Source organism: Enterococcus pingfangensis (genome assembly GCF_005405205.1).
In the GTDB taxonomy this organism is placed as follows: Bacteria; Bacillota; Bacilli; order Lactobacillales; family Enterococcaceae; genus Enterococcus_A; species Enterococcus_A pingfangensis.
In genome coordinates this window covers 1-57224 of sequence record NZ_BJDP01000006.1, presented here as the reverse complement: position 1 = coordinate 57224, position 57224 = coordinate 1, and the positions used below count along the sequence as shown (strand labels likewise).

At 39.4% G+C, this 57224-nt stretch carries 60 protein-coding genes, 1 tRNA gene, 1 rRNA gene and 1 pseudogene (1 of these 63 running past the window's edge); 22 read left to right on the top strand and 41 right to left on the bottom strand.

The genetic code is table 11. The annotated features are described in order from the left end of the window. The 4 genes from hflX to FFM63_RS04385 all read right to left on the bottom strand — a co-directional run. On the bottom strand, nucleotides 1-6 hold the 5' end (the start) of the coding sequence (hflX, locus tag FFM63_RS04400) for a GTPase HflX (RefSeq protein ID WP_137609110.1). 1239 nt of this gene lie to the left of the window's left edge; the window shows 6 of its 1245 coding nt (coding positions 1-6); it begins with the start codon at nucleotides 4-6; its stop codon lies beyond the left edge, outside the window. Nucleotides 7-122: 116 nt separating this feature from the next. Then, on the bottom strand, nucleotides 123-1037 hold the full coding sequence (gene miaA / locus FFM63_RS04395; RefSeq protein WP_137609109.1) for a tRNA (adenosine(37)-N6)-dimethylallyltransferase MiaA: 915 nt from the start codon (nucleotides 1035-1037) through the stop codon (nucleotides 123-125). Further along, complete coding sequence (locus FFM63_RS04390) at nucleotides 1034-1768, bottom strand: glycerophosphodiester phosphodiesterase (protein WP_137609108.1); 735 nt, start codon at nucleotides 1766-1768, stop codon at nucleotides 1034-1036. The genes miaA and FFM63_RS04390 overlap by 4 nt, the downstream gene beginning before the upstream one ends. A 69-nt stretch (nucleotides 1769-1837) precedes the next feature. Beyond that, entirely contained in the window at nucleotides 1838-2353 is a 516-nt protein-coding gene (locus FFM63_RS04385; protein WP_137609107.1) for a hypothetical protein, read from the bottom strand. A 308-nt stretch (nucleotides 2354-2661) separates the two neighbouring features. Here FFM63_RS04385 and clpP point away from each other — a divergent pair, with 308 nt between their 5' ends. After that, nucleotides 2662-3255, top strand: a complete 594-nt coding sequence (clpP, locus tag FFM63_RS04380) for an ATP-dependent Clp endopeptidase proteolytic subunit ClpP (RefSeq protein WP_137609106.1) — start codon at nucleotides 2662-2664, stop codon at nucleotides 3253-3255. A gap of 183 nt (nucleotides 3256-3438) precedes the next feature. Continuing rightward, nucleotides 3439-3911, top strand: a pseudogene (gene tnpA, locus FFM63_RS04375) (IS200/IS605 family transposase). A 282-nt stretch (nucleotides 3912-4193) separates the two neighbouring features. Here tnpA and FFM63_RS04370 read toward each other — a convergent pair. The 3 genes from FFM63_RS04370 to FFM63_RS04360 all read right to left on the bottom strand — a co-directional run bounded on the left by FFM63_RS04370 (nucleotide 4194) and on the right by FFM63_RS04360 (nucleotide 6212). Further along, nucleotides 4194-4898: a DNA/RNA non-specific endonuclease gene (locus FFM63_RS04370; protein ID WP_137609105.1), complete on the bottom strand. Its 705-nt coding sequence runs from the start codon at nucleotides 4896-4898 to the stop codon at nucleotides 4194-4196. A gap of 152 nt (nucleotides 4899-5050) precedes the next feature. Then, the gene (locus FFM63_RS04365; RefSeq protein WP_137609104.1) at nucleotides 5051-5995 is read right to left on the bottom strand and encodes an SPFH domain-containing protein; all 945 of its coding nucleotides are present in this window, start codon (nucleotides 5993-5995) and stop codon (nucleotides 5051-5053) included. Next, nucleotides 5982-6212, bottom strand: coding sequence for a hypothetical protein (locus FFM63_RS04360; RefSeq protein WP_239585066.1), 231 nt, complete (start codon nucleotides 6210-6212; stop codon nucleotides 5982-5984). The genes FFM63_RS04365 and FFM63_RS04360 overlap by 14 nt, the downstream gene beginning before the upstream one ends. Before the next feature lie 698 nt (nucleotides 6213-6910). Here FFM63_RS04360 and FFM63_RS04355 point away from each other — a divergent pair. Next, nucleotides 6911-7888, top strand: a complete 978-nt coding sequence (locus tag FFM63_RS04355) for a Rossmann-fold NAD(P)-binding domain-containing protein (protein WP_137609103.1) — start codon at nucleotides 6911-6913, stop codon at nucleotides 7886-7888. Between the two features lie 201 nt (nucleotides 7889-8089). On the opposite strand, the gene FFM63_RS04350 is transcribed toward FFM63_RS04355, so the two are convergent. Further along, a tRNA-Gly gene (locus FFM63_RS04350) sits at nucleotides 8090-8160 on the bottom strand. A 130-nt stretch (nucleotides 8161-8290) separates the two neighbouring features. Between FFM63_RS04350 and FFM63_RS04345 the strand changes: the two genes are divergently transcribed. Continuing rightward, a complete protein-coding gene (locus FFM63_RS04345; RefSeq protein ID WP_137609102.1) occupies nucleotides 8291-8635 on the top strand; it encodes a thioredoxin family protein in 345 nt (114 codons plus the stop codon). Between the two features lie 133 nt (nucleotides 8636-8768). Here the strand turns inward: FFM63_RS04345 and FFM63_RS04340 are convergent, their stop codons facing one another. Then, nucleotides 8769-9407 carry a redox-sensing transcriptional repressor Rex gene (locus tag FFM63_RS04340; RefSeq protein WP_137609101.1) on the bottom strand — a complete coding sequence of 213 codons (639 nt, stop codon included), beginning with the start codon at nucleotides 9405-9407 and terminating at the stop codon, nucleotides 8769-8771. A gap of 202 nt (nucleotides 9408-9609) precedes the next feature. Here FFM63_RS04340 and FFM63_RS04335 point away from each other — a divergent pair, with 202 nt between their 5' ends. From FFM63_RS04335 to FFM63_RS04325, 3 genes are all read left to right on the top strand, one after another. Next, the gene (locus FFM63_RS04335) at nucleotides 9610-11529 is read left to right on the top strand and encodes an ABC-F family ATP-binding cassette domain-containing protein (RefSeq protein WP_137609100.1); all 1920 of its coding nucleotides are present in this window, start codon (nucleotides 9610-9612) and stop codon (nucleotides 11527-11529) included. Nucleotides 11530-11596: 67 nt separating this feature from the next. Beyond that, nucleotides 11597-12256 (top strand): C39 family peptidase, encoded by a 660-nt coding sequence (locus FFM63_RS04330; protein WP_137609099.1) that lies wholly within the window; start codon nucleotides 11597-11599, stop codon nucleotides 12254-12256. A 484-nt stretch (nucleotides 12257-12740) separates the two neighbouring features. Next, nucleotides 12741-15116 carry a phosphoketolase family protein gene (locus FFM63_RS04325; RefSeq protein WP_137609098.1) on the top strand — a complete coding sequence of 792 codons (2376 nt, stop codon included), beginning with the start codon at nucleotides 12741-12743 and terminating at the stop codon, nucleotides 15114-15116. Nucleotides 15117-15419: 303 nt separating this feature from the next. Here the strand turns inward: FFM63_RS04325 and FFM63_RS04320 are convergent, their stop codons facing one another. From FFM63_RS04320 to FFM63_RS04280, 9 genes are all read right to left on the bottom strand, one after another. Further along, nucleotides 15420-16058: a bifunctional 4-hydroxy-2-oxoglutarate aldolase/2-dehydro-3-deoxy-phosphogluconate aldolase gene (locus tag FFM63_RS04320; RefSeq protein WP_137609097.1), complete on the bottom strand. Its 639-nt coding sequence runs from the start codon at nucleotides 16056-16058 to the stop codon at nucleotides 15420-15422. Between the two features lie 26 nt (nucleotides 16059-16084). Beyond that, the gene (gene uxuA / locus FFM63_RS04315; RefSeq protein WP_137609096.1) at nucleotides 16085-17152 is read right to left on the bottom strand and encodes a mannonate dehydratase; all 1068 of its coding nucleotides are present in this window, start codon (nucleotides 17150-17152) and stop codon (nucleotides 16085-16087) included. Nucleotides 17153-17170: 18 nt separating this feature from the next. Beyond that, on the bottom strand, nucleotides 17171-17614 hold the full coding sequence (locus FFM63_RS04310) for a PTS sugar transporter subunit IIA (protein ID WP_137609095.1): 444 nt from the start codon (nucleotides 17612-17614) through the stop codon (nucleotides 17171-17173). Nucleotides 17615-17632: 18 nt separating this feature from the next. Then, complete coding sequence (locus tag FFM63_RS04305; RefSeq protein WP_137609094.1) at nucleotides 17633-18505, bottom strand: hypothetical protein; 873 nt, start codon at nucleotides 18503-18505, stop codon at nucleotides 17633-17635. Nucleotides 18506-18538: 33 nt separating this feature from the next. Then, nucleotides 18539-19045 (bottom strand): PTS sugar transporter subunit IIB, encoded by a 507-nt coding sequence (locus FFM63_RS04300; protein ID WP_137609093.1) that lies wholly within the window; start codon nucleotides 19043-19045, stop codon nucleotides 18539-18541. Nucleotides 19046-19066: 21 nt separating this feature from the next. Further along, complete coding sequence (locus tag FFM63_RS04295; protein ID WP_137609092.1) at nucleotides 19067-19939, bottom strand: PTS system mannose/fructose/sorbose family transporter subunit IID; 873 nt, start codon at nucleotides 19937-19939, stop codon at nucleotides 19067-19069. A 25-nt stretch (nucleotides 19940-19964) separates the two neighbouring features. Beyond that, nucleotides 19965-20807, bottom strand: coding sequence for a PTS mannose/fructose/sorbose/N-acetylgalactosamine transporter subunit IIC (locus tag FFM63_RS04290; protein ID WP_137609091.1), 843 nt, complete (start codon nucleotides 20805-20807; stop codon nucleotides 19965-19967). Between the two features lie 96 nt (nucleotides 20808-20903). Then, complete coding sequence (locus FFM63_RS04285; RefSeq protein ID WP_137609090.1) at nucleotides 20904-22007, bottom strand: iron-containing alcohol dehydrogenase family protein; 1104 nt, start codon at nucleotides 22005-22007, stop codon at nucleotides 20904-20906. A 14-nt stretch (nucleotides 22008-22021) separates the two neighbouring features. Further along, nucleotides 22022-23020 carry a D-isomer specific 2-hydroxyacid dehydrogenase family protein gene (locus tag FFM63_RS04280; protein ID WP_137609089.1) on the bottom strand — a complete coding sequence of 333 codons (999 nt, stop codon included), beginning with the start codon at nucleotides 23018-23020 and terminating at the stop codon, nucleotides 22022-22024. Between the two features lie 294 nt (nucleotides 23021-23314). On the opposite strand from FFM63_RS04280, the gene FFM63_RS04275 reads away from it, so the two are divergent. Continuing rightward, nucleotides 23315-24175, top strand: a complete 861-nt coding sequence (locus FFM63_RS04275) for a MurR/RpiR family transcriptional regulator (protein ID WP_137609088.1) — start codon at nucleotides 23315-23317, stop codon at nucleotides 24173-24175. Between the two features lie 264 nt (nucleotides 24176-24439). Here FFM63_RS04275 and FFM63_RS04270 read toward each other — a convergent pair whose 3' ends face one another. The 3 genes from FFM63_RS04270 to FFM63_RS04260 all read right to left on the bottom strand — a co-directional run bounded on the left by FFM63_RS04270 (nucleotide 24440) and on the right by FFM63_RS04260 (nucleotide 27279). Then, nucleotides 24440-25642 carry a site-specific integrase gene (locus FFM63_RS04270; RefSeq protein WP_048720929.1) on the bottom strand — a complete coding sequence of 401 codons (1203 nt, stop codon included), beginning with the start codon at nucleotides 25640-25642 and terminating at the stop codon, nucleotides 24440-24442. Between the two features lie 59 nt (nucleotides 25643-25701). After that, nucleotides 25702-25905, bottom strand: a complete 204-nt coding sequence (locus tag FFM63_RS04265) for a DUF3173 domain-containing protein (RefSeq protein WP_048720931.1) — start codon at nucleotides 25903-25905, stop codon at nucleotides 25702-25704. A gap of 141 nt (nucleotides 25906-26046) precedes the next feature. Continuing rightward, nucleotides 26047-27279: a replication initiation factor domain-containing protein gene (locus FFM63_RS04260; RefSeq protein ID WP_048720935.1), complete on the bottom strand. Its 1233-nt coding sequence runs from the start codon at nucleotides 27277-27279 to the stop codon at nucleotides 26047-26049. Nucleotides 27280-27440: 161 nt separating this feature from the next. Here FFM63_RS04260 and FFM63_RS04255 point away from each other — a divergent pair, with 161 nt between their 5' ends. Further along, nucleotides 27441-28253, top strand: a complete 813-nt coding sequence (locus tag FFM63_RS04255; protein ID WP_048720937.1) for a helix-turn-helix domain-containing protein — start codon at nucleotides 27441-27443, stop codon at nucleotides 28251-28253. Nucleotides 28254-28526: 273 nt separating this feature from the next. Here FFM63_RS04255 and FFM63_RS04250 read toward each other — a convergent pair whose 3' ends face one another. From FFM63_RS04250 to FFM63_RS04205, 10 genes are all read right to left on the bottom strand, one after another. Further along, nucleotides 28527-28763, bottom strand: a complete 237-nt coding sequence (locus FFM63_RS04250) for a thioredoxin family protein (protein WP_048720939.1) — start codon at nucleotides 28761-28763, stop codon at nucleotides 28527-28529. Nucleotides 28764-28787: 24 nt separating this feature from the next. Continuing rightward, nucleotides 28788-29774, bottom strand: a complete 987-nt coding sequence (locus tag FFM63_RS04245) for a permease (protein WP_048720941.1) — start codon at nucleotides 29772-29774, stop codon at nucleotides 28788-28790. A 20-nt stretch (nucleotides 29775-29794) separates the two neighbouring features. Next, a complete protein-coding gene (gene arsC, locus FFM63_RS04240) occupies nucleotides 29795-30211 on the bottom strand; it encodes an arsenate reductase (thioredoxin) (RefSeq protein WP_048720943.1) in 417 nt (138 codons plus the stop codon). Then, nucleotides 30208-31284 carry an ACR3 family arsenite efflux transporter gene (gene arsB, locus FFM63_RS04235; protein ID WP_137609087.1) on the bottom strand — a complete coding sequence of 359 codons (1077 nt, stop codon included), beginning with the start codon at nucleotides 31282-31284 and terminating at the stop codon, nucleotides 30208-30210. The genes arsC and arsB overlap by 4 nt, the downstream gene beginning before the upstream one ends. Nucleotides 31285-31305: 21 nt before the next feature. After that, the gene (locus FFM63_RS04230) at nucleotides 31306-31599 is read right to left on the bottom strand and encodes an ArsR/SmtB family transcription factor (protein WP_048720947.1); all 294 of its coding nucleotides are present in this window, start codon (nucleotides 31597-31599) and stop codon (nucleotides 31306-31308) included. Between the two features lie 299 nt (nucleotides 31600-31898). Beyond that, nucleotides 31899-32969, bottom strand: a complete 1071-nt coding sequence (locus FFM63_RS04225; protein WP_137609086.1) for an ABC transporter substrate-binding protein — start codon at nucleotides 32967-32969, stop codon at nucleotides 31899-31901. Next, entirely contained in the window at nucleotides 32966-33811 is an 846-nt protein-coding gene (locus FFM63_RS04220) for an ABC transporter permease (RefSeq protein ID WP_137609085.1), read from the bottom strand. The genes FFM63_RS04225 and FFM63_RS04220 overlap by 4 nt, the downstream gene beginning before the upstream one ends. After that, on the bottom strand, nucleotides 33808-34617 hold the full coding sequence (locus FFM63_RS04215) for an ABC transporter permease (protein ID WP_137609084.1): 810 nt from the start codon (nucleotides 34615-34617) through the stop codon (nucleotides 33808-33810). Before FFM63_RS04215 ends, FFM63_RS04220 begins: the two co-directional genes overlap by 4 nt. Nucleotides 34618-34629: 12 nt before the next feature. Beyond that, on the bottom strand, nucleotides 34630-35718 hold the full coding sequence (locus FFM63_RS04210; protein WP_137609083.1) for an ABC transporter ATP-binding protein: 1089 nt from the start codon (nucleotides 35716-35718) through the stop codon (nucleotides 34630-34632). A gap of 17 nt (nucleotides 35719-35735) precedes the next feature. Continuing rightward, the gene (locus FFM63_RS04205; RefSeq protein WP_137609082.1) at nucleotides 35736-36278 is read right to left on the bottom strand and encodes a helix-turn-helix domain-containing protein; all 543 of its coding nucleotides are present in this window, start codon (nucleotides 36276-36278) and stop codon (nucleotides 35736-35738) included. 453 nt (nucleotides 36279-36731) lie between these two features. On the opposite strand from FFM63_RS04205, the gene FFM63_RS04200 reads away from it, so the two are divergent. The 4 genes from FFM63_RS04200 to FFM63_RS04185 are packed head-to-tail and all read left to right on the top strand — an operon-like array spanning nucleotide 36732 to nucleotide 39614. After that, nucleotides 36732-37724, top strand: coding sequence for a YhdH/YhfP family quinone oxidoreductase (locus FFM63_RS04200; RefSeq protein ID WP_137609081.1), 993 nt, complete (start codon nucleotides 36732-36734; stop codon nucleotides 37722-37724). After that, nucleotides 37725-38447, top strand: a complete 723-nt coding sequence (locus FFM63_RS04195; protein ID WP_137609080.1) for a phosphopantothenate--cysteine ligase — start codon at nucleotides 37725-37727, stop codon at nucleotides 38445-38447. After that, on the top strand, nucleotides 38444-38986 hold the full coding sequence (coaC, locus tag FFM63_RS04190) for a phosphopantothenoylcysteine decarboxylase (RefSeq protein WP_137609079.1): 543 nt from the start codon (nucleotides 38444-38446) through the stop codon (nucleotides 38984-38986). Before FFM63_RS04195 ends, coaC begins: the two co-directional genes overlap by 4 nt. A 43-nt stretch (nucleotides 38987-39029) precedes the next feature. After that, nucleotides 39030-39614 (top strand): ECF transporter S component, encoded by a 585-nt coding sequence (locus FFM63_RS04185; protein WP_246033285.1) that lies wholly within the window; start codon nucleotides 39030-39032, stop codon nucleotides 39612-39614. Nucleotides 39615-39656: 42 nt separating this feature from the next. Here FFM63_RS04185 and murB read toward each other — a convergent pair whose 3' ends face one another. Further along, nucleotides 39657-40562, bottom strand: coding sequence for a UDP-N-acetylmuramate dehydrogenase (gene murB / locus FFM63_RS04180; RefSeq protein ID WP_137609077.1), 906 nt, complete (start codon nucleotides 40560-40562; stop codon nucleotides 39657-39659). 83 nt (nucleotides 40563-40645) lie between these two features. Then, complete coding sequence (locus FFM63_RS04175) at nucleotides 40646-41557, bottom strand: Gfo/Idh/MocA family protein (RefSeq protein WP_137609076.1); 912 nt, start codon at nucleotides 41555-41557, stop codon at nucleotides 40646-40648. A 219-nt stretch (nucleotides 41558-41776) separates the two neighbouring features. Between FFM63_RS04175 and FFM63_RS04170 the strand changes: the two genes are divergently transcribed. Together FFM63_RS04170 and FFM63_RS04165 are read left to right on the top strand one after the other, a co-directional pair. After that, nucleotides 41777-42532, top strand: a complete 756-nt coding sequence (locus tag FFM63_RS04170; RefSeq protein WP_137609075.1) for an exodeoxyribonuclease III — start codon at nucleotides 41777-41779, stop codon at nucleotides 42530-42532. A gap of 76 nt (nucleotides 42533-42608) precedes the next feature. Further along, complete coding sequence (locus FFM63_RS04165; RefSeq protein ID WP_137609238.1) at nucleotides 42609-43142, top strand: 3'-5' exonuclease; 534 nt, start codon at nucleotides 42609-42611, stop codon at nucleotides 43140-43142. A 237-nt stretch (nucleotides 43143-43379) separates the two neighbouring features. Here the strand turns inward: FFM63_RS04165 and FFM63_RS04160 are convergent, their stop codons facing one another. The 4 genes from FFM63_RS04160 to FFM63_RS04145 all read right to left on the bottom strand — a co-directional run bounded on the left by FFM63_RS04160 (nucleotide 43380) and on the right by FFM63_RS04145 (nucleotide 46379). Next, complete coding sequence (locus FFM63_RS04160) at nucleotides 43380-43901, bottom strand: GNAT family N-acetyltransferase (protein WP_137609074.1); 522 nt, start codon at nucleotides 43899-43901, stop codon at nucleotides 43380-43382. Further along, the gene (gene tsaE / locus FFM63_RS04155) at nucleotides 43898-44362 is read right to left on the bottom strand and encodes a tRNA (adenosine(37)-N6)-threonylcarbamoyltransferase complex ATPase subunit type 1 TsaE (RefSeq protein WP_137609073.1); all 465 of its coding nucleotides are present in this window, start codon (nucleotides 44360-44362) and stop codon (nucleotides 43898-43900) included. The genes FFM63_RS04160 and tsaE overlap by 4 nt, the downstream gene beginning before the upstream one ends. 197 nt (nucleotides 44363-44559) lie before the next feature. Continuing rightward, nucleotides 44560-45540: a phosphate acetyltransferase gene (pta, locus tag FFM63_RS04150; RefSeq protein WP_137609072.1), complete on the bottom strand. Its 981-nt coding sequence runs from the start codon at nucleotides 45538-45540 to the stop codon at nucleotides 44560-44562. A 158-nt stretch (nucleotides 45541-45698) separates the two neighbouring features. Next, the gene (locus tag FFM63_RS04145; protein WP_137609071.1) at nucleotides 45699-46379 is read right to left on the bottom strand and encodes a uracil-DNA glycosylase; all 681 of its coding nucleotides are present in this window, start codon (nucleotides 46377-46379) and stop codon (nucleotides 45699-45701) included. 169 nt (nucleotides 46380-46548) lie between these two features. On the opposite strand from FFM63_RS04145, the gene FFM63_RS04140 reads away from it, so the two are divergent. After that, the gene (locus FFM63_RS04140) at nucleotides 46549-47412 is read left to right on the top strand and encodes a Cof-type HAD-IIB family hydrolase (protein WP_137609070.1); all 864 of its coding nucleotides are present in this window, start codon (nucleotides 46549-46551) and stop codon (nucleotides 47410-47412) included. A 24-nt stretch (nucleotides 47413-47436) separates the two neighbouring features. After that, nucleotides 47437-47958, top strand: a complete 522-nt coding sequence (locus FFM63_RS04135; RefSeq protein WP_137609069.1) for an LURP-one-related/scramblase family protein — start codon at nucleotides 47437-47439, stop codon at nucleotides 47956-47958. A gap of 81 nt (nucleotides 47959-48039) precedes the next feature. Here FFM63_RS04135 and FFM63_RS04130 read toward each other — a convergent pair whose 3' ends face one another. Continuing rightward, entirely contained in the window at nucleotides 48040-48615 is a 576-nt protein-coding gene (locus tag FFM63_RS04130) for a GNAT family N-acetyltransferase (RefSeq protein WP_137609068.1), read from the bottom strand. 165 nt (nucleotides 48616-48780) lie between these two features. Here FFM63_RS04130 and FFM63_RS04125 point away from each other — a divergent pair, with 165 nt between their 5' ends. Then, nucleotides 48781-49848: a hydrolase gene (locus tag FFM63_RS04125; RefSeq protein WP_137609067.1), complete on the top strand. Its 1068-nt coding sequence runs from the start codon at nucleotides 48781-48783 to the stop codon at nucleotides 49846-49848. Nucleotides 49849-49894: 46 nt separating this feature from the next. Continuing rightward, entirely contained in the window at nucleotides 49895-50338 is a 444-nt protein-coding gene (locus FFM63_RS04120; RefSeq protein ID WP_137609066.1) for a GNAT family N-acetyltransferase, read from the top strand. 91 nt (nucleotides 50339-50429) lie between these two features. Here the strand turns inward: FFM63_RS04120 and FFM63_RS04115 are convergent, their stop codons facing one another. Beyond that, on the bottom strand, nucleotides 50430-52847 hold the full coding sequence (locus FFM63_RS04115) for a hydroxymethylglutaryl-CoA reductase, degradative (RefSeq protein WP_137609065.1): 2418 nt from the start codon (nucleotides 52845-52847) through the stop codon (nucleotides 50430-50432). A 318-nt stretch (nucleotides 52848-53165) separates the two neighbouring features. Here FFM63_RS04115 and FFM63_RS04110 point away from each other — a divergent pair, with 318 nt between their 5' ends. The 3 genes from FFM63_RS04110 to FFM63_RS04100 all read left to right on the top strand — a co-directional run bounded on the left by FFM63_RS04110 (nucleotide 53166) and on the right by FFM63_RS04100 (nucleotide 56262). Further along, nucleotides 53166-54317 (top strand): hydroxymethylglutaryl-CoA synthase, encoded by a 1152-nt coding sequence (locus FFM63_RS04110; RefSeq protein WP_137609064.1) that lies wholly within the window; start codon nucleotides 53166-53168, stop codon nucleotides 54315-54317. Nucleotides 54318-54817: 500 nt separating this feature from the next. Continuing rightward, on the top strand, nucleotides 54818-55267 hold the full coding sequence (gene nrdI, locus FFM63_RS04105) for a class Ib ribonucleoside-diphosphate reductase assembly flavoprotein NrdI (RefSeq protein ID WP_137609063.1): 450 nt from the start codon (nucleotides 54818-54820) through the stop codon (nucleotides 55265-55267). Nucleotides 55268-55356: 89 nt separating this feature from the next. Then, nucleotides 55357-56262, top strand: a complete 906-nt coding sequence (locus tag FFM63_RS04100; RefSeq protein WP_137609062.1) for a lactate/malate family dehydrogenase — start codon at nucleotides 55357-55359, stop codon at nucleotides 56260-56262. Between the two features lie 57 nt (nucleotides 56263-56319). On the opposite strand, the gene FFM63_RS04095 is transcribed toward FFM63_RS04100, so the two are convergent. Both FFM63_RS04095 and rrf read right to left on the bottom strand, forming a co-directional pair. Further along, nucleotides 56320-56847, bottom strand: a complete 528-nt coding sequence (locus FFM63_RS04095) for a histidine phosphatase family protein (protein ID WP_137609061.1) — start codon at nucleotides 56845-56847, stop codon at nucleotides 56320-56322. Nucleotides 56848-57147: 300 nt separating this feature from the next. After that, nucleotides 57148-57224, bottom strand: a 5S ribosomal RNA gene (gene rrf, locus FFM63_RS09945); the annotation flags it as partial.

The following is a 57224-nucleotide window of genomic DNA, read 5'->3' as shown; positions in this document are numbered from 1 at the left end:
TGACAATCTGTTTTCCCCCTAAATTTTATTAATAGATTCCTTGTACAATAAACAATAAAAATTTTGATTGTTACGTCGTCTAATACTTACTAAAAATGCTGCTCGTTCGATCAAAAATTTGCTTACGTGTTCAACCATTCAGTAACTGCCGCTTCAATTTCCAAAATCTCTTCAGGCTGTTGGACCAAATCATACCAATGAACGGACATCCGATTGCGAAACCACGTCAATTGACGTTTGGCATAGCGTCGTGAATGCAGCTTTACTTCCTCTAACGCCGCCGCTAACGAGGAATCTCCTGAGAAATAAGGAAACAACTCTTTGTAGCCAATTCCTTGGGCCGCCTGAACATCGGGTGTTTTCGCCAATTTTTCAGCTTCTTTCAACAGTCCTTGTTGGACCATGAGATCCACCCGCTGATTAATCCGCTGATACAAAACAGCTCGTTCTGTATTGAGTCCAATCAAAAAACTATCATAAAGCTTTTTAGGCTGTTCTTTTGGTTCTAAGATCGAATGACCGGTCAGTTGAAAAACTTCTAAAGCTCGAATCATTTTTTTGCGATTATTATAATGGATTTTTTCTGCTGCTAAAGGATCGGTTGTGCGTAATTTTTCCCACAACGCTTGATTACCATTTTTTTCCGCAAAAGCTTCGTATTTTTTTCGCAACGAATCGTCTTCTGGTTCCCCTTCACTGCCTAGCTTATAATCCCATAACAAAGACTGGACATAGAGACCAGTACCGCCAACGACAATCGGTAGTTTTCCTCGCTGAGTGATCTCTTGGATTGCCTGTCTAGCCGCTGTTTGAAAATCAGCCGCTGAATAACTTTCATCCTCATTCCGTACGTTGATCAAATGATGGGGGATCCCTTCCATTTCCTCACTTGTCACCTTGGCTGTACCAATATCCAGCCCACGATAGACTTGCATCGAATCACCGCTGATGATTTCCCCATTGAAACGTTTGGCTAACTCAATACTTAAACTCGTTTTGCCAACCGCAGTCGGCCCTACAATTGCGATCACTTTCATTGATTGTACCTGCTTCTCATGCGGATTGCTTTTTCCGGAAAATCGGTGATTATTCCAGCAAAATTATTTTCAAAACAAGTCATCATCGTTTCATATAAATTCGGTGTCCAAGGACGAATTGCCTTGGGAAAATTTTTAACGATCTCAGGATGCTGTTTAATCCAATCATAACTTGGATGCAATCCTTCAATAAAATCTGCCGCTAAAACTTGTTTGTATTTTTCTAAATCATTTTTTTGAAGCAAGTTATATTGAATCTCCGGTTCGTACTCGTGCATGATTCGCAGCGAATCAAGATTAAAACTTGCGTACCAATAATCAAACGGCCATTTCTTGCTCGTCATGACCGTTGAAATTTTTTTCTCTATTCCAGGATAATGAAACTTATTCGTCTTGAGCTCAATACACAAAAAACCTCTAAAGCGCATCTGCAACAATAGATTCAAAACCTCTTGCAACGTTGAGATTTTTGTCGCTTGATATTTTTTATCAAACCAGCTGCCGGCGTCAAGTTCTTTGATCTCTTCTAATGTCAATTCATGAATCAAGCCGGTGCCATCCGTTGTGCGATCGACACTTTCATCATGGATGACGACTAGCTGCTGATCAGCCGTCAGATGGACATCTAACTCAATCCCGTCTGCTCCTGAACGTACCGCTTCCATAAACGCAGGCAATGTATTTTCTGGGTGAGTCCCAGCACTCCCGCGATGAGCAATAATTACTGTCATCTATTCTCACCTCGTCTGTAATCATAGATTATTAGTTGCATAATCTATTTTAATTTTTTTCACTAAACATTATTGAACATTGAAATAGCGCAACGGTTGTTTCGTCGAACGAGACAGTTGTTGTCTTTTTTCATTTAAAATCTCTAACAGTTGTTCAGAAAAAGTTTCCATTACGATCCGGCCGCCTTTATAAGTAAAACCGCCGATCTTCACCGTTTCTTCAGGTGATAAAATAACTTTTCGATGGGAAATGTTTTTGAAAAATTCCTCGATCAAATAATTGGGCAAATAAAAACTATTTTGCGCCGTGAATGAATTCAAATAAATAAAATCATCAATCGTGATATAACAATCATCAAATGAATTGAACGCCACATAGTCTTGCATCAAGACGTTGCGTTTGGACAGGATCTCATTGATTTTTTTATTCAAAAGATTGATCGTTTCGATCTCTTTCACCTGATGTTCTAATTCTCTTTCACGATAACGGTGCGAATCAATGTGCTTGATCACAGCAAAAGCCGCGATTCCCGTCACTCCCGCTCCAATCAATACGCCAATCAGTCCAATAAATGCAATTTCCACGTTTGTTCCTCCTACTTTATAATGATAAAATTACTTTTGCAAAAAATAAAACCCATTTTTTAGACAGATCAATTATCCATTCAAACATCAACTCTTGATCCTGCTCAAAAACGGGAATGTCAACTTGTTCTTATCGTTATTAATAGTACCATATTTTCACATTTTTATGATAGTTGACTCCTGGAAAAAAAGTGGAGCCTTCTATTTGACCAAAACTGACCAACGTTGTATACTTTTTTTAAGTTTTAGCAATCTAACCTTGTTTGTGCTAAACTAATCTACGAACAATATTTTAAGGAGGATTCACTATGAATTTAGTTCCTACAGTCATTGAACAATCATCTCGTGGCGAACGTGCTTACGACATTTACTCTCGTTTATTAAAAGACCGCATCATCATGCTTAGCGGTGAAGTAAACGACGATATGGCGAACACCATCATCGCCCAATTACTTTTCTTGGATGCCCAAGATTCTGAAAAAGATATTTATCTTTACATCAATTCCCCAGGAGGAAGCGTATCTGCTGGTTTAGCGATTTTTGATACAATGAATTTTGTTAAAGCTGACGTGCAAACTATCGTACTTGGTATGGCAGCTTCAATGGGCAGCTTCTTACTAACGGCTGGTGCTAAAGGAAAACGTTTCGCATTACCAAATGCTGAAATCATGATCCACCAACCACTTGGCGGTGCCCAAGGTCAAGCGACTGAAATCGAAATCGCTGCACGTCATATCTTAAAGACGCGTGAACGTTTAAACAACATTTTATCTGAACGTACTGGCCAACCAATCGAAGTCATCGAACGCGACACAGATCGTGACAACTTCATGTCTGCCGAAGAAGCGAAAGCTTACGGCTTGATCGATGAAGTTATGGAAAACAGCAGCTCATTAAACTAATGCGCTAAAGTACGTTAGAAACCGAGGAGATCTCCTCGGTTTTTTATTTTGTATGTTTGAAAACCACCTGCTCTGCTGGTGGTTCAAAAGAGCTTCCAGCGTGGTATTAAAAAGACCTCCCAAAATTGATAAACTGATGTTGGTTTCCCGACCGCATCACCATCAAAGATAGGAGGTGTCCTTATGGAAAAGGACAAAGAAAGTTTATCACATAGCAAATGGAGATGTAAGTATCACATTGTGTTTGCGCCAAAATATCGGAGACAGATAATTTATGGGAAATATAGAGAAAGCATAGGCGAAATCATTCGCGCGCTCTGTGAAAGAAAAGGAGTAGAGATAATCGAGGCAAATGCCTGTGCAGATCATATTCATTTGCTTGTAAGTATTCCACCAAAATTAAGCGTTTCTCAATTTATGGGCTACTTAAAAGGAAAAGTAGTTTAATGATATTCGATCGTCATGCAGAGTTGAAATATCGCTATGGGAACCGGAAATTTTGGTGTCGAGGATACTACGTGGACACGGTTGGAAGAAATAAGGAAAAGATAGCTGAGTATATTCGTAAACAAATAAAAGAAGATTATTCAGCAGATCAGCTTACTTTGTTCGAAGAAGTCGATCCGTTTACAGGAGCCAAAAACAAAAAGAGATAGAGTGAGATTCTTTTAGAATCAGCGAGTAGAAGTGGTGCGGTGGGAAGCTTTCAGAGGGCCTTATAGGCCGTGGCCGGTAAGAGAGGCTTCCAGCCGAAGAGCAAACCACCCGTTTTCACGGGTGGTTATGATTTTTGGCATAGCTTTGTACGGAAGTCACTTTGCTATTTTCCATGAGCTGTTAGCTCGTATTTTATATGGAGGCTTATAGTTGCTTTGAAGAAACTTGCTTTATTTTTTTCACAAAAAAACTACCCAATCAAAAAATTGGATAGTCTCTTTTTATTCTTTATTTGAATAACCCGTTTGATAATCGATTGCAATACCTTCTTGAACATTATAAATGAACAAGTTGAATGAAATCTGATCATCCTCAATACTTTGAGCTTCCATTTGTACCCCGCGAGCGACCAATTCCTCACCTTTGAAATAAGGCGTCACGCGATAGCGAACATGATGATCCGTTTTTCGGATGTAATTTCCGATCTCGATCTCATGATTGTTCATTCCAGGATCGTTCAGCGAAGCTGTTCCGGTCATTAAATTTTTCAGATTGTTGTTCTCACCTGAAAATTGGTGCGCGATCAAATGCGCGCGATTATATAACGGTTCGTCATGATAAAACTTTTGATGCCAGCCTGTTGGTTTTACGTAGAGACGCTCTCTTTCTTGCTCAGGCATCAAATCTTTCCCTAGCATGGCGTTGGCCGTCCCTACACGGTTTAATTTATCCAAATCAGAAAAACGCGTCCAAGTGCCTTCATTCAATGAGAGATCTTCCTTTGAAAAATTCGGCTGATTGTGATTCAACTCGATCGTTTGCTGTGCCCCATCGTAATCAGGAATTTCTGATAATTGACTTACATTGATTTTTATATCCTTTGATTCTTCAGGTGCTACTCGCGAATAAACACCATAGATCCCCGCTAATACAACGACGATTGCTGAAACTACTTTAGAGATTTGCTTCTTTGACGCGATGACCATTCAACTCCTAATTGATTTTAATGACTCGATTCTCATTCAATTGACGAATCAGAAAACTTATTCTTGTATTGGTAAGATGCCGCCTAACTATACTTGTTTTGTTCTAATCTAACAAAAATTATGATAAGCAGACTAGCGAAAAATCACCTCTGCTATTTGGTTTGTTGCCAAATTTCTTTGATTGCCGGAATATTGCCAAGCTCCGTTAAATTACTTGGCAGGATCACGGTATTGCCATTGTTTTCAACAACATGTTTGAAGGCTTCGATACCTAGATAAGCAATCATTTCATCCGTTAAATTGCTGTCAGCGATTGCTTGATTGATTTCTTTGATCCGCGCAGTCTCAGCTTCTGTGATCTTCGCGATCCGTTCAGCTTCTGCTGCTGCATCGATTTTAGTCCGCTCAGCTCGGGCATCCGCATCGATTTTTGTTTGTCGTGCTCGCGCTTCAGCATCGATCTGCATTTCGGATGATTTTGCTTCAGATTCCAAAATCACTGATTGCTTTTTCCCTTCAGAAATTGTGATCAATGATTCTTTATCCCGACTGGCAGTGATCAATTTATTCATTGAATTGACGATCTCATCTGAAACGGAGATCTCCCCGATATTGATTCGATCAATCGACAGACCGTAACCAGAAGTAATATCTTTGACACTTTCATAAAGATTCAAATTGATTTCTTCAGTCCCATTCAATACCTCATTTAATTCCATCTTCCCAATGATTCCGCGTAAATTAGACTGGCAATCTTGAATCATAGAGGTAACTGAATCTTCGTTATCATAGACAAAAGCTCGCGCGTCTGTCACGTGATACTTGATAGCCTCATCAATCTCTACGATAACATTGTCGCGAGTAATCACACTTTGCGGTTCAATTTGGATTGGTGTTTGTTTCAAAGAAACCCGTCGACGAACCACGTATAAAATTGGGATCAAAAAATGCAGACCCGGTTCTAGCGTCTTCACATATTTCCCAAAACTTTCAACTACTTTGACTTCCCCTTGTTGGACAATTACGACCAATTGACTGAGGATAAATAAAACGATAACGATTACGACAACTAATAAAATGATATTAAAGATTAACAATATAATTCACATCTCTTTCTTCTAGATTATTATTGATGACAACTAGTAATTCTCGACTGGTAAAATCAATAACTTCCAGCATATCTCCCGGTTCAGGAGAGCCATTAACCACTTTGTAATCATACCAACTTCCTAAGATTCGAACGATTCCTGTTACCTTTGATCCTTTACTGCGAAAAAACTTTCCCATCGTTTTTTCCATTTGATAATCTGACAAACCCTCAACTCCTTTTCACCAACAAATCTTCCGCTAAGCAATACTGCCAAAGCAGAACACTGGTGCTTTTAATCAGTATACCAAAATTTCGTCTAATAATTTTTTGTTTCCATAATTGTACAGACAAGACACAACGGATCACTTTCAACAAGTTGCCATATTCTGCCTGTTATAGATTCACCCATAGTATATGCTGACATTGAATGGAACTCCAGCAGATTCAAGAGTTTGGCTCTTTTTCACCAAAAAGATTGCTTCATTCCAGATCCCGATAAATCATCACCGAGCATGAATATTCTTTTACACATAATTCGCTTTCAAAAAATATATAAAAAAATCAACGCTCAGCCACAAACGTTGATTTAATCAGGAAATACTATCCTAGTGGGGATTTTTCCCCACGTCCACATTAGCATACTTCAACTACGAATTAAATAGCAAGATTCCTCCAAATAAAAGTAGGAATCGGTAGGAAAATATTCACTGATACAAAAATCATTCTGTGATAATAAAACAAATGATGAATGTTTTTTCGACTTTCCTTTTTATAATTCACAGACTATTTTATAACCTAATAGGCTTCATTTTAGAAAATAATTGACAATCTATGTTAGATTAAATAATATAAAAGTATCACCAAAAGATATTTTTAAATAATATTATGTGTAAAATAATATGAATAGAATGGAGATGTTATTATGAAATTGGGTTTTCTAAAAACAGATTTTCCTCATGAACGTCGGTTGCCATTGCTTCCTGAACACATCAAGCAATTTGCCAATTCGATTTATATTGAAAACGGTTTCGGAGGCTCTCTGGGTATCACTGATGAAGAGTATCAGGAAGCAGGTTGCACGATTTTAAGTCGCACTGAAATCTTTGCCTTATGTGATGGAATCTTTTCCCTAAAAATCATCCAACCATGCGATTATGACTTGATCCGACCAAATCAGATGATCATCGGCTGGACTCACCCCTTAGGATCTGGCAAAAAATTTATGGAAACTCAAGCGATTCCTAAAAATCTCTATGTTCTTGATATCGATAATCAAAAACCAACGATGTTCTATCAAGGAAAATCTTACACTTCAAAAATCATCCCGAAAAATTTTGTCTATCAAAACAGCTTTTACGCTGGTTATGCTGGGGTGTTGCATGCACTGCTGAGTTTCGGCCTTTTACCAACTAGCGACCATGAGATCGCTATTTTAGGCTCAGGAAATACTGCACAAGGCGCCTTCCACGGCGTTTCAAAACTTTCTTCGTCTGTCCAACTTTTTTATCGCAAAACATTGCCGAATTTCAAACGGCAATTATCTAAATACTCGATTGTCGTTAACGGAATCAGAGTCGGCGATTCAGGCGAACCGATTTTATCTATCGAGGATCAAGCCCAATTAAAAAAAGGCACTTTCATTATTGATATAGCCGCTGATGCCGGAAATGCCATTGAAGGCAATCAATTTACAACCGTTGATCAGCCTGTTTATGAAAAAAATGGCCTTTACTACTATACTTTACCGAACACACCGACTTTCGCTTATCGAAATGTCAGTCAAATATTAAGTGAACAATTTAGTAAATACATCTTCCAAAAGGATCTCTCAATCTTCAAAGATGAAATCGCAACGCAACACTCAGACGATCCAGATATTAAAATTCTTGATAAAGTGTAGCACGAATCGACAGCCAAGCAGTCTTGATCATTCAAAATAAACAGAATACCTTTCAAGAACTCTGCTGTAAATAAACCAGCGGAGTTTTTATTAAACACTTCTTTCGATTCTTTTTTAATTTTTTTGTGTAATTTTTGTGTAACAGCCAAAAAAAGAGTGCCTAAAACCCTTTGGTATCAAGGGATTGGCACTCTTCAAGGAAGCGGGTGACGAGAATCGAACTCGCGACGGAAGCTTGGGAAGCTTCTGTTTTACCACTAAACTACACCCGCGATACATTAGAGAGTATAACGCTTTTTATTAAATTGGACAACCATTTATTTCAAACAATAAAATTGACAGATTGATCCTTTCTAGTTATCTTACAGACAATAAGCGTTTACTAAGAAAGGAAGTTTGCTTATGGCTACCTTAGCAAGTGTCAAACAGGCGATTGCTGATGAGATGAATAACATCGTATTTATTTCTTCGGAAACGTGCAGTATTTGCCATGTTGATGCGCCCAGAGTTAAAAAACTTGCTGAAACGAATGCGATTGCTTTTCATCAATTGGATATTATGCACGAACCTGAATTAGCTGGTTTCTTTGAAGTATTGACAGTGCCTGCGGTTTTAGTTTTTCATGAGGGAAAAGAAGTGAGTCGTCAAGCTCGTTTCATCGACTTTCATTCTTTAGAAGAACTTTTGCAGCAATTACCGACAGATTCAGAAATGACAGATTATCAATCATTGTTCAGCGAACATTGACCCCCGAAAAAGGATGTGACAAAATTTTTGTCACATCCTTTTTTCGAATAAACGGTGCCCCGGCAATTTCTTCGAAAATAAACCAAAATTGCTTCTTATTTCTTAAAACTGCCTACTCCTATCACAACTTCTTTTATTTGTTATCCGTGTTGTGATGCAGGAAATAGATCAATGTTTGTAATTCATTCGTCAAATCAACACTTTGGATAATAATATTATCTGGTGCCGTTAGTCGAGCCGCGGTAAAGTTCAAGATTCCTTTGATCCCTGCTTCAGCCAATTGATCAACGACTTGTTGTCCTTGTTCGGCAGGCAAGGTCAAAATTGCGATCTCGATTTGTTGTAATTTGATTTGTTCTACCATGCTATCCAATGGATATACAGGGATACCATCCACAATGCGCCCAACGATATCTTCTTTGATATCAAACGCGCAACTTACGCGGATGCTATTGCTTTGGTGGAACTTGAATTTTAACAAGGCGCTACCTAAATTTCCGACACCGACTAAAGCGACGTTCGTCAATTGATCGTCATTCAAGATTTTTCCAAAGAAATACATCAAATCTTCTACATCATATCCGTATCCACGTTTGCCTAATTCACCAAAGTAAGAAAAATCACGACGAATCGTAGCACTATCGACTTGGATCGCCTCACTTAGTTCAGTTGAAGACACTTTCGTTTTTCCTGCATTATTTAATATACGTAAATACCGATAGTATAACGGCAATCGTTTAACAGTTGCTTTTGGAATTGCATTTTCTTTCACAATAACTCTCCTTCATTAAAAAAATTCGTAAATGTTTACTACTGAACTATAATAGCAAGAATGTCTATATAATTGCAACGTACTTGCTCGAAATTTTGTGAAAAAATCACGATCCGGCAAAATGACCGCTTCCAATCGCAACGTTTGCAAAAATATGGTAGACTGAGTCCATTCGGAAAAATAAATTTAAGGAAGATATCCAATGATTTTATTACAAGCAAATCAAATCGCCCGCTATTTTGGCGCTGACACTTTATTTGAAAATATTCATCTTGAAGTCGACAGCAAAGCGCGAATCGGCCTAGTTGGACGAAACGGCGCGGGTAAATCTACGCTGTTAAAAATTATCGCCAACATCGAAGCACCCGATGCGGGGCAAGTTATTAAAAATAAACAAGCCACTTTAGGCTATCTGGCTCAAGATACTGGCCTAGATTCAAATGAAACAATTTGGAATGAAATGTTGAAGGCTTTTGAAAAGGTACGTCAAATGGAAACTCGGATGCGGGAAGTCGAGATCAAAATCGGCGAAACCCCTGAGAGTGATTCCCATTATGCTTCTTTGTTGAAAGAATACGATCAGCTTCAGCATGATTTTAATGAGCAAAATGGTTATGGCTATGAAAATGAGATTCGCAGTGTCCTTCATGGGTTTAAATTTGATGATAGTTTTTATGACAAAGAGATCAGTACCTTGTCCGGTGGTCAAAAGACGCGTTTGGCTTTAGCCCGAATGTTGTTGGTCAAGCCTGACATCTTGATTCTTGATGAACCGACCAATCATTTAGACATCGAAACCTTGGCTTGGTTGGAAGACTATTTACAAGGATATTCAGGGGCGTTATTGATTGTTTCTCATGACCGCTACTTTTTAGATCGTGTCGTAAATGAGATCTATGAAATCTCACGTCACAAGATCCGCCACTATACCGGGAATTATTCCCGCTATTTGGATTTGAAAGCTGCACAGCTTGCCAGTGATTGGAAAGCCTATGAGAAGCAGCAAGACAAGATTGAAAAACTCGAAGATTTTGTCGCTCGGAATTTAGTTCGTGCGTCTACAACGAAACGTGCACAAAGTCGACGTAAAACTTTAGAAAAAATGGATCGTTTGGATCGACCTGATGGTAAAGAAAAATCAGCGAGATTCATGTTTGATATTGATAAGGTTTCTGGTAATGTCGTCTTGCAGATTGAAGATGCCGCAATTGGTTATGAAAAAACGCTGGCCGAACCGATCGAGCTAGATGTCCGCAAAGAAGACGCGATCGCACTTGTTGGTCCTAATGGGATTGGCAAATCTACACTATTAAAATCTTTGATTGGACAACTCCCTTTTATCAAAGGAGAACCGCATTTTGGTACCAATGTCACTGTCGGTTACTATGACCAAGGACAAGCCGATCTGCACGGCAATAAAACGATTTTAGCCGAATTGTGGGATGAACATCCTACTACCCCGGAAAAAGATATCCGCAGTGTGTTGGGCGGTTTCCTTTTCAGCGGTGAAGATGTTGAAAAGACCATTCCATTATTGAGTGGTGGTGAAAAAGCGCGGGTCGCTCTGGCCAAACTTTCCATGGATAAAGAAAATTTTTTGATTCTTGATGAACCAACGAACCACTTAGACATCGACAACAAAGAAGTTTTGGAAAATGCATTGATCGATTATCAAGGCACATTGCTGTTTGTTTCTCATGACCGCTATTTTATCAATCGAATCGCCAACAAAGTGATCGAACTTTCACCTGAAGGTAGCCGCTTGTATCTGGGTGATTATGATTACTACTTGGAAAAGAAAAAAGAAGAAGAAGAGATCGCTGAATTGCGGGCAAAAGAAACCGCCACGATCGAAGTTCCAAAGAAAAAATTTCATCAAAATAAAGAGCAGCAGAAATTGATTCGCAGTTTGCGGCGCAAGATTGAAACGGTCGAAGAAACACTTACTGCTTTAGATCAAAAAATTGCTGAATTAGAAATCCAAATGAGCCAGCCTGATGTCTTGAATGATCATGTTCAGTTATTAGAATTGACGAACGAGTTGGAAGCACAAAAAGCCAAACAAGAAGAATTACTTTCATCTTGGGAAGAGCTCAGTTTAGAATTAGAAGACTTCGAATAATCTACAACTTTTGACCGATGACACCTCCCCTATTTTTCGTTTTAATGAAAGAGTGGAGGTGTTTTTTATGCGGCGACGAATTCGTCCATTTTCAATTTTACTAGGCTGCTTTTTAGTGATCGCAAGTCTAGGAATCTTTTCTGATCGAATTTTTCACTTTGGTAATGAAATTAACAGTCAAGATGACTTCTCAAGCGGTGCGAATCAATATCTTCAAGAACAAGGTCAGGACTTTCCCCTGCTGTTACAAACTGATTTGCGGTGGGCAAACGAAGCCTATGGCAACGGCACTGGACAAAATGATTTAGCCACTAATGGCTGTGCTATCACCTCGCTAGCAATGGTTCTTTCTTATCGAGAGCATCGTACAGTTTATCCAACAGAAATTTTACAATGGAGCGGTGATCGCTATTACGAAGCAGGGCAAGGCACTGCTTGGTCGATTTTTCCAGTTTTTGCACAAAACTACGGATTGAATGTCCAAAACCTTGAGAAAGATCAAGCCAAGATCCAACAATCTTTGAATCAAAATCTGCCTATAGTCGTTTCTGTTACTCCAGGCGAGTTCACTGATGTCGGCCACATTATGGTAATCAAAAAAAGTGTCCAAACCGAGCAAGTCATTGTTTATGATCCAAATGATTCTTCGGATAAAGCGCATTATAAACAAGAATACACTCTTGACCAGCTCATGCCGCAGCTTGCGAATGCGTGGGTATATAATTGATTGGACTACTAGCTAAACAAACAAAGCCGGCGCATTTGCGTCGGCTTTGTTTGTTTGGGGTTCCTACTTTCGCAGGGAAAAAGAACTATTAGGGTTACATTTAGCTTACGCTCAATATTTGAAGAAATTATGCGCATTTTAAATAAACATGAGAAAAAAAGATGACCTATTGATGAAATTTCTAGAACTAACTATCCTTTTGTTTATTTTCAGCCGTCATCATTTATCAATTTTCGGCTTATCTACAACTTTCAGCTCTTTGATTTCAAAATTAAGTTAAATTTATCACAATATTTTTTCGTTATTAAACGGCCGTATTATTCTGTTTTAAAAGCATTACTAACTATCACTAAGTTATTTTATCCTGTTACGTCCGCTACTTAATGTAAAAAATACCAAAAAAGGGTTTACAAATGTTAGAAATCCATGTATATTGTGTGTGAAAACATTAAAGTATTATTTACTTAAAAAGGAGATTTTCTACATGTCAAATAACTTAGATTCTCAAGACTACTTAAATAAAGTTGATGCTTGGTGGCGTGCTGCTAACTATATTTCTGTCGCTCAAATGTATTTGAAAGACAACCCTTTATTGAAACAGCCGTTAAAAAAAGAAGACGTTAAAACTCATCCAATCGGTCACTGGGGTACCATTGCCGGGCAAAACTTTGTTTACGCTCACTTGAATCGTGTGATCAATAAATATGATTTGAATATGTTCTATATCGAAGGTCCTGGTCATGGCGGCCAAGTAATGGTTTCGAACTCTTACATTGATGGCAGCTATACAGAAACTTATCCAGAAATCACAGAAGATGAAGCGGGGCTTAAAGAACTTTGCAAAATCTTTTCTTTCCCTGGCGGTATCGCTTCACATGCGGCACCAGAAACACCAGGTTCTATTCATGAAGGCGGCGAATTAGGCTATGCCCTTTCACATGCAACAGGTGCTGTGTTAGATAATCCTGATGTCATTGCTGCAACTGTCGTTGGTGATGGCGAAGCTGAAACAGGTCCTCTTGCTGCTGGTTGGTTCTCAAATACATTTATCAACCCAGTCAATGATGGTGCTGTCTTGCCAATCCTTTACTTAAATGGTGGAAAAATCTCTAATCCAACGATTCTATCACGTAAAAGCGATGAAGACTTGAAAAAATATTTTGAAGGCCTAGGCTGGAAACCATATTTTGTTGTAGGAACTGATCCTGCAGAAGTTCACCCGCTGATGGCAAAAGTATTGGATGAAGTCATTGAAGAAATCAAAGCAATCCAAAGCGAAGCTCGTAAAGGTAAAGCTGAAGATGCTGAGATGCCTGCATGGCCGGTCATTATTTTCAGAACACCTAAAGGTTGGACAGGTCCTCAAACATGGGCTGGCGAACAACTTGAAGGGACTTTCCGTGCTCACCAAGTTCCAATCCCTGTCGGTTCAGAAGACATGGAACATGCAGATAAATTAGTTGATTGGTTGAAATCTTACCGTCCAGAAGAATTATTTGACGAAAACGGCAAGATCGTTGACGAATTGAAAGAATTATCTCCTAAAGGCGGCAAACGGATGTCATCAAATCCAATCACTAACGGTGGGATTGATCCAAAACCAATAAATATGCCTGATTGGAAACAATACGCAATCGATACAACGACTCCTGGTTCAGTAATGGCACAAGACATGATCATCTTTGGTCAACAAGCTCGTGACATAGTCGTTAAAAACCCAACAAATTTCCGGATCTTCGGACCAGATGAAACGAAATCAAATCGTTTGAATAAAGTCTTTGAAGAAACAGATCGCCAATGGTTAGAACCAAAAAATAGTACTGATGAATGGCAATCTTCAGCAGGTCGAGTAATTGATGGTCAATTATCTGAACACCAAGCAGAAGGTTTCTTAGAAGGTTATGTTTTAACTGGACGTCATGGCTTCTTTGCAAGTTATGAATCATTCTTGCGTGTTGTTGATTCTATGTTGACTCAACACTTCAAATGGATGCGTAAAGCTAGCGCTCATGCTTGGCGGAAAGAATATCCTGCATTGAATGTTATTGCGACATCCACTGTATTCCAACAAGATCACAATGGTTACACTCACCAAGATCCAGGTGTATTGACTCACTTAGCTGAGAAAAAACCAGAATTTATTCGTGAATATTTACCAGCAGATGCAAACAGCTTGATGGCAGTCATGGATAAAGCCATGCAAGACAAACAAGTGATCAACTTGATCGTTTCAAGTAAACACCCTCGTCCACAATTTTATTCAGCTACTGAAGCAGAAGAATTAGTGAAAGAAGGATTGAAAGTCATTGACTGGGCAAGTACAGATAATGGCGCAGAACCTGATTTAGTTGTTGCTGCGGCTGGTACAGAACCAAACTTAGAAGCTTTAGCAGCTGTTTCGATTTTGAATAAACAGTTCCCTGAACTGAAAATTCGTTTTGTCAATGTCGTTGATTTATTGAAATTGCGTCATCCAGAAATCGATCCTCGCGGATTAAGTGATGATCAATTCGATGCGATCTTTACTAAAGACAAACCAATCGTCTTTGCTTTCCATGGTTACGAAGGAATGGTTCGTGACATCTTCTTTGATCGTCACAATCATAACATCCACATCCATGGCTACCGTGAAAATGGTGATATCACTACTCCATTTGATATGCGTGTCTTCAGCGAAATGGACCGTTTCCACTTAGCTCAAGACGGTGCTAATGCAGCTTACGGTGAAAAAGCCGCAGACTTCTCTCAAAAAATGGATGATACACTAGCCTTCCATCACGATTACATTCGTGCAAACGGAACAGACATTCCAGAAGTAGAAGACTGGAAATGGGAAACTTTAAACGGAGCAAATAAATAATACTCAAAAAAAGCATCAGGAGATAAGAATCTCCTGATGCTTTTTTGCTGGATTCAATTTCCTATACTAATCTGGGTTGATAGAAAATCAGCTAGACTTTTCTATCAACATTTTTGTTTGTCTGAAATCAAAGAAGCAGCGTAGATTTCCTCGTTAAACACCTTTAGTCCTTCTTGTTTGTTTCTTCTAATACCCATTAGAAGGCGCGTCACCTTCAAAGAGAGCGCTTTTGATTGCATGTTCAATCATTTCCTGATACAAAAAGTATGCGACGCTTTTCAGCGCCGCATACTTTCTTATTAACTACTTGATTTTTTCAACTAATGATCGTAGGATTTGACTCATTCGTTTACCATTATCTTCTTTGACTATTTGCTCAGATAAGATGAAGGAGCCTCCTACACCCATAACGTGCGGATTTTCAAGATATTCTACGAAATTGTCTTCGTTGATCCCACCAGTTGGCAAAAAGTTGATGTCATAGAATGGGCCGCTCAGAGCATTGATTGCTTTCAGTCCGCCATAAATATCTGCCGGGAAAAACTTCACTACTTTGATGCCATATTCTGCTGCCGATTGGATATCTCTTGGTGTTGCAGTTCCAGGAAAAACAGGAATCTCATGTTCTAAACAATATTCGATCACGTCAGGAACAACGGCTGGAGAAACAACGAATTTCGCTCCATTTTCAATGGCACTTTTGGCTTCTGCTAGTGTTCGAACCGTCCCAGCGCCGACCATCAACTTGCCAGATGCTGATAACTGTTTGATTGCTGCATTGGCTAAATCGCTGCGGAAAGTCACTTCGATCAATGGAACGTCATTTTCTAACAAAATCTCTTCTACTTTAGCTAAGTAGTCCAAATCAGTCGCAGTATAAAGCGGCAATAATTTTGTTTTCGCTAACTGTTCATAAACTGGATGATTCATATTTACTGACATTTTTTTCTCTCGCTTTCTACACAACGCTATTTTTTACTTTTTGTGATTGCTTCGTGCAATCCCTGCATGTAAGTAATCCCCATTGCTCGATCATACAGACCGTAGCCTGGTCTAGCGACTTCTCCCCAAAGTGTCCGACCATGGTCTGGACGAACTACACCGTCAAAGCCGACTTCGATCAATGCTTCCATGATCGCATACATATCAAGCGATCCTTCTGTCGATAAGTGAGCCGTCTCTTTGAACTTGCGGTAACCTAAAAATTCTACGTTGCGGAAATGAACAAAGTTGATCCGATCTCCTACAGCATGAATGATCTCAACCATATCATTGTCAGGATCTGCACCTAACGCACCGGTACACAAGGTCACGCCGTTATATGGCGAATCGACCATGCTGATGATTCGTTTTAGATCTGCTAAATTTTTAGTGATCCGTGGGAAGCCAAAAATTTCCCAAGGTGGATCATCCGGATGGATCCCCATTTTTACATCCGTTTCTTCACAAACTGGAATGATTCGTTCAAGGAAATATTTTAAGTTATCAAATAGAACTTCTTCTGTCACGCCATCATACATCTCGACTAAAGAATTGAATTTGTTCAAGCGTTCTTCTTCCCAACCGGAAAGTTGGAAACCTTTAGACTGACTGCTGATCAATTTATACATATCGCCTGGTTCCATGTTATCGACCACTGCTTGATCGTATAATAAAGCTAGACTGCCATCTTCATTTTCATAATTCAATGTTGTTTTAGCCCAGCCGAAAATCGGTTTGAAACTATAACAGATCAAATGAACGCCGCATTCAGACAAGTTTCTGATTGTTTGGATATAGTTATCGATATAATGATCACGCTCAGCTGTTCCGGCTTTGATCGCGTCATGAATTGCAACACTTTCAATGCCTAGTAACTCTAAGTTTTCTTTTTCAATTGATTCTTTTAATTCACGAATCTCTGAAACTTCCCAGACATCTCCTGGAAGTTTATTCAGCAATGTTCCGACAACACCGTTGATTCCTGGGATTTGTCGAATATTGTTTAAGGAAATGGAGTCGCCTTTTTCTCCATACCATCTAAAGCCCCACTTCATTGGTTTAGCCTCCCTTTTCTAAAAATCATCCTCGTCGTCATCTTCATCCGTTTCTGAGAAATGCCAAACATCTAAACTATTTTTTCCTTGGTCGATTACAGCAGCTGCAATTTCTTCAACCGGTGTACTCAAAATTTGATGGTTGATTGTTTCTAATAACATTGGCAGATTGACCCCACCGATTATATAAACGTTTGCTTGAAGTTCTGGCGCTAAACCATTAGTGATCAACACTGATTGGTTGTATGGGCTGGCACTTACTAAATCAGTCAAAACGATGACTCCAGCATCTTTATCGACTTCTTTAACGGCCGTTTCAATTTTTTGTCCCAAATTTTGGACATCGTCGCCAGGATTTAAATTGACTGTAGCGATATTATTCGTTGTTCCGACGATCACTTCTGCAGCGTCTTTTAAGCCATCACTTAATTTCCCATGAGTGGCGATTACAATTCCTAACATACATACCCTCCGCTTCTCTTACTGAAACAAATTAGTTACAGCAGCGATATTTTCCATATTCAAGTGCTTCTCTTTTAAATCCGCTGAATTCAGATAAAAAGCTGAACCGGCTTGATCTTTGTGTGCACTAAAAAGATAGCTCACCTTTTGATCGGCTGCTTGGTACTCGATCGTTTCGTCGAGTTTTTTATTGTTTGGCAATTCTCCTAATAAATGCAAAGGCGCTGACGCTCCCACACTATCTAAATAGTAGATTTTACTGCTTCTTTTGACTTGTTTTTGTAATTCGTCTAATCCTTTGCTGCCGTAACTACCTTCATCTAAAAAAGCGTACGCAACATTTTTTTGCTTATTTTCCGCAATTATTTTCAGCATCGCCAAGATCGATGAAGTGTTCCGTACTAAGGTTTTTCGATTGGACAAACCTTTAGTTACTTTGCCCAGCAAAGCAAAATAGCCTGCATAGATCACAATGATACTTAACGTGCCGATAGAATTAAACTGAAACGAGTTCGGTGAGATCCGCATATAGATCAATGTTCCGATCACACCCAAAAGAATCGTCAAAATCGTACTAGCTAAAATAAAGGTCGTCGTCTTCTTTGACTGATCTTTGCGGTCAAACAATTGATAAGAACCTATACTTTCAGGAGGAGTATCATAGAAGGTGCAGATCACTTTGTCTGCTTGTTTAATATTCCCGACATAAACATTTCGCGATGCATATTTCTTCTGCTGGTCGTATTCGATCACGCGAACATCTTCCCGCATTTTAGCAATATCTGTCACCAAAGCTGTTAGAAATCGCTTTTTGCTTTTTTCCGTTCGCCGCAAGCGGTAAACGTATTGGTAACGAAACAGCCAATCTTTAAATACCTCCGTCTGCTCCATCTGTTCTCCCCTCCTTAGTTTTTCCAATTAATTTTATAGGCCGAATTGTTTCAAGACATCTTTTAAGCTAGATTTCGGTGCAGAAGGTGTTGCTTGGAAATAGATGTTTTCCACGCCGTAATTTTCATTCAAATCTTTTAATTTTTCTGCGTCTTCTTTGTTTAAGTAAACAGATTTTGTCACCAAAATATCTTTTTCAGGATCTTTTTGGGCGATACCGCCAATGTTCAATTCCTTCATTGGCACTCCGTGTTTCACAAGATCATAAATCACACCGACCGTTTTCGTAATCAGGATGCAGTTATATTCTTTGAATTTGAATTCATCCCAATAAAATTTTGCTTTTTCTGGTGTGATGACGATTGTTTTTTGTCCAGTTCGGCTACCGGCATTTTTATATAAATCACGCATGAATTTATCTTTCGCTACGACTTCGTCTACAACGAAGATTGAATTTACTCCACTTTTTTGTGATAAAGTTACCATTACTTGACCGTGGATCAAACGTTCGTCCACACGAGCTAAATTAATTTCGCCCATTTTAAACACTTCCTTTCAAAATTATAAGATTCCGATTCCAGCTAAAATAATTAAAATCAAGGTCAACCATAGTAAGGCTTGTGTAACTTTCAGCCCTTTCTTGGTATAGAACCAGTAAACACCCATAACAACTGCTAAAGGTAATAGTCCAGGTACGATCTGATCAAGAATTTCTTGAATAACGAACTCCCGTCCTGAGATCGCAAACTTCAATGTCGATTCGACTTTTACATAGTTTCCTGCCAAGATTCCCATCATGAACAGCCCCAATACTGAAAGCGCCTCGATGGCTGTTTGAACACCTGTACTTTGCATCAAACCAGTTGCATTTCGTCCCATAGTAAAGGATTGTTTTGCGAAGAACACTCCTAGTGCTGCTTGGTAAAGTGCGAAGAAGACAAATGGGAACAACGCTCCTAATGCACTTCCTTGTTGCGCCCAAGGCACTGCGATCGCGATAAAGATATATTGAACAGTCCCTGAGTCGATCGCATCACCGATACCAGCCAATGCTCCCATCAAACCAGCTTTGGTGTTATACATTAAATCATCTTGCATCAAGATTTCTTTCTTTTCGTACTCTTCTTGGGCACGTTGTTGTTCCATTGAAGACATCAGACCTGTGATGACACCGCCACCCCAACTTAATTGCGTATTGAAAAAGAGTAGTTGACGCTTGTATGCAGCTTTTAAATCATCGTCGTTTTTATATAATTTTTTCAAGATTGGCAACATTGCATACAGTAATGATGGTGCCAAGTAGCGTTCAAAAGAGTGAGGAATTTCATTGGCGAAATGCCATCTTAGATACGCTTTAGTAACATCTTTGCTAGTAATTTCTTCAGGTGCTAAGCTTTTATTCGCTGTTGTTTGTGTATTTGATACTTCAGTCATATTTTTTCCCTCCTAGTTTAGTTTATTAAAATCCGTCATCATAATCATCGTCATCATCAAAGGTTGCGGATGAACCACTGCTTGCTGATTCAGCTGCAGGAACAGATCCTTTGCCTTTTTGTGACTGAACGAAGATCAATGCAATTACAATCCCAAAGATTGCGTAAGTAACCATTGTGATTTCAAGGGATTTAAATACTACACTCATGAAATAAGCTAGGAAGAAAAAGACCATGTAATCTTTTCGACCGATAACATACACAGTAGTTGCAATACCGATAGCAGCTAATCCGCCACCTACTACTTCAAGAATATGAATGACCACTGTTCCTTCGAGCGCATTGATGACATCTGCAATAATCGGTGCGCCTAAATAAAGAGCAATAAATACTAAGGGGACAAATAAAACAAATGAAGCAATTGTTGGATATAAAATGATTGAGCGTTTGATTGCTTTTGTATTCAAATCTTCGACTGCTTTATCTGTATACTTCCCTAAGAATGTATTGATAAAGAAACGGAATTGATACAAATAGCTTCCTAGTAAACCAACGGGCACGGCAACTGCGATCGCCGCTTCTGGTTTTAAGTTTCCTAACAATGCTACTGGAACTGCGATCGCCGCAGCGATTGATGGTTCAGCTGGCATTGATCCGCCTGGTGAGAATACACCCATATAAATCATTTGCAAAGCGGCAGTTACGATCATTGCTTGAGCAACGTCTCCCATGATGATCCCTACGACCAAACCAGTCATAAGAGGTGAAAAACGTAAAGTTAACGTTGCTCCTCCTCCTAGCCAGCGTGACATTACCGCAGCGACCCATAAAGCAATCAACAGACTCTGCATTACACTTAAAGTATCCATAAGCTCCTCCTAATTCCTATTAATGTACCTATTTTCGTATCGAATAGGCTTAATATTTGTTTATTCTTCCTCTGAACTGACACGATGATTTGATTTTTATTTTTTGTTGATGTAGTCTTCTAACGCAAAAATCGATTCCTTCAATAAATCCGTAGTGATTGGGATCGGCAGCAAATGGACCTTATCCTTTGAGTCCATAAAAGCTACGATTTGATCAATCACTGTTTCATCTTCTTGCAAGAGCTGCATCTGAGTTAATGACATCGGCAAATCTAATTCTTGATAAAATGGGATCAATGCAGTAATCTGCTCCCATTTTTTCTCGACCGCTAATTGATAAAAAATACCATAAGCAACTTTTTCGCCATGCAAGAAACGATGACTTGCAGGAATGTATTTGCTCATCCCATCATGCATCGCATGAGCAATCGCATTTCTAGCATACTTATCGCCTAAACCGCCAACTAAACCAGCAACTGCAAAAATAATTTCTGATAGATGAACAAATTCTTCGGTTGCTTCGCCAGCTTTCATATCTTTGATCGCTTTAGCAGAATTATTTAAAATCGCTGCCTTACAAAGTTCTGAAGTATAACCGGCTAATTGCAAGAAAGGTTCATTTTTCAAATGGGCTTGCTGTAAAATAGCATCTGACTCATACCATTTGGCGATCGTATCTGCGAGTCCAGCGATAAAATAATTCACCGGTGCATCAACGACTAATTCTGGATCCGTAATGAAAAAAGCTGCTTGCCGCAAGAAATGCTCACTTTTTCCTTCTGATTCTCCATTTTCCTTATACATCACTGACAGCGGTGTCCAAGGAGCACAATTACTAGCTAATGTCGGGATCACACCGAAATTCACGTTCATCGTATGAGCAGCGTAACCAACTAAATCAGCCAGTTTTCCTCCGCCGACTCCGATAATGAAATCGATTTGATTTTCCCGCACTACCTCAGCGACTCTTTCCGCTCCGTAGTAACTGCATTCACCTGTATATTGTAAAAAATGAAAGTTATACTCTGCTTGCTTTAAAAAACTCAGATACGGTTTCGCTTTTTCATAAGAGATCTGACCATGAACAACTAAAATATTTTTGGCTGAGAATTCCTGCAAAACATCTGGTACAAAATCGATCGCACCGACATGATAGCGATAAAATTGGGGACCAACTTTAACCTTTAAATCTGTTAACATCTTAGCCCTCCTTTCTATCTAACCTGTGTACTTTCTGCTTGGACTGATCGTTCAGGAATTTTTCCAGCGACAACATCTTCAACATCGCGAAGACATTTTGCACCCATTTCCTGTAAACATTCCATCGTGTAAGCTGAAGTATGTGGCGTCATGACTACATTACTAAAAGCCAGATAAGGATGTTCTTTACGACCTGGTTCTTCTTCTAAAACATCGGTTGCTAACCCTGCGATTTTTCCTGATTTTAAAGCGGTAACAATTGCTTCTTCATCAAGTAACGCGCCGCGAGCGCTATTAGATAGGTAGACATTGTCTTTCATCTGCGCGATTTCTTCAGTAGAGATCATATGATAATTTTCTTCATTGAGGCTGGCGCTAAGACAAATAATGTCTGCTTCTTTTAATAGTTGTGGCAAATCAACTTTCTTAGCTCCGTGACTTTCGATGTTCAAAGCTGATTTATACGGATCGTAGGCTAAGACGTTGCAACGAAATCCGTTGCGCAAAATCTCTACTACACAACTTCCGGTATTCCCCACACCGATGACACCAACTGTTTTGTTGAAAAGTGTCCGACCAACAAAATTTGCTCGATCTTCCCACTTATCATTTTTGACACTTTGATTGGCTTCAACCGTTTTTCTTAAAAGTGCCAACAGATTAGTAACATTATTTTCTGCTACTGCATCTCGTTCAACTAAAGCTGGAATTATCGAAACAAGAGTGTCATGCTTGCGCGCTGCTTCAATATCAATATTGTTGTAGCCAATACCATGTCTTGTAATTAAAATAAGTTCATCTTTATGATCAAAAAATTCCTGAGTAAAAAATGGTGTGACACTCGCAATAATGATATTGTACCCTTGTAACAACTCCGCTAATTCACGTCCGCCGATCTCTCCATCAACCGTAAACGAGCCAACCTCGCCGATTTTTTCAAGCTGCTCCAGTTGGTCATGAAAAATTTTGCCGAAACTACTTGAATTTACAATTGCAATTTTGTATTTTCCCATCCTAAAGCTCCTTTTAGTCTTGCTTAGCTACTGACTGACAACTTCAATCTCACTCAACCAAGTCCTCTCTTCTTTATATAACTCCCCCTTTTTCTTTTAACCAACAGAGACATCATCCAACTTGACCAAATACGACCAGAAATCGTTTTCTGATAGCGCATTCATATCATATATCTTATTATACAAAAAAATATTTTTTTGTAAATAGAAAAAAGAAAAAATATTTTTGTTGATTTTTTTTTTTTTTACTAGTATCTTAAGGTTAACTACTTATCAAATGAAGGAGGAGCGCAAATGGCTAGCCCGATTCACCTGCAAATAAAATCGATGTATACAGACTTTAGCCCAAAAGAACAAGCGATTGCTGACTATATATTGGAAAATCCAAGTAAGGTTAGCCATAGCTCAATCAGTGATCTTGCCGCCGAATTAGGCATCGCTGACTCAACTTTTTTTCAATTTACCAAAACATTGGGATTTAATGGATTTAAAGCTTTCAAGCTAGCATTATTGAAACAAGAAAATGATTTGTCCGCCGTTACGATTCACGAAAATATTCAAAAAAACGATTCAGAATTGGTGATGGCACAAAAAGTTTTTGATTCAAATATAAAAACGCTTACAGATACAAAAAAACTGTTAAATGAGGAAGATTTAAATACAGCAGTCGAGATTATTTCTACCTCCAGACGGCTATATTTCTTTGGTGTCGGCGGTTCAGAGATCGTTGCGACCGATGCCTACCACAAATTTTTACGCTCGCCTATTCCTGTAGGCCACAGCACCGATTATCATATCCAATTGATGGAAGCCTCTTTATTAACAGAAGAAGATTGCGCCATCTTGATCTCCCATTCTGGCAAATCAAAAGAAACGATCCATATCGCAAACGCAGCTAAAAAATCAGGAGCAAAAGTGATCGTAGTGACCAGCCAGGCAAATTCACCGCTGGCAAAATTAGGCGATGTCGTCTTCATCTCGATCTCAGAAGAAATCGAATTTCGTTCCGAAGCCCTTGCTTCACGAATCGCTCAGTTAAGCATCATCGACTCGCTTTATGTGATTTTGATGTTCCATAACCGCGAAAGCGCACAAGAAACAATCGCAAAAGTCCGCGAAGTAATCTTAGGACTAAAAGAAAATAAAGGCGATTGATAAATAAATTAAGCCCATCTAACTAGTAGGATTGACTAGTTAGATGGGCTTTTTAATTGATACAAGTGTGATCTAGGTAATAGATTGCTGAACAAAAAAAAGGCTGAACTAAATATAGTCCAACCTTTCTCCTAGTTTTTCATTGATTTAACATATTTTAACTGAATTTCGCCATTATTTCCGATACATCTTCAACAGGAGCAACTCAACCAAAAGCACTGGTACAAAAGCATTTGTCTGTCTTCTGGTAGCGCAGTGGAAAACTCAGACTGGTAATAAATTGTCATTTTTTGAAAGAATAGCGCCCTCTTGAACATTATCAATCGCATTTACCACTTGTTGATCTGACTTCGCATATAAGTGACCGTAAGTTCCTAAAGTGATTTGAATATTCGCATGGCCCAATCGTTCTTGAATCGAGAGCGGTTGAATGTTCTGCTCAATCAGAAATGCAACATGAGAATGTCGTAGCGCGTGAAGCTTAATCGGTTTGACGCCCGCTTTTTTAGCAGCTTCTTTTAACCAGTTTGCAAAAGAATAAGGTGGCGTAAAGGTTCCGTCCAACTGAGCAACATATTCAAAATTTCCAATACGTTTTTGCAAGTCATACCACTGTCTGAGCTTTAATGAAAGTTTCTTTCCCATCCCAATTGTTCGATAAGCGCATTTAGTTTTTGGAGTCGAAAAGTACCAATCATTTTTTGTATTATAAATTAGTGTCTTCTCAATCGTTATCGTGTTTTTCTCGAAATCTACATTTGACCAAGACAAAGCTTCAAGTTCTCCAATCCGAATGCCAGTATAAAAGAGCATTTCATACACAATCTTCCGATGGTGGGTTTGAATCTTATCGTCCTTCAACTCATTCATCACTTTTAGAAACTCACTGTGTTCCCAAAACTCAACTTTCTTATTCTCAGAGGGAAGCGAAGAAACATCTTCAACGGGATTTTTAGCAATCACCCCCTCTTTAACAGCCCGATCCAATACAATCTTTAAGTGTCCCCGAATCCGATTGATATAAGACTTTGATAACGTTTCGCCATTGACTTTTTTCCGTGAATTACGTGACTCTGTCTGGCTTAGTTCAAATAGCCAATCCTCAATATCGTGACTTGTAATATCTCGAACACGAAAATGATAGAAAAACTGCATTCGCTTTTCGAATATAAATTGCGCATTCTCATATGTTTGACTTTTCACCTGTCTCTCATACCATTTTACAAACCTATCCTTGTAAAACTCTTCGAAAGTCATTTGATTGGTAGAACACAGTTGATTAGGAACTGTCTTGTTAAAATCATGTGTTTCCATGTACTTGTCATAAGCAATTTTGGCATCTTTTTGTGAAGCATAGCCTCGTTTAGTCTTCTGAACCTTTCTTCCATTTTCATCTATACCTAGATATGCTCGAAAGAACCATTTTTTTGTTTTTTTGTCTTGATAAATATTTTTAATTTTTGGCATCGTACCATTCCTCTCTATACTCGAGAAAAGCTACTTTAATTGTACCGCGCTTGTACTGTTTATTCCGCAACTTGAACGTGGAAAAGATGTTCAATCACTCGAGATGGCACCACACCAACTTGGCGATTGTTATAAAAATCTATACCTTCAACCCTTGCAAGATACGTTTTGCTCTCTTTAATCATTCGTGCAGCTTGACTAGGTTTAAAGCCCATCTCTATCAAAATTGCACGATTTACCATGAAATCACATTTTGTTTCCATTCTCTCACCCCCTGATACTTTACTCCTTTTAAATTAATCCTCTTTATAATCAATTGTTTCTCATTCAATGGTTGTGTTATACTCGTCTTGTCGAGGCGGAGTACGTTGCACAACTTGTTGTGTAAGCAGTACTTTGCTTTTTTAGTAGCTTGTTTTCTCATTTGATATACTTTGTAGTTTTCGTTCATAATACTCAACCTCCTCCTGATAATATTCTGGGTCTGCCTTCATATTTTGGAGAAGTTTAATCTGTCTTGGATTCATTTCTCCTTGTTCAATAATCAAAGACAACAAGGAAGAATGAAACGTTTGATCCACTTGTGCTATAAAAGCTAGCGATGGCGAAACACCATGAATTAACCAATTCATACTTTTCTCAAAGCTTTGAGGAATTGTCTCTAAAGAAATAGTGATTGCGCCACGATTGTCAATAAAGGCTGCCCATTTGGCATCGACTTTTGCATCTGGATCATTTGGATCACGGTCATAAAAACAAATTGCTCCATTAAGTAACTCAAAGAACAGTTTGGTTAAATCATGGGATCTTGAAATAATCTTTGCCAAGCTTTGTGCTTTCTCTTTTCGATACCGTAGTTCAAAGCGATTTTTCACTTCTGCCTCTTCAAGTGGTATTCCTCTTCGCTTTCGTTGTTCATAATCCTTCTGATAAAAACAAAAGCGACATTGACTCTTCTTTGAGCCTAAATACAAGGTCTCGCCATTTGATTCATTATTTGTGATATCCGTCCCGCCATGAGATTCACTCACTTGAAACGTGGTCCATACATGGCCTAGTGTTACTTTACGCTTTAGTTCTGGAATGCTGAGACTCCCCACAAAATCATCTAAAGTAAAATCAATCCGTGTAAAGTTTCCCTGATAATCTAATACCTTACGGAAGAACTCTTGCCAGTTTGATTTTGCGGTCTTCAAACGCATGGCAAGATGTTTACAGCCTTGACCTGAAAACTCCATTACGGTTCCTTTTACCGTATCGTCAATGGAATACCGAATCGTGATTACTTGATTCCAAACATATTGCCCAATATAGCCCTTTGGTGCATAATCCAATTCCTCAAAGCGTTCAATAGGCATGCCAATAATCTCTTCAATCAACTTTAAATGTTGATTCGAGAAAAAGTGAATGGTTAGATAATCAATCAAAACACGATTAACTGGAACAACCTCTTCTTGCAAACTATCCAGTATAAGAGTCAATTTTTCTGCACTTAATTGTCTCGTTCCTTTTTCTACTTTCGATAATAACGATCTCGAAATCCCCACTTTTTCTGCTAAATATCGCTGGGTCCACCCCCTTTCTTCTCGAGAAACTCGAATGGCTTCACCGAGATCATGTTGATTAACTTGGTTCATAGACAAACCTCCTTCTGCTATTTACTTGTCAAAGAACCGATAGACTTATTTTAAGTACAAATCAATTGTACGCTTGTATTTATTTTAAGTCAATAGATTTTGACTTTTTTTAAGTACACAAGTATACTGAATTTAAGAACTCATCATGAGGAGGAGTTTTCATGGAGATAGACAAGCAAGCAGTTGGCAATCGAATTCGGCAGATTCGCCAAGAGTTAAAGTTGAGTATGGAGAAATTTGGCAAACTAATTGGTGATTTACCGCGAAGTACAGTCAATAACTGGGAACGTGGGATTAACCTTCCAAAAACCGAAACCCTTCACCAAATTGCAGAAATAGGCCATGTCACCAACGAATATCTTTTGTATGGTGAGCAAGAAAACCAATACATTTTAGAAATGCTTCAAAAGAAGGCAGGTAAGCTTGATCCTAAGATTGAAGGACTGATAGTAGACGAACTGAAACAAGCAGATCTTGTCAGTGAAAAAGAAATGGATCGAATGGTTGAATTTTTTATTACAAACCTCGTTCCACCAACTGAACAAGATCAGTTTACTTTCCAATGTATCGACGAGAAAAAGCGGCTTTACCTTGGTTCAACCAATTTTGGTAAAGAAGCGCAGCTCTATTTACACCATGACAATCAAAATCATATTCTGCACATGATGCCCTTTACCTTCTCCAACTTTAGTGTGGATCGCTTACTCGTCTATTTAGCAAATCAAGAATCCTATTCCTATTTTGGGAAACATTTGCCAAAGAAACTAGTAGAAAAAGCCATTCTTCTATACTCAATCAATCAATCAACCGGCGATGTGCGAATTGCTCCGTTGGTCTATTCAAAAGAAACCGCTTCTTATCAGTACACAGAGGACAATCAATACCTACTAGAACAGCAATATCTCTATCTACCATTCGTGATGGAAGTCGAGAAAGAACGTCTGTTAAACGCAGCGTATCCATCATCAAAATAAAGTGACAAGCTCTATAAGCATGTGACAAAGAAAACACTGCTAGGACACTCCCAAATGGGTAGTTGTCCCAGTTTCCTGTTCTTTGTTAGCCCCCTGTTAGAACCGGGGGCTTTATTCATGCAGTCCGGCTGCGCCTCCCTGCAATAGACAAAACTCCAGATCGGGTAATTCGCTTGTGGCGAAACCCGACCTGGAGTTTGTCTTTACAGTATTATTTTATGCTTCTTTCGAATATCTCCAAGCATTCAGTGATTTATCTATCTTTGATCTCTTTTAAGCCTCTTGCAATAACTCCTTGATTTCCTTTGGTTTTGCAACTCGACCACTAACAACTAATTTATCATCAATAATCAGTCCTGGCGTCTTCATCACACCAGCTTTCACGATTTCAGCCATATCTTCGACTTTTGTAATTGTCGGCGTAATGCCTAACTCCGACACTGCTGTTTCTACATTTTCTTTTAACTTTTGACAGTTTTTACAACCTGGACCTACAATTTTGATTTCCATAATTATCTAATCCCCCTTAACTTTTTATAAAGCTATACTATTGAAAATAAAGCCAATCAATAAAATACCTACAATACAAATTGTGATAAAGATTCCTAACAATTTAGGTTTAACCACTCTACTTAACATGATTAATGACGGCAAAGACAACGTTGTGACAGACATCATGAAAGCCATCAAAGTTCCCACTGGCACCCCTTTTGAGAATAGCGCTTCTGCTATTGGGAGAACACCAAAAATATCTGCATAAATTGGTGCCCCAATTAAGGTCGCAATAATCAGGCCAAACGGATTATTATTACCTAGGATGCTTTGAATAAAACTGGTCGGAATCCAATTATGAATGAGCGCACCAATCCCAACCCCAATTAATACATAAAGCCAGACTTTACTAGCAACCTCCTTCACTTGCCCCCAACCATAAGCCATTCTTTTTTTTATGGTATAGGTTTCAACTTGGCTAAGACCTTCCTCCATCTCGCGAATATAATCTTGAATTTCATTCTCTAGGTGTAATTTATCAATGAGTGTACCTCCAATTACAGCTAGCAGTAATCCTAAAAGAACATAAGCTATCGCAAATTTCCAGCCGAAGAAAGACATTAACAGGATAATTGAGGCAATATCAACCATTGGTGAGGAAATAAGGAAGGAGAAGGTTACTCCTAACGGTAATCCAGCGGTTGTAAACCCAATAAAAATTGGAATGCTAGAACAACTACAAAAAGGCGTGACTGTACCCAAAAGTGCTCCCAGTAAATTCCCCTTCCAACCTTTTAAGCCACCCAACAATACTTTGGTTCTTTCAGGTGGAAAAAAAGTCTGAATAACCCCCATGACAAAAATTAAGATCGTTAATAAGATAAAAATCTTAATTGTATCAAACAGAAAGAACTGAAGACTTGCCCCTATCTTGCTATCGATCGAAAGTCCAAAACGCTCAACTAATTTTCCCATCAAATCATTTAGCCAAACCATTTTTAGTAATTGATCGCTAATCCAAGTCCACATACCTTCCCCTCCCTTTTGAATTAAACATTTAACTGCTTCGATAATTCAATCATTCTCTTTTCGATTTCATCTCTTGTGTCTCGGAAAGCACTTCTAATTTCTGCCTCAGATCCTTTCGCTTTGGCAGGATCTACTAAGTCCCAATGAAGGTGAGTGCTTTCCTTTGGAATCATGGGACACTTATCTGCTGCGTCACCGCAAAGAGTGATAATCATGTCAGACTGATTAAAGTAGTCCAAATCAATCAAGTCAGATGTTTGATTCGAAATATCGATTCCAGATTCTTCCATTACGGCCACTGCTCTAGGATTCAGACCGTGGGTTTCAACTCCAGCACTTCGGATTTCCCAAGAATCATCTAAGTATTTTTTAGCAAAGCCTTCCGCTATTTGACTTCGACAGGAATTGCCCGTACATAAGAAATAGATTTTTTTCATTCATTTTCTCCTTTTGTTGGGAACCAATCTTTCGTTCCATTGATCAATTTGACTAATAACAACATAACAGGTACTTCTGTTAGAACGCCTACTGTTGTCACAAGTACAACTGGTGAATTGACACCGAAAAGCATAATTGCTACGGCAACCGATAACTCGAAAAAGTCAGAAGCACCAATCAAAGCTGCTGGCGCTGCCACATTATGAGGCTGTTTTGTCCATTTACAAGTAAAATAAGCAAAGTTTGCGGTAATAATATTTTGTAAGACTAAAGGAACGGCAATCATGAGAACATGAAACGGATTGTTTAAAATAATATCCCCCTGATAAGTAAAAATGATTACCAATGTCAATAACAAGCCAATGGTTGTAATGGAGTCAAACTTTGGTAAGAAGCGATTGTTAAAGTAATCAATTCCCTTACGTTTTATCATGAAGTATCGCGTTAATGCCCCACCAACTAACGGTACTAGCACAAATAGTAGTACGGAGGCAAAGAGAATATTCCATGGTACAAACACACTATTTACTCCTAAAAGGAAGGAAACAATTGGTACAAATAGGACAATGATTAATAAATCGTTAATTGATACTTGAACCAAGGTATGCGCTGGATCACCTTTTGTAAGGTTTGACCAAACAAAAACCATAGCGGTACATGGCGCTGCCCCTAATAAAACGGCTCCAGCCACATAGTCTTTTGCTAAGTCTGCTGGGATAAAATTGCTAAAAACAACATAAAAGAAGAAAGATGCTAAGCCAAACATCAAGAACGGCTTAATTAGCCAGCTTGTAATGCTAGAGATCATAATCCCCTGATATGTTTTTCGGACATTCAGTATTGATTTAAAATCGATTTTCATCATCATTGGGAAAATCATAACCCAAGTTAAAACGGCAATTGGAATATTTGTATTTAACACTTGATAGCTTTCTAATCGGTCTGCGACACTAGGTAAAAACTTTCCGATTAGCATGCCTGCTGCCATACATAACAATACCCAAACCGTTAGATACTTCTCGAAGAAATTAATTACAGGTTTTTCAGTTACTTCCGTAGATACATTGTTCATTCATAAAACTCCTATCGATTACTAGCTAATTGATTTTTCTTTGATAAGAAGTTCCTTCAAAATTACTAGGAAATCCTCAACAAAATCTTCCTGTAAAGCGTAATGATGCCATTGACTCTTTTTCGTTACTTTGACAATTCCTGCCTTCTCTAAAAGCTTCATGTGGTGTGATAATGTCGGTTGAGTAAAGTCAAAATTCTCCAACACTTCACATGCACAAAGAGAGTCAGCTGTAGAAAGTAAGTCAACAATTTTCAACCTTTTTGGATCAGCTAAGGCTTTCATGATGGTAGCAATCTGTTCATAGTTTTCCATGGAGGGCCTCCTATTGAATTGTATATAGATAATTATCTATATACAATATAGATGAACGTCTATATACGGTCAAGCGTTTCTGTCTTTTTATTTTCAACATCGTCTGGTAAAAATCTCTATCGTAAAGCTCTTCTAGTAAAGTATCTCTGGTAGAAAAACGTGGTAGAAAAAATAAAATAACACAAAAAAAGCGGCTTTTCAGCCGCTTTTGGTAGAAGATTGGAAAACTCAGGTAGAAAAAAGACGATTTTTAGCTTTTTAGAACGTTGATAAATCCCCATTCTCGCTGAGTTTTGCCATTATCTCCTATACATCTTAAATTCTAAATACAAGTCATTGTAAATGCCTAAATATTTTGCACCGAGATTTTTATAGACTTCTAAGTGGCTAATGGTTTCGTCATCTGGATAAAATTGTTTATCGTCAGAAATGCTTTTTGGCAGCATTGCTAAGGCTTTTTTGTTTGGTGTTGAGTACCCGATGTATTCCGCATTTTGTTTGGCGATTGCTGGTTTCAGCATGAAATTAATGAAATCGTAGGCGCCTGCTTGATTTTTAGATGTTTTAGGGATCACGATATTATCGAACCAGAGATTTGATCCTTCTGGCGGAATGACATAATGCAGGTGTTCGTTTTCTGCCATCATGTCGGCTGCTTCACCAGAAAAGGTCACTGCTACCGCACTTTCTTCGTTTGCCATATACATCTTGATTTCATCGGCTACGATGGCTTTGACGTTGGGAGTCAATTCATTCAATTTTTTGGTTGCTTGTGTTAACTGTCCCATTTCTTTGCTATTGATTGAATAACCAAAAGTTGTCAGTGATAACCCCATCACTTCTCGGGCACCGTCGATCAGCATGATATTGTTTTTTAATTCTGGACGCCAAAGATCTTCCCAATGTTTGATTTTTTCCCCATCAACAAATTTATCATTATAAACGATACCTAATGTTCCCCAAAAATAGGGGATCGAATAGCGATTTTCGCGATCAAAATCTAAATCTAAAAAACGGGGATCAATATTTTCCAATCCCTGGATCTTCGTGTGATCTAAAGGCAGCAATAAGTTTTCTTTTCTCATCTTTTGGATCATGTATTCACTAGGAATAGCAATGTCGTAAGCTGTTCCGCCTTGTTTGATCTTTGCCTCCATCGCTTCGTTGGAATCGAAAGTTTCATAATTAACTTTGTATCCATATTCTTTTTCAAATTGTTTGATTAATTCAGGATCGATGTAATCGCCCCAATTATAAATGTTCAATACTTTAGAACTGGCGTTAGACGCATGATTCAAACGAACGACTAAAAAGGTCAGTAAAAGAATGATGGCGACAACCCCAATGAAAAGTGACTGTAATTTTCTCATTTCAGTACTGCCACCTCCTCAAATTCCTGTTTCCGTTTCCGTGCTTTTTTCGAAGTGTCGCGGCTAATAAAGTAATAACCTACTACTAAGATTAAAGAGAAAATAAAGACGAGTGTTGATAACGCATTGATTTCCAGACTGATCCCTTGGCGTGCTCGTGAGTAAATCTCCACTGAAAGCGTCGTAAAGCCGTTACCCGTCACAAAGAATGTTACTGCGAAATCATCTAATGAATACGTGAACGCCATAAAATAACCGGCGATGATCCCCGGTGTCAGAAACGGCAGAATGATATTACTCAACACTTGAAAATTATTTGCGCCTAAATCGCGTGCCGCATCAATCATTGAGTCGTTCATTTCTTTTAGTTTTGGCAAAACCATCAAGACGACGATTGGGATACTAAAGGCGATATGCGAAAGCAAAACACTGACAAACCCAAGTTGGAAGTTTTTTAAAACACTGCCTAACATGGTAAATAAAATCAAAAAGCTGGCACCGATAATCACGTCTGGCGAGACCATCAAAATATTATTCAAACCTAGCAGAATATTTCGTGAGTTGCGTTTGCGCGTATAATAGATCCCCATCGCGCCAAATGTTCCAATGATCGTTGCCAAAAGGGCAGATAAAAAGGCTAAAACAAATGTCTGAACAACGATCGTGATCAAGCGCCGGTCAGAAAAAAGATTTTGATAATGTTCCCAAGTAAAACCGGTAAAAGAGCTCATATTCCCTGCTTGATTAAATGAGTAGAAAATCAAATAAAAAATCGGGATATACAGCAAAATAAAAACAAAGATCAAATAGATCGTTGACCAAGAGAATTTTTTCCGTTTCATTTCACCCGACCTCCTTTACGTTTTTCACCCGTTAACATCATCACGATGAACATCGCCACGATCAAAATGACTCCAATCGTCGAACCCATCCCCCAATTTTGAGTGACTAAGAAATGTTCTTCGATCGCTGTCCCTAAAGTGATCACTCGATTACCACCGATCAAACGGGTCAACATGAAGAGTGAAAGTGACGGGATAAAGACAGCCTGCACACCGCTTTTGACACCGTTCAATGAAAGAGGAAAAATCACCCGGCGAAATGTATCAAAATTATTTGCACCCAGATCACGACTCGCACTGATCAGGGACGGATTGATTTCTTCTAATGCATTAAAGATCGGCATGATCATAAATGGCAGTTCGATATACGCTGCCACAAACATAAAACTAAAATCTGTGAATAATAGCTGCTTTTGTCCGATGCCAATAAAACTTAGAAAATCATTGACTGAGCCATTGGCACTGAAAATACCGATAAATGCGTAAGCCTTCAATAATAAATTGATCCAAGTCGGCAAAACAACGAGTAATAGTAACAGTTGCCGATGTTTTAATTTTGATAAAAAATACGCCGTTGGATAACTGATCAAAAGGGTCATCAAGGTGATCAGAAAGGCAAACAACACAGAATTGACGGTCATCATCAAATACGTTTTTGACGTTAAATACGTTTGATAATTACTTAACGTAACATTTCCATGCATATCAAAAAATGATTGATAGACGATCAAGATCACCGGCGCAATGACAAAGAACAAAAGCCAAAAGAAATAAGGAACTGAATAAAATCGCCGCATACTTTTCATTGTGCTTTCCTCCTAATCTTCATAGCTTTCTAAACGTGCTTCAAAGTCTTCTTCGCTTTCATTGAAACGCATCACATGGATGTCTTCAGGTTCAAAAGATAAGCCAACCTTGCTACCTTTTTTGGCTTTTTTGGTTGAATGGACCATCCACTCATTGCCGTCAGCATCAATACAGTTCATTTCATAATGCACTCCACGGAATAATTGAGTGTCCACAGTTACGACTAATTTGCCGTTTTCAGGTGTTGTTAAAGTTAAATCTTCCGGACGCAAAACAACTTCAACTGGTTCATTCGGACGCATCCCGCCATCGACACATTCAAAATTTTTCCCGACAAATTTAACTAAATTATCTTCCACCATTTCGCCGGCCACAATGTTGCTTTCGCCAACAAAATCTGCCACAAAGTGATTGATCGGTTCATCATAAATATCAACAGGAGTCCCACTTTGAACAATTTTTCCTTTGTTCATTACAAAGATCTCATCACTCATCGCTAGCGCCTCTTCTTGATCATGGGTCACAAAAATAAATGTGATGCCTAAGCGTTTTTGTAACGCACGCAATTCGTATTGCATATCTGTTCGCAATTTCAGATCTAAAGCCGATAACGGTTCATCCAGCAATAAAATCTTCGGTTCATTGACGATTGCCCGAGCAATTGCTACACGCTGCCGCTGCCCACCTGACATTTCAGTGATCTCACGATTTTCATAACCTGGCAGCTGAACAAGTTTCAAAGCTTCCAAAACTTTTTTTTCGATCTCTTGTTTCGATAATTTTTTGATTTTCAGCCCAAAAGCAACATTATCAAACACATTCATGTGCGGAAATAGCGCATAATCTTGAAAGACCGTGTTTACTTGACGTTTGTTGGCTGGGATGTCATTCATTCGTTTGCCTTCAAAAAAAATCTCGCCCGCGCTCACATCAGTAAAACCGGCGATGATCCTTAAAATCGTTGTTTTCCCACAGCCGGAAGGTCCTAATAATGTATAAAACCGGCCCTCTTCAATATCAAAATTGATTTTTTTCAATACGGGATCGTCATCATCGTACTGTTTGCTGATATCTTTAAATGAAATAATTGTGTTTGCCATGACTTCACGTCCTTTTTTTATAAGTAAGATTCTGTAGCGACGATCAAGACTTTGCTGATTCCTGCCGCTTGATTTTGCAACCGATGCGGTTTGCTGGCTTCATAATAAATACTCTCGCCTTTTTTTGCTTCATGTAACGTTTCGCCAAACTGCAAGGCGATCTTTCCTTCTAATACATAGATAAATGTTTCTGAAAGCGACGGAGTAAATTGTTTGTATTGACCTTTTTTTTCCAGCGTCAATAAAATAGGTTCCATTTCCTTTTCATTTGATTCCGGAATCAGCCACTTGATATGATAACCATGCTCGTCATCGCTATAAAATGTTGTGTCCGCCTCTTTGTAGACGATTTTTTGATCACCTGTTTTTTGTTTGAAAAACTCAGCCGGTGTCACACCTAAAACTTCTAAAATATCAAAAAAAGACTCCATTGAAGGGGAACTTAGATCACGTTCCAATTGAGAGATATATCCTTTAGATAAATCAGTCCGTTCTCCCAATTCTTCTTGCGTCAAATTTTTTTGGATTCGTAAATTACGCAGCTTCTCGCCAATCTCCATGGTCTTCACCTCAAATCAATTAATTTGCCAGCAGGAAATCTACTCACTGCTCTTTGCGTCATTCAACTCTGACTTCCGAAAAAACGATAAATCTAAGAATCAGATTTCGTTTTGTTTGCTAATAGTAAACTTATTGTTTAATATGACACTACTAAAGTATACGAATATTTTTCTGAAAATCAAGTTTTTTAAATAGTTTCATAGAAAACTTTTATCAGAAATCAAAGAGAAAAGAAGTTTGCTTTTTCCTTCATTTCCGCTAAGATAATAGTAACCGATTCTGCTGATTTTACTTTTGTCAGTTTACATCGTCTGATCATTGCGTTAAATTTATAGTTGCTTCGTGCAGACTCTATTTTATTCAAAAAAACAAACATTATCGGCTTAGTGACGGATGAATCGCTAATTTTTCCAATCAAAGCTGACTATTATAAAAAAACAGGAGGAAAAAACATGACTGAGTATCGCCGTTTACGCGTAATAAAAGATGAGACCGTTCACACAATCATCGAAACCTTCACCCAACCTGAGATCGATGCAGGCGACGTTTTAATTGCTGTGAGTTATTCTGGAATCAATTACAAGGATGCCTTAGCTACAAAAGCTAATACCGGTGTGTTAAGAGATTATCCAATGACCCCTGGTGTCGATTTAGCTGGAAAAATCATCGCTTCAAAGGATGACGCTTTTCAAGTTGGTGATTTGGTCTTAGTAACAGGCTATGGGTTAGGAGTCAAACAAGATGGCGGTCTAAGCGAGCTGCAAGTCGTTCCCGCTGTTTGGTGCGTGAAATTACCGCAGGCATTATCAGAAAAACAAGCGATGACTTTCGGTACTGCCGGTTTTACAGCAGCACTAGCTGTTGATGCGTTGCAGCAGCACGGTCTAACTGCCGACAGCAGCGTGCTGATCACTGGAGCAACTGGCGGTGTTGGCGGATTTGCGCTGCATTTTCTAAAACAGATCGGCTGCAAAGAAATTACCGCATTAAGTCGGAAAGAAGATCAGCAAGACTATTTAACCCAATTAGGAGCAACAGCAGTCCTCTCGCCTGCAGAATTATTTCCAGAAAAAAATCGGCCTTTAAACAAACAGCTTTTTGATTTCGTAGTCGATACTGTCGGTGGCGAAATACTTGCTCAAGTCATTCCATTTGTTAATTACGGCGGTAGTTTGGCACTTTGCGGAAATGCCGGCGGGATCAAATTGACTACAACCGTCTTGCCTTTTATTTTACGCGGAGTCAATTTATTAGGTATCGACTCAGTTGAAGCCTCGCCAACCCAACGCGAAAAACTTTGGCAGAAAATGGCCGGTGAATGGTCCGTGCCAGCAACTCTGCAAGTTCAAGAAATTGATTTAACACAAGTCACAGAAACTGCCGATACTTTGTTAGCGGGAAAACATGTAGGACGTACGATCGTTGCTTTAGGAGGAAAAAAATAAGTGAGAATCCTAATTACTTCAGGTGGGACTTCAGAAAAAATCGATGATGTCCGCGCTATTACTAATCATTCCAGCGGGAAACTAGGCAAAGCAATCGCAGAAAGCTTTGCTAAAGAAGACGCAGTCATCGATTTGATCACTACGCGGCTTGCGGTTAAACCCGAAGGAAATATCCGCTATCATTACATTGAATCTACGGCTGATTTAGAAAAAACGTTGAGAACGTTGATGGCTGCTAATTCTTACGATGCAGTGATCCATAGTATGGCTGTCAGTGATTTTACTCCAGAAAGTTCTGTGACACTTGAAGACCTTGAGACAGCAGTTGCCACTCAACCAGCAGATTTGCCAAAAACTCTAGCGGAAATCGCCAATCAGCGGACAGAGAAAAAAATCTCTTCTGATACAGATCATTTGGTGATCGTTCTAAAGAAAAATCCAAAAATTATTTCTTTGATCAAAAAATTACAGCCGCAAACGATCTTAGTCGGATTCAAACTTTTAGTTGACGTGCCGATGATCGAATTATTAAATGTAGCAAAAGCCAGTCTTGAAAAAAATCAAGCGGATTTTATTTTGGCGAACGACTTAGCGGAGATCGATGGTGAAAAACATCATGGGTATTTGATCAACCGCCAGCATAAAGTCAAAGAAGCTCAGACTAAAACGGAGATTGCTGAGTTGATTAAAAAAGAAGTCATGAAATTGGAGGAATCACGATGAAAACTATTTTATTAGGTGTCAGTGGCAGTATCTCTGCTTATAAAGCAGCGGATATCACCAATGAATTGACTAAAATGGGCTACAAGTTAGACGTGGTGATGACTAAAAGCAGTACAGAATTTATCACACCATTGACGATCCAATCACTATCACATCGCCGGGTCCATCTTGATGTAATGGCAGAACCAGATCCTGCCTTGATCAATCATATTACTTTAGCAAAAAATGCGGATTTATTTCTAGTGGCTCCTGCTTCTGCTAATACTGTCGGAAAATTAGCAAACGGGATCGCGGATGATTTATTATCTACAGTAGCATTGGCATTGTTGCCAGACACACCTAAAATTATTGCACCAGCAATGAATACCTATATGTATCAAAACCCGATTGTCCAACGAAATCTTAAAACGTTGAAAGAAGTCGGCTATCAAGAGATCGTACCAAGAGAAGCGCTGCTAGCTTGCGGCGACTATGGTCGCGGAGCTTTGGCCAATGTTTCGGATATTGTACATGTAGTAAATTCAAAATTAAAGGAGTAACAAATTGAAACAGAACAATGTAAGAAGTTTTACTTTAACCGCGATGTTTTTAGCGATTATGATCATCTTAGCGGTCACTCCGCTTGGCTTTATTCCGATTGGTCCGATCAATGCGACGACTATGCATATTCCCGTAATTATCGCGTCGATTGTCTTGGGTCCGCGAATCGGTGCTGGACTAGGAGCAGTCTTTGGTGTGATCAGTTTAGCTCGAGCAACGATTTTTATCACACCGATGTCGTTTATCTTTTCTCCTTTTATCGCCAATCCATTGACGAATCAAGGGGACTGGCGGGCGTTAATAGTCGCGATTCTTCCTCGGATATTGATTGGTGTGGTCCCGTATTTTGTTTATCAAGGGCTGCATCATTTGATGAAACAAAAAGCACGGCCGGTCAGTTTGTTCATCGCTGGCTTGGCTGGCTCAATGACCAATACGATTTTAGTAATGAACTTAATCTTCTTTTTCTTTAAAGACAGTTATGCCAATGTTTTGGAAGTTGCTGCCGAGGCTGTTTACGGTGTCATCTTAGGAATCATTTTTGGCAGCGGTTTGGTTGAGGCAATCGTAGCCGGCATCGCGACTATGGGTGTGTGTGCTGTTTTATTGCGCTTAATGAAAAAATAAAAAATGCTTGATAGAAGTCAGTGATTTCTATCAAGCATTTTTTTATTTTGGTTCTTCGCCAAGAATCCGAACTTCTGTTTCTAAAGCTACGTCAAATTTTTCTTTGATTACCTGTTTGATATGAGCAATCAACTCAATATAATCCGTTGCTGTGGCATGATCAATATTTACAATGAAACCCGCATGTTTTTCAGAAATCTGCGCGCCGCCCCAGATCAATCCTTGTAAGCCTGCATCTTGGATCAATTTCCCAGTGAAATGTCCAACTGGGCGCTTGAAAACACTGCCGCAGGACGGATATTCTAACGGCTGTTTCAACTCGCGCAACTCTGTAAGTTCAGTCATTCTTTTTTTGATCTGCTCTGGATTACCAGTAGTCAGATTAAAACGCGCGCTCAACACGATTGCCGGTTGATCTTGGATCGCTGAATGACGGTAAGAAAAGTTCATCTGAGCTTTGTCCCACGTTTCAAACGTTCCATCTGCTAATAAAACGTCAACGGATTCAAAAACATCTTCTAATTGGCCATCGTAGGCTCCTGCATTCATAAAGACTGCGCCACCGATACTGCCAGGAATACCGCAAGCAAATTCAAAGCCAGTCAACGAATGTTCCAAAGCGACATAAGTTGTATCCGTCAGTTTTGCTCCGGCCTGGGCGGTAATTGTATGACCTTCTACTTGAATTGCTGTCATGTCTGATAACATGATCACTACACCGCGAATCCCACCGTCTTTGACGATCAGATTGCTGGCGTTACCTAAAACGATCCATGGTAGATCGTTTACACGACAATAGTCGACTAAGGCTTTGACTTCTTCATTGTCTTTTGGAAATGCGAGAGCATCCACCGGTCCGCCGGTCTTCGTAAACGTATAATTCATTAAAGGTTCATCCAAAAGGATTTTCAAATTGGGTAATGCGTTGATCAATGCTGTTGTTTTCACTTTGATAAGCCTCTCTCGTTCATTACGGGTAAATTTTTCAAACGTCCTTGCCATTTTAGCACGCGAATAAAAAACTTGCCACCCTATAATTGATGACGAATATGTTGTTGCAGCATCTGCTCGCACAATTCATGACTCAATAAAACATCGTCCTGTCTCAAATCGACTTCTTTTCCCTTTAATGCAGCCATAAAATGAATCACTAATTGTTCAAAGCCGCGTTTTTCCAAAGTTGTCGTCCAATCGCCGAAACGCTGTACCTCCTCTTTTTGCCCACGTTTGATAGTCAGATCCGTCAATTGATCCAAGATCATCGTCTGTTTAGGCGAGCTGACTTGATACCGTTCCATTTTGCCGCCGCTCATCAGATCCATTGACAGCAAACATTCGCTAGTTGCCGTCGAAAGCTGCATCTGAGCATAAACCATCTGCCCATTTTCCTCGCGGACCTTTGAATGAACGCCCATAATCTCATCATCTAACAAGTAGACAGCCGTATCAATTAAATGAATGAACAGATCATAGATCCCATATTGAGCAGACATCGCATGATCCGGCTCATTTTTCTCTAAGTGAATGACACGTTTTTGTGTCAGCTGTTTCAACTGATCAACCATCGGTGCAAAACGCCGATTGAAGCCCACCATGAATAAAAGATTTTTTTCTTTAGCTAACTTTTGCAGCAGACGCACTTCTTGGAAATCTTCACTGACAGGTTTATCAATAAAAACAGCGACACCTGCTTCTAAACATTTTTTAGCGAGTTCGAAGTGGACTCTAGTCGCTGCGTGGATAAAACATGCTTCGATTTTTTGGGTCAATAACTGGTCGATCGTTTCGACGACCTTTTCAAAATGGTGTTCTTCTACCAGCGCTTTTCGGACAGCGCTGTTGCGTGTTGCAAAAATAAAGTCTGCTTCTTTGCGTATTTTTGTGTAAGTAGGCAGATAGGCTTTTTGAGCGATGCCGCCAATCCCGATAACTCCGATTTTCATCGTAACACTCCTTTTAGATATTTATTTTGTTTTGCACTTTTTAAGCTTGTTCGATTTAAGAAAAGGCAAAGAGCGTGTTCGCGGTCTTCAAACGATTCCAGCTATTGAAAGCCGGACTCTTTGACTTATAATCAAAAAAACAAATCGTACATTCTTTGCATTCTGACTCTTTTTCGTTACAATTAGTCCATGATTGAATGACAATTGGAGGAATGACTTGTGAAATTGATTTCTTGGAACGTCAATGGCTTGCGTGCCGTGATGAAAAAGAATTTTATGGATGTTTTTAATGATTTGGATGCTGACTTTTTTTGCTTGCAAGAAACTAAATTACAAGCTGGCCAGATCGAAATGGACTTGCCGGGCTATTATGAATATTGGAACTATGCGGAGAAAAAAGGCTACTCAGGTACCGCTATTTTTACCAAACATGAACCTATCAGTGTCGCTTATGGCCTTGGCGTTGAAGCGCACGATCATGAAGGCCGCGTCATCACTTTAGAATATCCCGAATATTATGTGATCACTTGCTACACACCTAATTCGCAAAATGAACTAAAACGTTTAGATTATCGCATGACTTGGGAAGAGGCCTTTTTGACCTATTTAAACCGGTTAAAAGAACAAAAACCAGTTATTTTCTGTGGTGACTTGAATGTCGCTCATGAAAATATCGACTTGAAGAATTGGAAGACCAATCAAAAAAATGCTGGTTTTACTCCACAAGAACGCGAAAAATTCAGTACCTTATTAGCAAACGGATATACCGATACATTCCGTCATTTTTATCCCGACCAAGAAGGAATCTATTCATGGTGGAGCTACCGTTTCAATGCCCGTAAAAATAATGCCGGCTGGCGGATCGACTATTTCGTCGTTTCCGATTATCTGAAAAAACGGCTGCAAGCTGCTAAAATCCATACTGAGATTTTGGGCAGTGATCACTGTCCAGTCGAATTAGATATTGATCTTTAAAATTTTTGAATCTTTTTAGCACAAGACTTTCACCGTTGAATAAATTGTGTTAAAACAAGGTGAAGAGATGAAACGATTGAATTTTATCGCAATGGACTTTGAAACAGCGAACTATCAGGCTCATAGTGCCTGCTCATTGGCGCTTGTAATGGTAAAAAATAGTCAAATCGTTGGCGAATATTATTCGATGATCAAGCCGGAAACAGAATTTTTCTGGAAAAACATCCAGATTCATGGGATTCATCCAGAAGATGTTGCAAACGCGCCAAAATTTCCTAAAGTCTGGCAAGAGATTCAACACTATTATCAAGATAATCGTTTGATCGTCGCCCACAACGCAGGCTTTGATACGAAAGTCTTAGCCGGCTGTCTAGATTATTACCAAATTGCTCAGCCATCTTATCTGTCTCTTTGTACGGTCCGAACAAGTCGGCGTTTGTTTCCTGAAATGCCGAATCATCGTCTGAACACCGTCTGCCAAGAGCTGAAGATCCCTTTAGAACATCACCATGACGCTTTAGAAGATAGTCGTGCCTGTGCAAAGATCTTACTTTATCAAGAAGATCATTTTGGCGTCGATCCTTTAAAAAAATTAGTTTTGCCCATGTAGGAAAAAAACCACGCAGTTGTTAAATTTTTAGCGAGTAAACTAATTTCCGCAGATCATCTAGTACGATAATTAAAACAGTGAAGTTGTGGCAAAATTTTTGTCACAACCTTTTTTCCGATTAAACAGTGTTTCAGTAGCTTCTTCAGAAATAAGCCGCATTTTACAAAAATTTGAGAAGCAATTTTCGAAAACCCCTTCTTGTTTTTTCAAGCGGTCCACTTCTCTCACGACTATTTTTTAATTGATCAATTTGCTCATTAACAGGACATCGAGAAATTCTCCCTGATTGTCTTTAGCTCCGCGGATCATCGTAGCCTCGGTCACAAAACCAAATTTTTGATACAAATGGATCGCTCGTTCGTTTCTTTTTTGAACGGTTAATTCTAACCGCCGCAAAGGAGAGTCGTTTTTACTCCAATCGATCACTTCCGCTAATAACGTAGTTCCTAACCCAATTCCCCAAAAATCTTTCAGCACGCTTATTCCAATTTCTCCAATGTGGGAAACAATAAATTCCGGTGCAGCTTTGACTGAAGTCATCCCAACGATTTCTTCATTTGCCAAAGCTAATAAAAGAAGATTGTTTTCACTTTCATATAAATCAGCTAATTGCAGACCCAGCAGTTCTTCTGTTAATCCTAGACCTGCTTCATCCATGATCAAAAAATCGGTCTCTTCAGCGATTTTGCGGCTAACTTGTAATAAAGCGGCCGCGTCAGTCGGGATTGCTTCTCTTAATGTGATTTCGATTGCGCTCATGTTTCCCACGCCTTCATGATTCGTGTTTGGAATCGTTGAGCTTGTTCCCCGTGGGCAAACAATTCGATCTGACGCAAATTCTCATCTTGCTCGTCTTTGGAAATAAGTAATTCCAAATAATCTTCCGGCAAGTATTCGCCTAATTGTTGCCCCCACTCGATGACGGAAAGACCGTCTCCTTCAAAATAATCATCCAATCCTAAATCGTCTGCGCCTGCTTCGATCCGGTAAACATCCATGTGATAAAGCGGCAACCGGCCTTGTTGATATTCCCGAATGATCGTATATGTCGGACTTTTGATCATCTGATCGATCCCTAATCCGCGAGCGATTCCTTTAGTCAAAGTCGTTTTCCCTGCTCCAAGATCCCCCGTTAAAACTAAATTATCACTCGGTTCTGCCGCGCTTCCGATAATTTTGCCTAATTCTTCTGTTGCTGTTGTATTTACTAAGGTTATCATGCTATTTCCCCTCTTTTCTATTACCAATTTAGTATACCGATTTAGCCTAAGAGAGCAAAGCAAAAGATTTTTGTGCTTGTTTTTCTGTCATTTTTAACAAATAGCTGACAGAAGCTCTAAAAATTGATTACAAAAAAAGCAAGAATTCGCGAACTCCCGAATTCCTGCTTTTTGATTTAACTGTAAACAATGATTGATTAGTTCATCAATGATTGAGCAGCTGTAATGATTGAAAGTTTGTAGACATCTTCTTCGTTAGAACCCCGAGAAAGATCAGAAATTGGTTTGTTCAACCCTTGCAAGATTGGTCCAATTGCTTCAAATCCGCCAAAACGTTGCGCGATCTTATAGCCGATATTTCCTGATTGTAATTCTGGGAAAACAAAGACAGTCGCTTGTCCAGCTACTTTTGATTCAGGTGCTTTTAATTGTGCCACACCTGGAATGTAAGCAGCATCGAATTGCAATTCACCGTCAATCAAATAATCTGGTGCCAATTCTTGTGCGATCTTAGTTGCTTCTGCCACTTTTTCAACTTCAGGAGCTTTAGCAGATCCTTTAGTTGAGAAACTCATCATTGCAACTTTTGGTTCAATGTCGAACAATTCTGCTGTTTTAGCTGATTCAACAGCGATTTCTGCTAACTCTTGCGCATTTGGGTTAACGTTGATCGCACAATCAGAGAACAAATATTTCTCTTGATCGCGGCCGCGAACCATTAAGAAAGCACCGCTTGTCCGGCTGACACCTGGTTTTGTTTTGATGATTTGTAACGCAGGACGAACTGTGTCGCCAGTTGAATGAATGGCACCAGAAACCATTCCTTCGGTAATTCCCATATAAGTCAACATTGTACCAAAGTAATTTTCATCTTTAAGCATTTTTTCAGCGTCTTCTTTGCTGACTTTTCCTTTGCGGCGTTCAACAAAGGCTGCAACCATTTCATCCCAACGATCAAAATGATCAGGATCGATGATCGTAAAGTTTTCTAAAGCGATTCCACGAGCGCTCGCAGCTTTTTCGATTTCTGCTAAATTACCGATCAAAACCGGGTCAATCAATTCTTCTGATTTCAAACGAGAAGCCGCTCCCAAAATACGTGCGTCTGTTGCTTCAGGAAATGCCACTTTGATGTTGCGACGAATAATCTTAAATTTCAAACTATCAAATAGATCCACGATAAAACCCTCCAGATATTTATTTCCTATTAATCATACAACACTTCAACTGAAAAGAAAAGGACAGAATAAAATACCTGTACTACTAATTAAAATCTAGTAAATATGATTTAAGTACACTTTCACAAACTGTCTCTATAACAGAAAACGTTGTCATATCACACTGTTTCAGGTAATTGCCAATCGATCGGTGACTCGCCCCACTCTAGTAAAAGTTGATTCGTTTTTGAAAAAGGTTTTGACCCGAAAAAGCCGCGATGAGCTGATAACGGTGACGGATGGACCGACTTGATAATTGCGTGTTTGCTAGTGTCGATCATCTTGCTTTTTTCTTGCGCCGATTTTCCCCATAAAATAAAAACGATTGGTTTTTCTCTTGCATTCAACCGTTCGATGATCGCATCAGTCAATTGTTCCCAACCTTTGCCGCGATGTGAATAAGCCTGGCCTTCTCGCACAGTCAATACCGTATTCAGCAGCAATACTCCTTGTTTGGCCCAGCTGACAAGATTGCCATGTTGAACTGGTTCAATCTCTAAATCACTTTGCATTTCTTGATAGATGTTGCGCAATGAAGGCGGGATCTTGACTCCCGGCTGGACTGAAAAAGATAACCCATGCGCTTGAGCGCTGCCATGATAAGGATCTTGTCCAAGGATCACGACTTTGACTTTGTCATAAGGCGTTAATTCTAATGCTTCAAAAATATGATACATGTCCGGATGGATCTGTTGTGTACGGTATTCTTCTTTCAAAAATTCTCGCAATTTCAAATAATAAGGCGCGTGGAACTGATCGGCTAAAACTTGCTGCCATTCATTATGGATGATTTCTTTCATACGCTCTACTCCTAATCTTTAACTATTGCTTGCATAAAATCCTGCCGTTGATTGCTGAAAATCATTCCCTTCCTAACTAATTCTTTTTTAAGAATCAGTCAGACCTGCTTTCCAGCTCTGAGATTATGGTACACTATCGATGTATGATAGGAAAGCTAGGTGAATAATTTTGATAAAACTCATTGCCTCTGATATGGACGGTACACTGTTGAACAATCAAATGCAAGTTCCGACAGCAAATGTCGCGGCCATTCAGAAAGCTCAAGCACAAGGAATCGAATTTATTGCAGCGACTGGACGTGGAATGAGTCATGCAAGAATTTCATTGGACGAATCCGACATCCGTGTCCCGATGATCTTATTAAATGGTGCCCACGTTGTAAATGCTGACCGAGAAACCATCTTTACCATTCCGATCGGAAAACAACGCACACTAGATGTAATGGATACACTTGAAGAAGCGGGACTATATTATGAAATTTTTACCGCCGAACAAGTCTATTCATCCAATCAGCCCATGCGAATCGATTTTGTCGCTGAACATCTTTTAAGTAAAATTCCAGGAATGTCAAAAAAACGAGCGATCGCCGCATCGTCTCAACATTTATCTTTAACACCCATCACTTTTGTTGAAGATATTCGGCAAACATTATTTGCCAGCGATGAAGATGTTTTAAAGATCATCGCTTTTGATAAAAATGGACCAGCGCAACTGAAAGGAATCACTGGCGAATTAGAAAAAATAGGCGATCTTGCTATTGCCGCATCCGAATCAACCAATATTGAAATCAATCATGTCAATGCGCAAAAAGGAATTGCTTTAAAACAATTCGCTGAAGAGCGCGGATTTACCGCCAGCCAAGTCATGGCTCTAGGCGATAACTTTAACGATGTCAGCATGCTGACTTATGCAGGTACAAGTTTTGCAATGGGAAATGCGGCTGCGGCTGTCAAAAAAATCGCTAAGAACATAACTGATACCAATGAAGAAAATGGTGTAGCAACGGCAATCGCTCGAATCCTTTCTGAATAATCAAAATCAAAAGGTGTGACTAGCATGACCGAGTTCTTTATTCAAGAAAAACAATTAAGTTCTACGACACGAACGATCGTCAAAGACAACAACGGTGTGCCTTTGTATTTAATGGTAGGTCACTGGGGGCGTAAAGGAAACGTCCTCTCGCTCTATGCAATGGACGGTCAAATCGTCGCCTATATCAAACAAGCCAGCGTCATTTTTGGCCGCAAGTTTGAGATCTATTATGAACACACAAAAGTTGGTGTGCTCCATAAAATTTTCCATTGGCCGGGGGATTTTTATTACATCCAGCAGCTCCACTGGGCCGTCTATGGCGATATTTACAATCATAAATACAAGATCAACCAATTTAATCAGCCGATCATGACGATGGACAAGGCAACTTTATTGACAGGCGACTACTATGTCTTGAATGTCACCGATCCGACAGATGCACCAGTCTGTATCTGTGTTGCAGCAATCATGGATTATTGGCTTTATAATCGCAACAAACATTCCAATCCAGAGACGACTTTAAAAGTGACTTTTTCTCAAAATTAAAGAACTGTGCCACAGTGGCGCAGTTCTTTTTTGCCATTTTCATAAAAAATATACTTAGCGTCTCATAAAAAATTCTCACTCCTAGCGATTAAAACCTTTCACTTTTCGTTGCATATGGTCATAGACATGTCCGCTGATCATTATTTCTCCAGCATCTTCAAACCCTTCACGCAAATACAGGCGTTTAGCATTCGGATTGGCTTTATCGACATTCAGTCCAATGACTTTTTCTCCTTCATGGGTGGCTAAACGATCAGCCGCAGTCAATAATTTCGCTCCGATCCCTTGTCCGCGGAATTTTTCATCCACTGCGATCGAATCTAAATACCACTCATTAGGAAATACTTCCGAGTCGATAAACATTTGGCTGTCTCCTGCTCCATGTGACCGCAAATAATTTTCTAAAGGCCGATCGATGATCGCTTCTTTGTTTGCTGGATAACCAAATACCGCACCGGCGATAGTTCCGTTGATTTCTTCCACTAGACCGCGAGCATAGCCAAACCGATACGTCGGGTCTTTAAAACAGGCCGCAAGAGCTGCCAAAGTCTTTTCCTCACCGAACTTAGCTAAAAAATCCAGCTCCATATCTTTTAAAATAACTAGTATTAGCTTAGAAACTGCTGCACCATCTTCTTTTTTTGCAAATCGAATCATTTTAAAACCTCTCTTTTAATAACATTTAACACTACTATTTTAGTGTACCATGCATGCAGAATTTGTGAAAGTGAGGATGTTTTGTGTTCAATAAAAAGTCTGCTATGATATTTGAGAAATGATTTCTGCTGTTGAACTACAGCATTCAGCTATAGGAGGAAAATAATGAAAAAGATCATAAAAATTTTTTTGGGGATTGTTCTGGCACTGATCGTAGTCTTTGGCGGCTACTTGATTTATTTATTTGCCAGCTATGACCGCTTGCCGGATGCGATTGCTTTGAAACCTGTGAACCGGCAGACACAAACGCTAGAAACAAATAAAACTTATCGAGCGATGAGTCATAATGTTGGTTATGGCGCTTACCCGCCAAGTTACAGCTTCTTTATGGATGGAGGCGATTATTCGCGCGCGTATGATAAAAAGACGGTTGAAGAAAATATGCAAGGAATCGTTCAAACGACCAAAGAACTAGCACCGACTTTTGCCTTTTATCAGGAAGTCGATCAAGACGGCGATCGTTCTCAACATGTTGACCAAGTTGCTTTTTTAAGCGAGCATTTAGCCGACTACAATCATCTCTATGGACAAAATTACGATTCAGCTTACTTATTCTACCCGTTTACGGATCCTATCGGTAAGGCAAAATCAGGCTTGGTCACATTGACCCAAGCTGAGATTACCAGCAGCAAACGCTATTCGTTGCCGATCGAAACGAATTTCAATAAATTTTTTGATTTGGATCGCGCCTTTACTGTCAGCCGTATGCCAGTCAAAGGCGGTCATGAGTTCATTGCTATCAATACTCATTTATCTGCTTTCACTAAAGACCGTTCAATTCAAGCAGCCCAACTAGAAAAGATTTTTAAAGTGATGGAAAATGAATACAAAAGCGGCAACTATGTCCTAGTCGCTGGCGATTACAATCATGATGTTTTAGGCAATAGCCCAGAAGTTTTCAATACGAGTAAAAAACGGGAGACTTGGACACATCCTTTCCCTAAAGATCAATTACCAGCCGGTTTTCAACTTCCTACCGGCAAACTGGCGGATGAGAAAATCCCTTCTGCTCGTGCATTGGATAAACCTTACAAAGAAGGCGAATCATATACCACACTCATCGACGGTTTCCTTGTCTCGGATAATATCGCAGTCGACAACGTCCATGTCAAAGATATGCAGTTCAAATATTCTGATCATAATCCTGTGTATCTAGATTTTAGTTTAAAATAACTTTGACTGAGGCTCACAGATTTACAAACTAGCAAGGAGGTCAACAATGAGGGTTGAAGAAATTGTTACAGATAAAAAAAGATTGCTCGACTTATTGCTTTTAGCAGATGAACAAGAAGACATGATTGATCGTTACCTTGATCAAGGTCAGCTCTTTGCCTTGTATGATTCGAATTTAAAATGTGCGGCAGTAGTCCTGAAACTCAATGATCAAGAATGTGAATTAAAAAATATCGCGACGCTGCCGAGTGCTCAAAGACAAGGGTATGGCACAGCAATGATTCGTTTTCTAGTTACTGAATTTTTAGGCCACTATCAAACGATGTATGTCGGTACAGGCGATATTCCTGAGACACTAACTTTTTATCAAAAATGCGGGTTTCGTAAATCTCACCGTGTGAAAAATTTTTTCACTGATAATTACCGTGAACCGATCATTGATCACGGCGTTCACCTAGTCGATATGGTCTATTTGCGCATCGACAAATAAAACAAACAGACCGTTTTTCTAAAGGAACATGCCTGCAGAAAAACGGTCTGTTTATTTTTACTTCTTTTTCTATATCTGATAAAAAAACGAATCAGCCTAACCGAATCTTTTCGATAATCGCTTCTGCTGTCGCTAAATTCATCCGTTCTGCTTTTCGCAACTGGCGGGCTACTTGCGAGATTTCTCTGGTAGTCGCGCCAGCTGTGATCGCTAGCGAACGGATTTGCATCGCCATGTGTCCTTTTTGAATGCCGTCAGTCACCAATGCTTTGACCGCTGCTAGATTTTGTGCTAATCCAACAGCCACGATCATCTCTCCAAGTTCTGCGGCAGTTGAAACTTCTAATAATTTCAAACTCAATTGCGCTTTTGGCAAAACTTTGGTCGCGCCGCCGACGATCCCAACTTTCATCGGCACAATTAATTTGCCGATCAACCGATCTGCTTGGATCGACCAGTCTGTCAAACCTTCGTAGCGCCCATTTCGTGCAGCATACGCATGGCAAGCCGCAGCAACTGCCCGCGTATCATTGCCGGTCGCTAATACGACCGCATCGATTCCATTCATGATTCCCTTATTGTTAGTCGCGGCCCGATAAGGATCCAACTTGCTAAATTCACTGGCTGCCGCAATTTTTTGCGCGATCTCAGGCGTTATTTGGTCTAAAGGCAGTTCACAACGGGCTTCGATCAACGATTCTGTCGCATAATTGCTCAAAATACTAAACAAGATCTCCGCATCAGGAATCAATTGTCTTACTTCTTGAGCCACAGCTTCCAACATCGTATTCAAAATATTGGCGCCCATCGCATCTTTTGTATCGACCACCAGATCGATAGAAAGATAACCGGCTTCAAAGGTCCGCAGATTGATCAAACGCAACCCGCCGCCGCGTTGATAAATCGAAGGATAACTTTTTTTTGCTGCCGCAAAAAAGAGCGGCTCATTTTCTTTAAGAATCTTTTTAAGCTTTTCGAATTCTGTAACATTTTGTAAAACAATTTGACCAATCATTTCTTGATTGATCACGCGGGTTGTGATCCCGCCAGCTTTAGCAATGATCTTGCCTGCATTACTGGCAGCAGCGATCACAGATGGTTCTTCCGTTGCCATCGGAATCATTTTTTCTTTTCCGTTAATGACAAAATTTTGTGCAAGGCCTAATGGAACCGCACATTCGCTGATTTGGTTTTCAATCAAGTTATTTGCGATTTTTTCCGGTAACCCCGTTTGACTGGCTAACTGAGCCGCTTCTTTAGCGGATAATTTCTTTTCTTTGACTAACTTTGTCAGCCGTTCCGCTTGGGTCATTTGATAGAATTTTTTTTGAGCAGTCTCATGATCTGCTGCTTTCGTTATCATTAATGCTAAGCCTAGACCCCCACCGATACACAGACTTGCTATGCCGCGTTGTTTCTCTTCTTGAATCAATTCAGAAATCAAAGTCGCCACGATTCGAGTACCGCTTGCGCCGATCGGATGACCTAAAGAGATTGCACCACCATAGACATTTAATTTCTGATCTGGGATCTTCAATTCATTTTGGACCGCAACTGACGCAGAAGCAAAGGCTTCATTAATTTGAAAAATATCGATCTCATCAATTGTTCGATTAACTTTTTGTAATAATTTATTGATTGCTGAAACAGGTGCCACTCCCATAATACTTGGATCGATCCCTACTTCGCTATAATCATTGATGACTGCTAAATAAGCCAGATCCTGTTCAACGGCATAAGATTTTGCCGCCAAAACGATCGCTGAGGCGCCATCATTTAACGTTGACGCATTCGCCGCTGTCACTACCCCATTTTCCTTGAATGCTGGTTTTAGTGAGCTGATTTTTTCTAACGTTGAATCGAAACGGATTCCTTCATCTTCTCGCATAGTACTTCCATCTGGAAGCGCCACGGGAACGATCTCTGAGTCGAATTTTCCGTCTGTGCTGGCTTTTGCGGCTTTCATTTGTGATTCATAAGCATATTGATCTTGTGCTTCACGCGTGATCTGGTATTCTTCCGCAACTTTTTCAGCGGTCAAGCCCATATGTTCTCCGCTAAAAGCATCCGTCAACCCGTCATAGATCATACTTGATTTTGGTTCTTGCCATTCTTGTGTAACATAATCAAAACTGGTAACTTTTGGCGCTTGCGACATATTCTCTGTCCCGCCGGCAAGTACGACTTGCGCTTCACCTAGTAAAATCTGCTGCATCGCGAAAATGATTGCTTTCATGCCGGACCCGCAGACTTCATTGATCGTAGTGGCAGGGACAGTATAAGGAATCCCGGCTTTTACAGCTGATTGCCGTGCCACATTTTGACCATTTCCTGCCTGTAAGACATTTCCCAGAAATACTTGTTCAACTTGTTCTGGCGCAAGCTCTGCACGTTTGACCGCTTCTTTGACTGCGATCGCACCGAGCTCGACGGCTGAGATGGGCGCTAATTTCCCCTTATATCTGCCAATTGGTGTTCGTACAGCACTTAAAATAACTACTTCTTCCAAGGATGCACCTCCAATAATTTCATTGAAAATCAGAGGTAAGTATAGCATAGATAGTTTTATAATTTCTTAAGATTCAAACTCGACTAATTACCGCCTTTCTATGATATATTTACTTCTGGAAGAAATAGCTATCCACTTTGCCTCGCTGGAATCTTTTGAATAGATTTAACTAGCAGTCAGCTTTTGAAAAGCAGACTAGCTATACAAAATCAGATTTTATTAATTGGGTGATCCAGCATGTTGGCAAAGTATTCATGATAGAACAAGATTTTGCTTTTTATAAAAATGAACTCCATAATCGGCACAAGGAGGAGCAATATGACGATAGGAATTGATAAAATAAGTTTCCACGTTCCAGATTATTATCTTGATATGACTGACTTGGCAAATGCTCGTGAAACAGATCCAGCTAAATTTCACATTGGGCTTGGCCAAGATCAAATGGCACTTATTCCTAAAACACAAGACATTATTACCTTAGGAGCAAGTGCAGCAGCAAAAATTCTTACAGCTGACGATAAAAAAATGATTGATATGGTGATCGTTGGTACAGAATCCAGCACTGATTTCTCAAAATCAGCCGCAGTAACTATTCACAAATTACTTGATATTCAGCCTTTCGCTCGTTCATTCGAAATCAAACATGCTTGTTACGGCGGTACAGCGGCACTGCAGCAAGCGCGTGATTATGTTGCGGCACATCCAGATCGGAAAGTGTTAGTGATTGCTACTGATATCGCTAAATATGGGCTGCATTCTGGCGGAGAGCCCACTCAAGGATGCGGAGCCGTTGCCATGTTAGTAGCTAAAAACCCGCATTTATTAGCATTTAACAATGACAGTGTCTTCTATTCTGAAGACGTTTATGATTTCTGGCGGCCGGCAGGACATGACTATCCGTTAGTTGATGGTCATCTGTCGAACCAAATCTATATCGACTCATTTACACGGATTTGGGAACAAAATAAAAAAGTCAATCAAACAGCTAGTTCTGACTATGCTGCCTTGACTTTTCACTTGCCTTATACAAAAATGGGTCGTAAAGCTTTGCGGGCGATCTTTCCAGAAATGTCTGAAACAGAACAGCAGCGCTTGGAAGCTCGTTACGAAGAAGCGATTATTTATAGCCGCCAAGTGGGCAATCTTTACACCGGCTCGCTGTATCTCGGCTTAGCTTCGCTACTAGACAATAGCAAGTTGGCCGCTGGCGAACGAATCGGACTGTTCAGCTACGGTTCGGGTGCTGTCAGCGAATTTTTCTCAATGACTTTGATGGACGACTACCAACAGTACTTGTCGATTGAAGAAAATCAGTCACTGCTTTCAAAACGGAAACGTTTATCCATCGCCGAATACGAAGAAATGTTTGCTGAAAAATTACCGACCGACGGAAAAACCTATACATTTTCTGATCCGACAAAATTTGCGATTAATAAAATCAGCGACAATATTCGTTATTACAACAAATAAAAGTATAAGTAAGAATACAATAATTAAAGGCTCTGACCTAGGTCAGAGCCTTTTTAGACAAAAAAAAACAATCCAGCGGGTCTAATGGCTAAGTGTTTTTCTTCATTCCAGATTTCTGGAATATTCACACCTTTTTTCTCGGTCTTAAACGTCTTTGTGGTTGAATTCGTTTAAGCCTCACCATTAAGTGGAGAAATGGTTCTACTGTCTACATTTCTCTTCCCCGCTAGACTTGAGTAACACTGTAAGGAAACTTCAAATCCCTACTTCCTTCCTGCCATTTCGGCATTCACTTGAAATGAACAATCACTCGCTCATTTCCGTTGTATTTTCTACAACTTAGGGACCTATCCCTTACACTTATAGTTATATCATACTTCCTGATTTTTTGCAACCGTTTACATTTTATTTAAGGAATCTTTTTCATGCTATAATTCTAAAGGTAAGACAGTTATTCTTTTTTGGAAAAATTATTATTGAGCTTGGAGGAATCAGCATTCATGAATATTTTATATATATCGATTTCAGGAAATACACAGGCATTCGTCAAACGATTGATTGCTTACGCCGAAGAACAACATCAGCTAGCGGCAGAAAATCCTTTGATTACCGCAAAAGAAATTTCGGAAAATAGTCCTTTTGCGGTTGAAACAACCCCATTTTTTACTTTTGTCCCTACCTATCTTGAAGGCGGCAATGGCGTGGATAACGGGGATACTGAAATATTGACCGAAGTCATGCGCGACTATTTAGAGTACGAAAATAATTACCAAAAATGTTTAGGTGTCGTAGGCAGCGGCAATAAAAACTTCAACTACCAGTATTGTTTAACAGCCAAACAATATAGTCAGGCATTTGGTTTTCCGTTTTTAGCCGATTATGAATTAAGAGGAACTCCGGCTGATATGCAGCGCGTGTACCAAATATTAAAAAACAGCCTACCGAATTAATCGTTTACTAATTATTCTATTGACATTTTCTCACATTAGGGGCATCCTTTTTTAGATAGGTACTTCTTAAAAAGAAAGGCGTGTAGTAATTGAAAAAAGTTGCGATTATTGGTGTCGGTCATGTCGGTAGTACGACTGCCTACACTCTGATTTCAAAAAATATAGTCGACGAATTGGTTCTTTTTGATTCAAAAGAAAATATTCTTGAGGCTGAATTAAATGATTTGATGGATGGACAGATGGAACAAAGCCATCAAGTTCGATTGATTGCCCCAGATTTAGCTGAACTTGCGGATACTGATGTGATTATTTTTTCTGCCGGTGATATTACTATTTTTGAAGGCAATTCTGATCGTTTCGCTGAGCTGAATCTGACTAAAGCGATCGTGGAAGAGTGGGCACCAAAAATTAAAAATTCCGGCTTCAAAGGTATTTTATTGAATATCACGAATCCATGCGACGTAATTACTCAATACTTGCAAGAATTAACTGGATTTCCTCGGGAACGGGTCTTAGGCACTGGAACTTCGCTAGATACTGGCCGAATGAAACACGCAGTCAGCAAAGATCTAAATATCCATCCTGCTTCAATTGACGGCTATGTGATTGGAGAACATGGCGAAACTCAGTTTGTTGCCTGGTCTAGTGTAACGATCAATGGTGTTCCCATCATTGACACACTGGATGCTGAGAAACTGGCTTCCTTGGAACAGACAGCTCGTAACGGCGGCTGGATTACTTTTAGAGGAAAAGGCTATACCTCTTATGGAATCGCTGTTCAAGCAGCTAGAATTGTCGCTGCGCTCTTAGCTGACGATTCGCTGATCGTTCCTGTCAGTCACTATCACCCTGCAGACAATTGCTACGTCGGCTCACCTGCTAAAATTTCTCGTCAAGGACTCGTAGAAAGTTTGCCGCTAGCCCTTTCTGATACCGAACAAGCAAACTGGCAACAGACAATCAAAAAGATTCATTTAATGCATGAAGCAATTTAAAAAAGACCGGACGCAATGTCCGGTCTTTTCATTTCTTTAAATTGATATACCTTTTGACTAATCAAATCTGATCAATTTTGCATTAGGCGTTCGATAGTTAAAAACTGCTTCGTTTTCTAACGGCTCAAAATAATTTTTGATTGCTCGAACAACCGAGTTATGACAAACTAGTAAATATGTATTCTCAGCATCTTGTTCTAACTCTTTCAACAGCGGGACGATCCGAGCATAGACATCCATCAAAGATTCTCCATTAGGATAACGAACCGCAAATTGGGTGCGCAATGTTAAATAGCTTTCCTGCTCATCACTAGTTCCGTCATATTCTCCGTAATCTAATTCAATCAAACGTTCATCCATTCTCAGCGGCAAATAATTTTTCTCTGCTACAAGACGAGCGGTCTCTCTTGCGCGCTCTAATGGTGAATGGATGATTTTTGTGATAGGTACAGCCAATTCAGCAACCTCTTCTGCTAACAAAGTAGCTTGCTGATAGCCTACTTCCGATAACGCAATGTCGCTTCTTCCTGAAATAATTCCTTTTTTGTTCCATTCAGTTTCCCCATGTCGTGCTACATAAAGCAAATCAAACAATCCTCTCTAACTTAAAAAATTAAAAAGATATCACAATAATCAACTGCTCAATCTTTAAACAGACTTCATTATAATCAACCGATAATTACCAAAATTATTCTTTAGTATTCTTGCGATTTAGAGTAATAAAATAGTTAACTGTCATTCGTGCTATCTTCAATTAGTTTCTATGGATAGTTATTATTCTCTGATTAAAAAATTAAAACAATTCGATGTATCAGTTTAAAATCAAATCATATACCCTATCCAATAAAACAAAAAAAGCTATTCACTAGAGTGAACAGCTCAACTGCGTGGCGACGTCCTAATCTCACAAGGGGCAACCCCTCACTACAATCGGCGCTAAGAAGCTTAACTTCTGTGTTCGA

Bases quoted from the DNA above. Each gene is read 5' to 3' on its own strand.
- miaA (WP_137609109.1), bottom strand. From the start codon at position 1,037: ATGAAAGTGATCGCAATTGTAGGGCCGACTGCGGTTGGCAAAACGAGT.
- arsC (WP_048720943.1), bottom strand. From the start codon at position 30,211: ATGAAAAAAATCTATTTCTTATGTACGGGCAATTCCTGTCGAAGTCAA.
- FFM63_RS04305 (WP_137609094.1), bottom strand. From the start codon at position 18,505: ATGGAGCAGACGGAGGTATTTAAAGATTGGCTGTTTCGTTACCAATAC.
- FFM63_RS04260 (WP_048720935.1), bottom strand. From the start codon at position 27,279: ATGAACCAAGTTAATCAACATGATCTCGGTGAAGCCATTCGAGTTTCT.
- FFM63_RS04355 (WP_137609103.1), top strand. From the start codon at position 6,911: ATGAAATTGGGTTTTCTAAAAACAGATTTTCCTCATGAACGTCGGTTG.
- FFM63_RS04295 (WP_137609092.1), bottom strand. From the start codon at position 19,939: ATGACTGAAGTATCAAATACACAAACAACAGCGAATAAAAGCTTAGCA.
- arsB (WP_137609087.1), bottom strand. From the start codon at position 31,284: ATGAACAATGTATCTACGGAAGTAACTGAAAAACCTGTAATTAATTTC.
- FFM63_RS04325 (WP_137609098.1), top strand. From the start codon at position 12,741: ATGTCAAATAACTTAGATTCTCAAGACTACTTAAATAAAGTTGATGCT.
- FFM63_RS04205 (WP_137609082.1), bottom strand. From the start codon at position 36,278: ATGGAGATTGGCGAGAAGCTGCGTAATTTACGAATCCAAAAAAATTTG.
- uxuA (WP_137609096.1), bottom strand. From the start codon at position 17,152: ATGAAGTGGGGCTTTAGATGGTATGGAGAAAAAGGCGACTCCATTTCC.
- FFM63_RS04120 (WP_137609066.1), top strand. From the start codon at position 49,895: ATGAGGGTTGAAGAAATTGTTACAGATAAAAAAAGATTGCTCGACTTA.
- FFM63_RS04390 (WP_137609108.1), bottom strand. From the start codon at position 1,768: ATGACAGTAATTATTGCTCATCGCGGGAGTGCTGGGACTCACCCAGAA.
- FFM63_RS04270 (WP_048720929.1), bottom strand. From the start codon at position 25,642: ATGCCAAAAATTAAAAATATTTATCAAGACAAAAAAACAAAAAAATGG.
- coaC (WP_137609079.1), top strand. From the start codon at position 38,444: ATGAAAACTATTTTATTAGGTGTCAGTGGCAGTATCTCTGCTTATAAA.
- FFM63_RS04185 (WP_246033285.1), top strand. From the start codon at position 39,030: ATGTTTTTAGCGATTATGATCATCTTAGCGGTCACTCCGCTTGGCTTT.
- FFM63_RS04345 (WP_137609102.1), top strand. From the start codon at position 8,291: ATGGCTACCTTAGCAAGTGTCAAACAGGCGATTGCTGATGAGATGAAT.
- FFM63_RS04230 (WP_048720947.1), bottom strand. From the start codon at position 31,599: ATGGAAAACTATGAACAGATTGCTACCATCATGAAAGCCTTAGCTGAT.
- FFM63_RS04110 (WP_137609064.1), top strand. From the start codon at position 53,166: ATGACGATAGGAATTGATAAAATAAGTTTCCACGTTCCAGATTATTAT.
- FFM63_RS04220 (WP_137609085.1), bottom strand. From the start codon at position 33,811: ATGAAACGGAAAAAATTCTCTTGGTCAACGATCTATTTGATCTTTGTT.
- FFM63_RS04145 (WP_137609071.1), bottom strand. From the start codon at position 46,379: ATGAAAGAAATCATCCATAATGAATGGCAGCAAGTTTTAGCCGATCAG.
- nrdI (WP_137609063.1), top strand. From the start codon at position 54,818: ATGAATATTTTATATATATCGATTTCAGGAAATACACAGGCATTCGTC.
- FFM63_RS04250 (WP_048720939.1), bottom strand. From the start codon at position 28,763: ATGGAAATCAAAATTGTAGGTCCAGGTTGTAAAAACTGTCAAAAGTTA.
- FFM63_RS04335 (WP_137609100.1), top strand. From the start codon at position 9,610: ATGATTTTATTACAAGCAAATCAAATCGCCCGCTATTTTGGCGCTGAC.
- FFM63_RS04245 (WP_048720941.1), bottom strand. From the start codon at position 29,774: ATGTGGACTTGGATTAGCGATCAATTACTAAAAATGGTTTGGCTAAAT.
- FFM63_RS04125 (WP_137609067.1), top strand. From the start codon at position 48,781: ATGAAAAAGATCATAAAAATTTTTTTGGGGATTGTTCTGGCACTGATC.
- FFM63_RS04255 (WP_048720937.1), top strand. From the start codon at position 27,441: ATGGAGATAGACAAGCAAGCAGTTGGCAATCGAATTCGGCAGATTCGC.
- FFM63_RS04135 (WP_137609069.1), top strand. From the start codon at position 47,437: ATGACCGAGTTCTTTATTCAAGAAAAACAATTAAGTTCTACGACACGA.
- FFM63_RS04210 (WP_137609083.1), bottom strand. From the start codon at position 35,718: ATGGCAAACACAATTATTTCATTTAAAGATATCAGCAAACAGTACGAT.
- FFM63_RS04300 (WP_137609093.1), bottom strand. From the start codon at position 19,045: ATGGGCGAAATTAATTTAGCTCGTGTGGACGAACGTTTGATCCACGGT.
- FFM63_RS04265 (WP_048720931.1), bottom strand. From the start codon at position 25,905: ATGGAAACAAAATGTGATTTCATGGTAAATCGTGCAATTTTGATAGAG.
- FFM63_RS04280 (WP_137609089.1), bottom strand. From the start codon at position 23,020: ATGGGAAAATACAAAATTGCAATTGTAAATTCAAGTAGTTTCGGCAAA.
- clpP (WP_137609106.1), top strand. From the start codon at position 2,662: ATGAATTTAGTTCCTACAGTCATTGAACAATCATCTCGTGGCGAACGT.
- FFM63_RS04175 (WP_137609076.1), bottom strand. From the start codon at position 41,557: ATGAAAATCGGAGTTATCGGGATTGGCGGCATCGCTCAAAAAGCCTAT.
- FFM63_RS04290 (WP_137609091.1), bottom strand. From the start codon at position 20,807: ATGGATACTTTAAGTGTAATGCAGAGTCTGTTGATTGCTTTATGGGTC.
- FFM63_RS04275 (WP_137609088.1), top strand. From the start codon at position 23,315: ATGGCTAGCCCGATTCACCTGCAAATAAAATCGATGTATACAGACTTT.
- FFM63_RS04330 (WP_137609099.1), top strand. From the start codon at position 11,597: ATGCGGCGACGAATTCGTCCATTTTCAATTTTACTAGGCTGCTTTTTA.
- FFM63_RS04160 (WP_137609074.1), bottom strand. From the start codon at position 43,901: ATGAGCGCAATCGAAATCACATTAAGAGAAGCAATCCCGACTGACGCG.
- tsaE (WP_137609073.1), bottom strand. From the start codon at position 44,362: ATGATAACCTTAGTAAATACAACAGCAACAGAAGAATTAGGCAAAATT.
- FFM63_RS04130 (WP_137609068.1), bottom strand. From the start codon at position 48,615: ATGATTCGATTTGCAAAAAAAGAAGATGGTGCAGCAGTTTCTAAGCTA.
- FFM63_RS04215 (WP_137609084.1), bottom strand. From the start codon at position 34,617: ATGAAAAGTATGCGGCGATTTTATTCAGTTCCTTATTTCTTTTGGCTT.
- FFM63_RS04225 (WP_137609086.1), bottom strand. From the start codon at position 32,969: ATGAGAAAATTACAGTCACTTTTCATTGGGGTTGTCGCCATCATTCTT.
- FFM63_RS04285 (WP_137609090.1), bottom strand. From the start codon at position 22,007: ATGTTAACAGATTTAAAGGTTAAAGTTGGTCCCCAATTTTATCGCTAT.
- FFM63_RS04310 (WP_137609095.1), bottom strand. From the start codon at position 17,614: ATGTTAGGAATTGTAATCGCCACTCATGGGAAATTAAGTGATGGCTTA.
- FFM63_RS04200 (WP_137609081.1), top strand. From the start codon at position 36,732: ATGACTGAGTATCGCCGTTTACGCGTAATAAAAGATGAGACCGTTCAC.
- FFM63_RS04370 (WP_137609105.1), bottom strand. From the start codon at position 4,898: ATGGTCATCGCGTCAAAGAAGCAAATCTCTAAAGTAGTTTCAGCAATC.
- FFM63_RS04320 (WP_137609097.1), bottom strand. From the start codon at position 16,058: ATGTCAGTAAATATGAATCATCCAGTTTATGAACAGTTAGCGAAAACA.